Source organism: Streptomyces sp. NPDC059866, assembly GCF_042731325.1.
GTDB classification, from domain to species: domain Bacteria; phylum Actinomycetota; class Actinomycetes; order Streptomycetales; family Streptomycetaceae; genus Streptomyces; species Streptomyces flavusporus.
The window spans coordinates 1-55418 of the sequence record NZ_JBHWJT010000007.1; the positions used below are offsets into that span (position 1 = coordinate 1).

At 70.1% G+C, this 55418-nt stretch carries 50 protein-coding genes and 6 pseudogenes (1 of these 56 running past the window's edge); 27 read left to right on the plus strand and 29 right to left on the minus strand.

Translation table 11 applies throughout. The features are described from left to right. Positions 1-258 precede the first annotated feature (258 nt). From ACFV7R_RS12230 to ACFV7R_RS12240, 3 genes are all read right to left on the minus strand, one after another. Entirely contained in the window at positions 259-660 is a 402-nt protein-coding gene (locus ACFV7R_RS12230; protein ID WP_385262854.1) for a hypothetical protein, read from the minus strand. 386 nt (positions 661-1046) lie between these two features. Continuing rightward, the gene (locus ACFV7R_RS12235) at positions 1047-1622 is read right to left on the minus strand and encodes a hypothetical protein (RefSeq protein WP_385262857.1); all 576 of its coding nucleotides are present in this window, start codon (positions 1620-1622) and stop codon (positions 1047-1049) included. 525 nt (positions 1623-2147) lie between these two features. Beyond that, positions 2148-2873: a hypothetical protein gene (locus ACFV7R_RS12240; RefSeq protein ID WP_385262859.1), complete on the minus strand. Its 726-nt coding sequence runs from the start codon at positions 2871-2873 to the stop codon at positions 2148-2150. 706 nt (positions 2874-3579) lie between these two features. On the opposite strand from ACFV7R_RS12240, the gene ACFV7R_RS12245 reads away from it, so the two are divergent. Both ACFV7R_RS12245 and ACFV7R_RS12250 read left to right on the plus strand, forming a co-directional pair. Then, positions 3580-4335 (plus strand): hypothetical protein, encoded by a 756-nt coding sequence (locus tag ACFV7R_RS12245; RefSeq protein ID WP_385262861.1) that lies wholly within the window; start codon positions 3580-3582, stop codon positions 4333-4335. A 736-nt stretch (positions 4336-5071) separates the two neighbouring features. Continuing rightward, positions 5072-5734 (plus strand): hypothetical protein, encoded by a 663-nt coding sequence (locus tag ACFV7R_RS12250; RefSeq protein ID WP_385262863.1) that lies wholly within the window; start codon positions 5072-5074, stop codon positions 5732-5734. Between the two features lie 289 nt (positions 5735-6023). On the opposite strand, the gene ACFV7R_RS12255 is transcribed toward ACFV7R_RS12250, so the two are convergent. Continuing rightward, positions 6024-6347 (minus strand): DUF6009 family protein, encoded by a 324-nt coding sequence (locus tag ACFV7R_RS12255; RefSeq protein WP_385262866.1) that lies wholly within the window; start codon positions 6345-6347, stop codon positions 6024-6026. Between ACFV7R_RS12255 and ACFV7R_RS12260 the strand changes: the two genes are divergently transcribed. The 3 genes and pseudogenes from ACFV7R_RS12260 to ACFV7R_RS12270 all read left to right on the plus strand — a co-directional run. Next, positions 6346-6513, plus strand: a complete 168-nt coding sequence (locus tag ACFV7R_RS12260; protein WP_385262868.1) for a GrpB family protein — start codon at positions 6346-6348, stop codon at positions 6511-6513. The two genes, ACFV7R_RS12255 and ACFV7R_RS12260, sit on opposite strands and share 2 nt — an antisense overlap. 471 nt (positions 6514-6984) lie before the next feature. Further along, complete coding sequence (locus ACFV7R_RS12265) at positions 6985-7677, plus strand: hypothetical protein (RefSeq protein WP_385262871.1); 693 nt, start codon at positions 6985-6987, stop codon at positions 7675-7677. 780 nt (positions 7678-8457) lie between these two features. Then, positions 8458-8794, plus strand: a pseudogene (locus tag ACFV7R_RS12270) (tyrosine-type recombinase/integrase); the annotation flags it as partial. A gap of 75 nt (positions 8795-8869) precedes the next feature. Here ACFV7R_RS12270 and ACFV7R_RS12275 read toward each other — a convergent pair. Continuing rightward, positions 8870-10231: a glutamine synthetase family protein gene (locus ACFV7R_RS12275; protein WP_385262872.1), complete on the minus strand. Its 1362-nt coding sequence runs from the start codon at positions 10229-10231 to the stop codon at positions 8870-8872. Between the two features lie 332 nt (positions 10232-10563). Between ACFV7R_RS12275 and ACFV7R_RS12280 the strand changes: the two genes are divergently transcribed. The 3 genes from ACFV7R_RS12280 to ACFV7R_RS12290 all read left to right on the plus strand — a co-directional run bounded on the left by ACFV7R_RS12280 (position 10564) and on the right by ACFV7R_RS12290 (position 13674). After that, positions 10564-11226 (plus strand): DUF3105 domain-containing protein, encoded by a 663-nt coding sequence (locus ACFV7R_RS12280; RefSeq protein WP_385263357.1) that lies wholly within the window; start codon positions 10564-10566, stop codon positions 11224-11226. Next, entirely contained in the window at positions 11223-11849 is a 627-nt protein-coding gene (locus ACFV7R_RS12285; RefSeq protein ID WP_385262875.1) for a DUF305 domain-containing protein, read from the plus strand. Before ACFV7R_RS12280 ends, ACFV7R_RS12285 begins: the two co-directional genes overlap by 4 nt. A gap of 70 nt (positions 11850-11919) precedes the next feature. After that, on the plus strand, positions 11920-13674 hold the full coding sequence (locus ACFV7R_RS12290; RefSeq protein ID WP_385262877.1) for an NAD+ synthase: 1755 nt from the start codon (positions 11920-11922) through the stop codon (positions 13672-13674). A 144-nt stretch (positions 13675-13818) separates the two neighbouring features. Here the strand turns inward: ACFV7R_RS12290 and ACFV7R_RS12295 are convergent, their stop codons facing one another. From ACFV7R_RS12295 to ACFV7R_RS12310, 4 genes are all read right to left on the minus strand, one after another. Next, on the minus strand, positions 13819-15039 hold the full coding sequence (locus ACFV7R_RS12295; RefSeq protein ID WP_385262879.1) for an MFS transporter: 1221 nt from the start codon (positions 15037-15039) through the stop codon (positions 13819-13821). An 88-nt stretch (positions 15040-15127) separates the two neighbouring features. After that, positions 15128-16180: an endonuclease/exonuclease/phosphatase family protein gene (locus ACFV7R_RS12300; RefSeq protein WP_385262883.1), complete on the minus strand. Its 1053-nt coding sequence runs from the start codon at positions 16178-16180 to the stop codon at positions 15128-15130. A 186-nt stretch (positions 16181-16366) separates the two neighbouring features. Continuing rightward, positions 16367-16996, minus strand: coding sequence for a TetR/AcrR family transcriptional regulator (locus tag ACFV7R_RS12305; RefSeq protein ID WP_385262885.1), 630 nt, complete (start codon positions 16994-16996; stop codon positions 16367-16369). After that, on the minus strand, positions 16993-18621 hold the full coding sequence (locus ACFV7R_RS12310) for an MFS transporter (protein ID WP_385262888.1): 1629 nt from the start codon (positions 18619-18621) through the stop codon (positions 16993-16995). The genes ACFV7R_RS12305 and ACFV7R_RS12310 overlap by 4 nt, the downstream gene beginning before the upstream one ends. 180 nt (positions 18622-18801) lie before the next feature. Here ACFV7R_RS12310 and panB point away from each other — a divergent pair, with 180 nt between their 5' ends. The 3 genes from panB to ACFV7R_RS12325 all read left to right on the plus strand — a co-directional run bounded on the left by panB (position 18802) and on the right by ACFV7R_RS12325 (position 21708). Further along, on the plus strand, positions 18802-19677 hold the full coding sequence (panB, locus tag ACFV7R_RS12315; protein WP_129800758.1) for a 3-methyl-2-oxobutanoate hydroxymethyltransferase: 876 nt from the start codon (positions 18802-18804) through the stop codon (positions 19675-19677). A 199-nt stretch (positions 19678-19876) separates the two neighbouring features. Next, positions 19877-20902: an ATP-binding cassette domain-containing protein gene (locus ACFV7R_RS12320; RefSeq protein WP_385262890.1), complete on the plus strand. Its 1026-nt coding sequence runs from the start codon at positions 19877-19879 to the stop codon at positions 20900-20902. After that, the gene (locus ACFV7R_RS12325) at positions 20899-21708 is read left to right on the plus strand and encodes an ABC transporter permease (RefSeq protein WP_385262893.1); all 810 of its coding nucleotides are present in this window, start codon (positions 20899-20901) and stop codon (positions 21706-21708) included. The genes ACFV7R_RS12320 and ACFV7R_RS12325 overlap by 4 nt, the downstream gene beginning before the upstream one ends. 5 nt (positions 21709-21713) lie before the next feature. Here ACFV7R_RS12325 and ACFV7R_RS12330 read toward each other — a convergent pair whose 3' ends face one another. Further along, positions 21714-24968 carry a BTAD domain-containing putative transcriptional regulator gene (locus ACFV7R_RS12330; RefSeq protein ID WP_385263358.1) on the minus strand — a complete coding sequence of 1085 codons (3255 nt, stop codon included), beginning with the start codon at positions 24966-24968 and terminating at the stop codon, positions 21714-21716. A 136-nt stretch (positions 24969-25104) separates the two neighbouring features. Here ACFV7R_RS12330 and ACFV7R_RS12335 point away from each other — a divergent pair, with 136 nt between their 5' ends. Then, the gene (locus ACFV7R_RS12335) at positions 25105-25905 is read left to right on the plus strand and encodes a site-2 protease family protein (RefSeq protein ID WP_385262896.1); all 801 of its coding nucleotides are present in this window, start codon (positions 25105-25107) and stop codon (positions 25903-25905) included. Here the strand turns inward: ACFV7R_RS12335 and ACFV7R_RS12340 are convergent. The 3 genes from ACFV7R_RS12340 to ACFV7R_RS12350 all read right to left on the minus strand — a co-directional run bounded on the left by ACFV7R_RS12340 (position 25895) and on the right by ACFV7R_RS12350 (position 27974). Then, positions 25895-26083 (minus strand): hypothetical protein, encoded by a 189-nt coding sequence (locus ACFV7R_RS12340; RefSeq protein WP_385262898.1) that lies wholly within the window; start codon positions 26081-26083, stop codon positions 25895-25897. The two genes, ACFV7R_RS12335 and ACFV7R_RS12340, sit on opposite strands and share 11 nt — an antisense overlap. 66 nt (positions 26084-26149) lie before the next feature. Continuing rightward, positions 26150-26866 carry an NADPH-dependent F420 reductase gene (gene npdG / locus ACFV7R_RS12345; RefSeq protein WP_385262900.1) on the minus strand — a complete coding sequence of 239 codons (717 nt, stop codon included), beginning with the start codon at positions 26864-26866 and terminating at the stop codon, positions 26150-26152. A 37-nt stretch (positions 26867-26903) separates the two neighbouring features. Then, a complete protein-coding gene (locus ACFV7R_RS12350; RefSeq protein ID WP_385262902.1) occupies positions 26904-27974 on the minus strand; it encodes an exo-alpha-sialidase in 1071 nt (356 codons plus the stop codon). 111 nt (positions 27975-28085) lie between these two features. On the opposite strand from ACFV7R_RS12350, the gene ACFV7R_RS12355 reads away from it, so the two are divergent. Next, positions 28086-28685 carry a hypothetical protein gene (locus ACFV7R_RS12355; protein ID WP_129800767.1) on the plus strand — a complete coding sequence of 200 codons (600 nt, stop codon included), beginning with the start codon at positions 28086-28088 and terminating at the stop codon, positions 28683-28685. Between the two features lie 62 nt (positions 28686-28747). Continuing rightward, complete coding sequence (locus ACFV7R_RS12360; RefSeq protein ID WP_385262904.1) at positions 28748-30037, plus strand: MFS transporter; 1290 nt, start codon at positions 28748-28750, stop codon at positions 30035-30037. Here the strand turns inward: ACFV7R_RS12360 and ACFV7R_RS12365 are convergent, their stop codons facing one another. Next, positions 30038-30265 (minus strand): hypothetical protein, encoded by a 228-nt coding sequence (locus ACFV7R_RS12365; RefSeq protein WP_129800769.1) that lies wholly within the window; start codon positions 30263-30265, stop codon positions 30038-30040. Between the two features lie 58 nt (positions 30266-30323). On the opposite strand from ACFV7R_RS12365, the gene map reads away from it, so the two are divergent. Together map and ACFV7R_RS12375 are read left to right on the plus strand one after the other, a co-directional pair. Next, on the plus strand, positions 30324-31181 hold the full coding sequence (gene map / locus ACFV7R_RS12370; protein ID WP_385262906.1) for a type I methionyl aminopeptidase: 858 nt from the start codon (positions 30324-30326) through the stop codon (positions 31179-31181). 142 nt (positions 31182-31323) lie between these two features. Continuing rightward, complete coding sequence (locus ACFV7R_RS12375) at positions 31324-31971, plus strand: heme oxygenase (biliverdin-producing) (RefSeq protein ID WP_385262908.1); 648 nt, start codon at positions 31324-31326, stop codon at positions 31969-31971. 183 nt (positions 31972-32154) lie between these two features. Here ACFV7R_RS12375 and ACFV7R_RS12380 read toward each other — a convergent pair whose 3' ends face one another. Beyond that, positions 32155-32799: a PhzF family phenazine biosynthesis protein gene (locus tag ACFV7R_RS12380; RefSeq protein ID WP_385262911.1), complete on the minus strand. Its 645-nt coding sequence runs from the start codon at positions 32797-32799 to the stop codon at positions 32155-32157. A 50-nt stretch (positions 32800-32849) separates the two neighbouring features. On the opposite strand from ACFV7R_RS12380, the gene ACFV7R_RS12385 reads away from it, so the two are divergent. The 4 genes and pseudogenes from ACFV7R_RS12385 (at position 32850) to ACFV7R_RS12400 (ending at position 35874) form a co-directional block, all read left to right on the plus strand. Continuing rightward, positions 32850-33944, plus strand: a complete 1095-nt coding sequence (locus tag ACFV7R_RS12385; RefSeq protein ID WP_385262914.1) for a FecCD family ABC transporter permease — start codon at positions 32850-32852, stop codon at positions 33942-33944. Continuing rightward, positions 33941-34771 (plus strand): heme ABC transporter ATP-binding protein, encoded by an 831-nt coding sequence (locus ACFV7R_RS12390; protein WP_385262916.1) that lies wholly within the window; start codon positions 33941-33943, stop codon positions 34769-34771. The genes ACFV7R_RS12385 and ACFV7R_RS12390 overlap by 4 nt, the downstream gene beginning before the upstream one ends. Before the next feature lie 4 nt (positions 34772-34775). Next, positions 34776-34910 (plus strand): annotated as a pseudogene (locus ACFV7R_RS12395) (iron transporter); the annotation flags it as partial. Next, positions 34873-35874, plus strand: a complete 1002-nt coding sequence (locus tag ACFV7R_RS12400; RefSeq protein ID WP_385262919.1) for a hypothetical protein — start codon at positions 34873-34875, stop codon at positions 35872-35874. The pseudogene ACFV7R_RS12395 and the gene ACFV7R_RS12400, both read left to right, overlap by 38 nt. A 13-nt stretch (positions 35875-35887) precedes the next feature. On the opposite strand, the gene ACFV7R_RS12405 is transcribed toward ACFV7R_RS12400, so the two are convergent. From ACFV7R_RS12405 to ACFV7R_RS12430, 6 genes are all read right to left on the minus strand, one after another. After that, complete coding sequence (locus ACFV7R_RS12405) at positions 35888-36625, minus strand: bifunctional DNA primase/polymerase (RefSeq protein ID WP_385262921.1); 738 nt, start codon at positions 36623-36625, stop codon at positions 35888-35890. Between the two features lie 189 nt (positions 36626-36814). Then, positions 36815-37432, minus strand: a complete 618-nt coding sequence (locus ACFV7R_RS12410; protein ID WP_385262923.1) for a TetR/AcrR family transcriptional regulator — start codon at positions 37430-37432, stop codon at positions 36815-36817. 77 nt (positions 37433-37509) lie between these two features. Further along, complete coding sequence (locus ACFV7R_RS12415) at positions 37510-37983, minus strand: carboxymuconolactone decarboxylase family protein (RefSeq protein WP_385262925.1); 474 nt, start codon at positions 37981-37983, stop codon at positions 37510-37512. Between the two features lie 115 nt (positions 37984-38098). Next, positions 38099-39091 (minus strand): small ribosomal subunit Rsm22 family protein, encoded by a 993-nt coding sequence (locus tag ACFV7R_RS12420; RefSeq protein ID WP_385262926.1) that lies wholly within the window; start codon positions 39089-39091, stop codon positions 38099-38101. Between the two features lie 112 nt (positions 39092-39203). Continuing rightward, positions 39204-40388 carry a serine hydrolase domain-containing protein gene (locus ACFV7R_RS12425; RefSeq protein WP_385262928.1) on the minus strand — a complete coding sequence of 395 codons (1185 nt, stop codon included), beginning with the start codon at positions 40386-40388 and terminating at the stop codon, positions 39204-39206. Continuing rightward, the gene (locus tag ACFV7R_RS12430) at positions 40340-41635 is read right to left on the minus strand and encodes a multidrug effflux MFS transporter (protein ID WP_385262930.1); all 1296 of its coding nucleotides are present in this window, start codon (positions 41633-41635) and stop codon (positions 40340-40342) included. The genes ACFV7R_RS12425 and ACFV7R_RS12430 overlap by 49 nt, the downstream gene beginning before the upstream one ends. A 115-nt stretch (positions 41636-41750) precedes the next feature. On the opposite strand from ACFV7R_RS12430, the gene ACFV7R_RS12435 reads away from it, so the two are divergent. Next, positions 41751-42785, plus strand: coding sequence for a Gfo/Idh/MocA family protein (locus tag ACFV7R_RS12435; protein WP_385262931.1), 1035 nt, complete (start codon positions 41751-41753; stop codon positions 42783-42785). Here ACFV7R_RS12435 and ACFV7R_RS12440 read toward each other — a convergent pair. Further along, complete coding sequence (locus ACFV7R_RS12440; RefSeq protein ID WP_385262933.1) at positions 42772-44412, minus strand: alkaline phosphatase D family protein; 1641 nt, start codon at positions 44410-44412, stop codon at positions 42772-42774. The two genes, ACFV7R_RS12435 and ACFV7R_RS12440, sit on opposite strands and share 14 nt — an antisense overlap. Positions 44413-44557: 145 nt before the next feature. Here ACFV7R_RS12440 and ACFV7R_RS12445 point away from each other — a divergent pair, with 145 nt between their 5' ends. Beyond that, entirely contained in the window at positions 44558-45328 is a 771-nt protein-coding gene (locus ACFV7R_RS12445) for an SDR family oxidoreductase (protein ID WP_385262936.1), read from the plus strand. A gap of 258 nt (positions 45329-45586) precedes the next feature. On the opposite strand, the gene ACFV7R_RS12450 is transcribed toward ACFV7R_RS12445, so the two are convergent. Both ACFV7R_RS12450 and ACFV7R_RS12455 read right to left on the minus strand, forming a co-directional pair. Next, complete coding sequence (locus ACFV7R_RS12450; protein WP_385262938.1) at positions 45587-46573, minus strand: aldo/keto reductase; 987 nt, start codon at positions 46571-46573, stop codon at positions 45587-45589. Between the two features lie 64 nt (positions 46574-46637). After that, positions 46638-46964: a nuclear transport factor 2 family protein gene (locus ACFV7R_RS12455; protein ID WP_129800783.1), complete on the minus strand. Its 327-nt coding sequence runs from the start codon at positions 46962-46964 to the stop codon at positions 46638-46640. Between the two features lie 157 nt (positions 46965-47121). On the opposite strand from ACFV7R_RS12455, the gene ACFV7R_RS12460 reads away from it, so the two are divergent. Continuing rightward, entirely contained in the window at positions 47122-47688 is a 567-nt protein-coding gene (locus tag ACFV7R_RS12460; protein WP_385262940.1) for a DoxX family protein, read from the plus strand. A 38-nt stretch (positions 47689-47726) separates the two neighbouring features. Here the strand turns inward: ACFV7R_RS12460 and ACFV7R_RS12465 are convergent, their stop codons facing one another. After that, positions 47727-48122 carry a VOC family protein gene (locus ACFV7R_RS12465; protein WP_385262942.1) on the minus strand — a complete coding sequence of 132 codons (396 nt, stop codon included), beginning with the start codon at positions 48120-48122 and terminating at the stop codon, positions 47727-47729. 228 nt (positions 48123-48350) lie between these two features. Here ACFV7R_RS12465 and ACFV7R_RS12470 point away from each other — a divergent pair, with 228 nt between their 5' ends. Then, entirely contained in the window at positions 48351-49487 is a 1137-nt protein-coding gene (locus tag ACFV7R_RS12470; RefSeq protein WP_385262944.1) for a molybdopterin-dependent oxidoreductase, read from the plus strand. Then, positions 49484-49921: a hypothetical protein gene (locus tag ACFV7R_RS12475; protein ID WP_385262946.1), complete on the plus strand. Its 438-nt coding sequence runs from the start codon at positions 49484-49486 to the stop codon at positions 49919-49921. The genes ACFV7R_RS12470 and ACFV7R_RS12475 overlap by 4 nt, the downstream gene beginning before the upstream one ends. 19 nt (positions 49922-49940) lie before the next feature. On the opposite strand, the pseudogene ACFV7R_RS12480 reads toward ACFV7R_RS12475, so the two are convergent. The 3 genes and pseudogenes from ACFV7R_RS12480 to ACFV7R_RS12490 form a co-directional block, all read right to left on the minus strand. After that, positions 49941-50042: pseudogene (locus tag ACFV7R_RS12480) on the minus strand (transcriptional regulator); the annotation flags it as partial. A gap of 43 nt (positions 50043-50085) precedes the next feature. Beyond that, on the minus strand, positions 50086-52431 hold the full coding sequence (locus ACFV7R_RS12485; RefSeq protein WP_385262948.1) for a glycoside hydrolase family 65 protein: 2346 nt from the start codon (positions 52429-52431) through the stop codon (positions 50086-50088). Further along, positions 52428-53168 (minus strand): HAD family hydrolase, encoded by a 741-nt coding sequence (locus tag ACFV7R_RS12490; RefSeq protein WP_385262950.1) that lies wholly within the window; start codon positions 53166-53168, stop codon positions 52428-52430. Before ACFV7R_RS12490 ends, ACFV7R_RS12485 begins: the two co-directional genes overlap by 4 nt. Before the next feature lie 145 nt (positions 53169-53313). Here ACFV7R_RS12490 and ACFV7R_RS12495 point away from each other — a divergent pair. Continuing rightward, a pseudogene (locus ACFV7R_RS12495) lies at positions 53314-53685 on the plus strand (DUF427 domain-containing protein); the annotation flags it as partial. Positions 53686-55135: 1450 nt separating this feature from the next. Here the strand turns inward: ACFV7R_RS12495 and ACFV7R_RS12500 are convergent. Continuing rightward, positions 55136-55312 (minus strand): annotated as a pseudogene (locus ACFV7R_RS12500) (transposase); the annotation flags it as partial. 41 nt (positions 55313-55353) lie between these two features. Here ACFV7R_RS12500 and ACFV7R_RS12505 point away from each other — a divergent pair. Further along, positions 55354-55418 (plus strand): annotated as a pseudogene (locus ACFV7R_RS12505) (NB-ARC domain-containing protein); its annotated part runs 526 nt beyond the window's last position; the annotation flags it as partial.

A 55418-nucleotide genomic window follows, 5' to 3' on the forward strand; every position in this document is an offset into this window, starting at 1 on the left:
TCACCGAGGACAGCAAAGGCCCGGGCGTCCGGCCCGGGCTTCGTCGTGGAGCGGGTAACGAGAATCGAACTCGCGCTCTCAGCTTGGGAAGCTGCGATCACTTGGTGCTCGGTCGGGCGCTGACCTGGGCGGACGGCCAGTGCCGGGCCTCGTCGGGCCTGGCTGCTTTCACCGTGACTCCCCGCTGTTCCCCGCTCGATCTGGTGCGCTTGTGGTGCGGAGTCGTGCGATGTCCAGCGGATCGCGTTGGTAGCGGCCTTACCACTTCCGCCACTTGTCCGTGAGCTGGTACCGGCCGAGGCCGTGGCGGGCGGTCAGGGCGACTACATCGACGCCGTGCTCGGTGAGCGACTCGTCGATGTAGTCGCACAGCTCCTCGCGTTCGTCAGTTTCGAGGGCGCTGCCGTTGTGGGCGTCGTCCACCGCGTTCAGGGCCAGGACGACGCGTTCCACTACAGCAAAGACCTGTTCGTCGCGGGCCTCGCCAAGTCCAGGAAGCTCGTCCTCGAAGGCGTCGAGGACTGCGTCGGTTGCCGTAAGCAGCTCCTCGGGGAACAGCGCTGCCATGCATGCGCACTCGGGGTCCAGGGTGCCGGCGGCAAGCTCCTCGGCTTCCTCAGCTATGCCGTGACGCCAGCTCGTTGTCGGTCTCTCAGCCATGGGCGGGACCGTACAGGCCAGGACTGACAGCGATACTGAGCCCCCGCGCTACCGGCGCGCTCTCGGTGCTGCGCGCACGCTTTCCAACTGTGTTGGTGGTCTCGGGGGCCTCGGACAGGGCCGTTCACCTGCGTTCATGGGCGGCCGGTCCTGGGAGCGGCTACCGCCTCCGGTCTCGTCTGAACGGCCGTGAACGGAGCTGAATGAGACGGAAACTGAGACGGGCCAGCTGACTTGGGACTGGGCACCGCACGTGGTCAATGGCGGAAGCGAGCCTCAGCGCCATCGACGTGAAGGAAGAAATCATCCATCGGTGGAGTGCCACCGAGAGGGACGAGAGCAGGCCGAGGAGCGCATTGCCTGCGGCCTGCGGGTGATGTTCCTCTTCAGAGCTTTCCTCCGACCAGGACCGTTCGATGGCCACCTAGTGTCTCTGCGAAGCGGCTGAGGAAGCGGGGGCTGAACTCCGGCCAGTCCCAGAACTCAAAGCCCAGGTAGCCGAATGCGTAGTAGTCGTCGGCCCAGGTCCACGCAGTCAGGTCACCAGCACGACCGCAGCGTTGGCAGGTGACGGTGGCTTTGCCCGTGTCGTGCCAGGTCTCGATGGCCTTCCCGAAGGGCTCCCAGGCGCCCTCGATCACATCCCACTCATCGGTGTACAGGTCCGTGTGGGTGGCGCAGTGAGGGCAGACGGCGTACATGGCGTCGCCCTGTCCACCGTGGAAGACGGTCCGGCCTATCTCGATGTTGAGTCCATCGCTGGGCTCCCAGTCCTCTTCGCTGACAGCCTTGGCCCAGAGCGGGCCGGGCGGGTGGCCCAACGGGGCGCCGAGGACGCAATCGGTGCGCTCGGCGCGGACTATCCCTTCCATGACGAGCCAGTCAAGGCCGCGGGCGGCGAGTGCCGGAGCATCTACAGAAGTGGCGTCTAGGTCGACAACGGTCTGAAAGTGGTTCCCCATGAGGTGACAGTAGAAGACCGCACCGACAGCGGTGGGAACCCGGCCAGTGACTTGGGCTGGCCCTGAGCTTGGGAAGCTGCGGGCATACAGGGCCCGTTTGCGCCCTGACCTGGACGGACGGCTGGTCTGCGGCCTCGCCGGCGCCGGACGACTTGACCGTGGTTCCCCGCTGTTCCCCGCCGCATCTGGTGCGCTTGTGGTGCAGCGGCGTTGTCAGTGGTCGCTAGTACTCTCCAAAACGTTGGGTCGGTCTGCTGCCGTGGTACGACGAGAGCGCGACCAAGGGGGGTGGCTCACAAGAGGTCCCCGAGCTACGTCAGTCCGGGAGCTCGTGAAGCTTCGACACCACCCCCCTCCACATTCTCTGTAGGCGCGCACGTTTTCCAACTGTGGTGGCGCGGAGGTGGGGTGCGTGCAGGGGCGTTCACCTGCGTTCGTGCGCGGCCAGCTGTGGGAGCGGCTATCGCCTTCGGTCTCTTCTGAACTTCCGGCGTTCGAGGAGTGGGCCAGGTCGGCGGGAGCTGATCAGCTCTCTGCTCCCGATTTTCCCGCGGGGCCGGCATCCTGGGCGAGGTAGCGCAGAGCGCGCATCACCGTGTCCGCCTCGTCGCCGTGCAATTCCCGGCTGGGTCCCCCGAGAGCGGCACCCCGGGCGGCGATGTCGCGCAGGGCCCGCAGCGCGGTGTCCGCCTCCTCGACCTGCAGTTGCTGGCTGGGCGCCGCCTGTATACCGCTTCCCATGGCAACGGAGATCGCTTCTCGAGCCGGGAGGAACGCGATCGGGGCCGAGTACACGGACAGGTCGTTCACGCGGACCAGACGCAGCTTGCCAGGTTCTGTCTCGGAGCCGGACAGGACCACTTCGGTGTCCTCGACACGGCCCCGAGCGACCCAGTAAGGGTTGCTGCTGTTCCGCCAGAGTTCGAACGTCACGGGTTTCCCGTCTGCGGCGATGGTGATGGGTTCGGGGACCGGCAGGCTGGCCGGAAGTCCCTCACCGGGGTGGCAGTAGTCCTCCAAAGCGTCCTCCAAGGCCTCGCCGGCCTTTGGGTTGCCGGAGGAGGCGCTGAAAACCATGACGTGCTCGACCTGGGGGTCATAGGACGCAGAGCCGAACCACAGGCACACATGGATGTCGCCGGTGACTTGGTTGTCGCCGCCACCCATGAACTGCCGTGATTCCGGCCAGTAAGCATCAACAGCGACGGCCCTGAAGCCAGGTGCCGAAACAGGGGTGCCTTGATCGTTCATGGGATCTCCTTGCTCGCCCGTGAGCAGGCATCGTGCCATGCACGAGACCGCGGCGAACGGGTTGGGCCGGGGCTGGTCGGTGCACTACCAATTCTCGCCGGACCGGTCTCACCAGGTTCTGACAGCGGAGCGCATGGGGCGCCTCTTTGGGATAGCGCTGGGGCCCTCGATACCCGCTTTAGGAGCGAGGTTGGTCCGCGTGGTGGCTGACCTGCGGGATCCTTGCTCGTGCTGGTGTCGGCCTGAGGGGCCGTCAGCCACCCAGAGTCCCCGTGATTCCCCGCTCCTTCTGGCACGGCTGTGGCACGGGCTGACCCTCTCGATGCGAACTATGGGCGCGACGGTCGCTGATGTCTGCCAAGCACGTCAGACGGTCGCTTGAGGCCGGCGGTAGTCGGGAGCGGTTGCGGTGGTTGCTGTACTTCCCTGCTGCACAGCACTCGCGCTTACCGCCGCTTTAGGAGTTCGATCCATCCTTGGCGCAGCGGGGCCTTCCTGCGTGTACTGGGGCCATGGGCGAGTACCGACAGCTGCGGCTGTTCGTAGCCGTTGATGTCAGCGTTGGATGTCAGCGGAACAGCTCTGGCACCGGGCAACTTGCAACGGCTCGCCTGGCCCGCGGCCCAGCCCCACCAGACATGCCGATCAACACACCTCCACAGCAACGGTCGGGCCAGCGAAAATGCGCTTGCGGCAGTCTGCTTGGATGCCGGAAATGACGACGAGTTCTCCTGTTCCCCTCGCGGACGACGCCGATTCTGACCGCCTGAGGGCCCTACTGGAACGTGCCGCCACGGGGGCGGACAGTCAGGCCTGGAGCGATCTGTGGACGGAGCTTTACCACAACGGTTCCCTGGATGTCGCCCATCCGCTGGTGCTGCACACGCTGACCGTCATGGCGGAGGGGGACCATGCCGATACGGCAGCTTCGGCCCTCCACCTGGCCGGCGCCCTTCTCGTCCAGGCGGACCAGCGGTACGAGACCCGGAACCTGCGCGACCGATACGCGCCGCAAGTGGCACGCCTGCTGGCCGCCGCGAACCGGTGGCGGCAGGTCACGGCCGACCGGAATGACTACTGCCACCTGCTTGAGGCGGTCCTGAACCTGGAGGGCGACATTCACTGGGCACAGGACTTGATCTGGGGCGTCGTCAGCGAGGAATACGAACTCGAGTGCCCGGATCCCGACGGGTGCACATCGGTGTGGGTGATCATCGGGGAGCGGGGCTTCTTCAGCGCGGCGGAAGACTACGCCCTCTCCGACGACGTCGAGACCTTCCCTCTCCATCCGGCCGACGCCCGCTCGCTGGAAGGTCTCGGCCACCGCCTCTACGACCTTGCCCTGGCCGACGGCCACGAGGAAGTTGCGCGCGTCCTGGCTTATGCCTTCGGTGACGCGATTTGCCCGGAGTGCAAGCGGCGCTTCTCGGTCGTCGGGCAGGTCATCGCCAGTTACAGCTGAGAACCGCGTCGGGGTGACAGGAGTTGAACCTGCGACCCCTTCTTCCCGAAGCAACTTGGGCGGGCGTGCCACCTTGGGCTGGAGTGTCCTTCACCTGTGCTGATGGTCCGCAGGCGTCCGCGTTCGTCCGCCGTTGTTCGTTCGTCCGCCGTTGTTCGTGGACGTTGTCACGCAGTTAGACACTCACCTGGTGCGCCCGGTGCGCGGGATCAGCGCACGTCAGCTCAGTTCTCCGGGAAGTGACGCGGCCCCGGAGCGACCTCGCGTGATCGGCGTCCATGCAGGGCTGATAGGCGCCCGAGCAGTCGTCATTGGTCGTCGTTGGTCACCCTGGGCCGCCCTTCGACGGCCCACAGACGGCCCCGCTCTGGAGCGCGGCATATTTACAGACCGCGCTCACGGTTCGCCCTGACCAGGCGCTTTCCCTTGTCGCGCGGCTTCCCGCCCCACGCGGACCCCACAGGACGTGATCAGGGCTTCGTCTGGCGTCCGGTCCTCGGATCCGCGCCCTGCCGGACCGGTGAGACGCTGAGCCAGCGACCTGGAGACGCGTGGACCCCCGGTCACCGCGCCAGCCTCACCCCCAAGATCAGGAAAGGGCCACAAGAGTCCCATTAGTCCGATTTAACGATATTAAGCGTGTCTCGATCGAGGATGCTCAGCGATCCAGCGTGCGCAGGCCAAGCTCGCACTCGACTACGGGGAAGCCCCCGAAATCGATGCAAGGAGCACGTACATGAGTCCTAAGTTCAGAAGGACTGCTCTGCTCAGGCCACTGGCGCAAGACAGCATCAGGAAGACCAGCATGCTCGTCTCGCTCGCGGTTGTGATGGCGGCCGGCGCGGCCACCCCCGCCGTGGCAACGGAGCGGAGCGCAACCCCACGCGCCGCTGTGTCGCCCGGCAACGGGGTCCCATGCAAGTCCGATCAGCCGGGGCACAAGCCCGCGCCCGGCGACCACAACGACAACGACCCGTGCCACGACGGGGGTCCCAAGCCTCCGCCTCCACCCGGGACCGCGTGCGGCCCCGCCGTCGACTCGACGCAGCCCAACGGCGAGGAGCAGTATCTCGCCGCGCTCAACGAAGGGGTGCCGTTCGCCGGTAGACGCGACGTCACTAACCCGGAAAACACGCTCATCACCTCAGGCCCGGCCAACGCCCCCGGCTGGACCAACCTCAGCCTCATCCGCGGCTTCCCCGTCGACTCCCCAGTCTGCGACGTCTCGGTTGACGCCAACGGGAGTGACGCGTTCTACAAAATCATCACCTTGGATGGTGACGTCTACACCCTGCACTGCGACGGTGAGGGTCAAACCCTCGTGTGTCCCGCCCCGGCAGAGGGGCAAATCCCTCAGTCTCGGTGGAGGGAAGTGACAGACCTGCCGAACTCGCCTTGAGCTCGACCAGTTCAATCCGACAACCTGACCGTACAGCCCAGCGTCACAGCCCAGCGTCGCGAACGCGGTCGCGCGGGAGGTCACCGTCGATCCCTGGGACCCTCCGAGCACGGTGCAGCGCACCTCATCTCGCGCCAGCTAGTACTCCAGCACCGCTGAGTCAGCGCCGGAGGTAAGCCAAGGGGCTTGCACGGCACAGGTGGTCCGCCCCGGATCGAATGGAGGCCTCTCCAAGCATCCGGGGCGGATTTACAGCGGGCCGATTACCTGGCCCGCGAGCAGGCATTTCTCAGCTCCTGGCGCATCTGGGGAACCCTTGGAGAAACCGCCTCTCCACAACGCTCTGCCGCACCTGCTCAGAAGCAGGGAACGGAGCACCCCAGGCACGCTCCGTCAGTTCGCCCCAAACACCCGGAGCTACCGTGCGCGGGTCAACGGCCCCGCTAGGGGCTGACGTCTTGTACAAACCGTCTGGCTGCTCCGACCGGTCGTGCTCCTTGACCCAGAAGACACGCCGCACGTACTTGCCTGGGACCGCTCCGCTCTGGGCATCTGCGCGCAGTACTGCGTACCCAACTCGTCGGCCGGGCCCGTTCCACGAGATGGGGCGCATGCTGCGCTTCCGCGACCGGCTGCGCACGCACAGCGGTGACCGCGAGCTGTACGCCCGTACCAAGCGATCCCTGTCCCGGCAGATCTGGCAGTACATGCAGAACTACGCCGACGCCAAGACGGAAATGGTCGAGGAGATCCTCGGGCGAGCAGGTCACGAAGCCTGACACGCCCAACCGCCCGACAGCAGCGCGGCAACGCGCAAGGGCCCCGCGCCGGTGCTGGGCGGGCTGGGTGCCGGTGTCGTTCACGGTTCTGGCACCGGAGCCACCGGAGTCCTGGGCCGGCCTGATCGATCAGTCGACTCCAGGCGTGCGGCCGACACGATCGCTCAGCAGCTCGACTGCTCACCGGCTCGACGAGGTGGCGCTGAGGGAGCGCCGGCCGCGACGAAGGTGTCGAGGGCAGCGTAGGCGGCCCTGACCTTTTGCTGCCCGCATATCAGGACCACTGCCTTCTGACAAGTACCGAGTTCGCGTGCCCCGCGATTTCGCGGCATGACGCGGATCGACTGCCCCGCTTGACTGAGACACGGGTTCACGCAGAACAGCAGGACCGCCCGCACCGCCCGGAGCCCTGGCGATGTGACACGACGGGACACGTGCCCAGTGCCAGAGGCCCGCAAGGTGACGAGGCCCTTGGCGTTCGACAACCCTCCCCCTTCTTTTCTGCTGGAAGTGATTTTTATGGCTCACCGCTCCGAAATGCAGCGCCTTCTGATGTTTGCCGGCTCGACGGCCCTGGCTGCAGGAGGTGTGTTGCTGCCCACCAGTGCCTTCGCCGCCCCGGCGACGCCGCCTGCCGGCATCGTGACCACGATGGTGGCCGGGCAGGAAGATCATGGTCAGACCGATGCCGCGGAATGGGTGAAGACCACCGATTCCCCGAGTGGCATCACCTTCTCGCTTCCCGGGCAGGCCACCGTTGAGGAGATCGCCGAAGACGCCGATTACTACGCCGGTCGCTCGTATTCGGTGACTACCGCTGACGAGTCCACCCTCGTCAGCGTTAATGAGGCGCCTGGTATGTCGGAGGATCTCGACGGCCTGCTTCAGAGCGACCTTCAGCTTGACAGCGCGGACCCCAGCGATGACCTCAAGGCCACCGACATTCAGAAGGCCACGGTTGATGGCCACCCCGCCATCGACGCTCGTGTCACAGACCCCGCCGACGCCAGCACGGTTGGTTTCGTTAGCCTCATCGGCACTGACACCCATGTCGTTAAGGTCGTGACCATTGCTTCTGCTGCGGACGAGAAGAACGTGAACCAGAGGCATCAGAAGGTCCGCGACAGCGTCAGCATCCCCGAATCCTCGTCCCGGGCGTCTTGACCATCTGTGTGAGCCGCCGAACCGCCCCAGGCGGTGTCTGCCCTGGTCAGGGCCCGGTCAGGAGGTGAGCCGGTGGTCTCCGGAGGCTGTGCTCGTGCGCTGGCGTTGGCGTACGGGGCGGGGCTCTTTGCGTCCTTCGTGCTCTCATCGGGCCTGGCAACGCAGGCCTCGGCCGCCCCGGCCGCGGCGCAGACACCGGTGGCAGCGGTGGCCCTCGACAACTACGTCGGGCAACCGGAACCGGACCCTGACACCCGGGCGGCCTATAACAGGGGGTGGGCTGAGGGCTACAGTCTCGGCTACCAGGTAGGCGAACAAGATGCCAACCAGGGGCGGAAAGACCCCCGCCGGTTGTCGCCCTGCTCCTTCGGCACCACCCAACTCCAACACGGTAGCCATAACGGCTTTATCGCCGGGTACAACGCGGGAGTCGTCACCGACCCCTTCGCCTTGATGGAGGGGATGTCCAGGGCTCAGCAGGAGCGGGAAGACGAGGCGGAGCGGCAACGGCAACGGGATGAGGAGGCTCAGCGGCAACGGGAGGGTGAGACTGAGAACGCTCCGGCGGAAGAGCCTGTGAGCCCGTCTGAAGGGGGAAACGAACCTGAAGGGGGACACGAACAGCAGTGACGCGACAGCGGCTGACGCCCAGGCGCCAGGCCCGGTCCTGACCCGCGGCACCGGCGCCATGGCGGGTGCGCTGCTTCCCGCACCGCCTGCCGCGGCTTCCACAGTCCCCCGGCCAGCCGCCTGACAATGTGTGGTCGTCGTCCTTCAAGTGCGGTTCGGCGTACCGACTTCAACGACCGCGCGTGGAAGCCTGCTCTTGTCGCGGCTGGGTGATCCCCCAGCCGAAGCCGAGCGAGCGTCATCAGGCTGCCCGCGAACACGGCATGCACGCGCTCAGGCACTTCTACGCCTCGGTCCTGTTGGACGCCGGCGAGAACATCAAGGCACTGAGCCACTACCTCGGACACAACGATCCCGGCTTCACGCTTCGGGTCTACACGCACCTGATGCCGAGTTAGCGACGCTCGGGCCCGGAAGGGCCGTGGACAGCCTCTACGAGGGCACTGATCCGGCGTCCGACGGCCCAGAGACGGCCCAAGGGCAGTGAGACGAGGTGGGGCCGACGGTCCACGACCGTCGGCCCCATCCGCCGAGTCAGCGGGAAACCCGTTCTGACCTGCGCTTACAGAACCGGCAGGTTCTTCCGCAGCTCGAACGCCGTCACCTCGGAGCGGTACTCGTACCACTCCTGCCGCTTGTTGCGCAGGAAGAAGTCGAAGACGTGCTCACCCAGCGTCTCGGCGACCAGATCGCTGCGCTCCATGAGTCCGAGCGCCTCCCCCAGGTTCTGCGGCAGCGGCTCGATCCCCATCGCCCGCCGCTCCGCATCGGACAGCGCCCACACGTCGTCCTCGGCGCCCGGCGGCAGTTCGTAGCCCTCCTCGATGCCCTTGAGACCGGCGGCGAGGAGCACGGCGTACGCCAGGTACGGGTTCGCGCCGGTGTCCAGCGACCGCACCTCGACCCGCGCGGACCCGGTCTTCCCCGGCTTGTACATCGGCACCCGGACCAGCGCCGACCGGTTGTTGTGCCCCCAGCAGATGTACGACGGCGCCTCACCGCCCGCGCCGGCCGTGCGCTCGGAGCCGCCCCAGATGCGCTTGTAGGAGTTCACCCACTGGTTGGTGACCGCCGAGATCTCCGCCGCGTGCCGCAGCAGGCCCGCGATGAAGGAGCGGCCGACCTTGGACAGCTGGTACTCGGCGCCGGACTCGTAGAACGCGTTCCGGTCGCCCTCGAACAGCGACAGGTGCGTGTGCATACCGGAGCCCGGGTGCTCGGAGAACGGCTTCGGCATGAAGGTGGCCTGCAGGTTCTGCTCGAGGGCCACCTGCTTCATGACCAGGCGGAACGTCATGACGTTGTCCGCGGTGGACAGCGCGTCCGCGTACCGGAGGTCGATCTCCTGCTGGCCCGGCGCGCCCTCGTGGTGGGAGAACTCGACGGAGATGCCCATCGACTCCAGCATGGTGATCGCCTGGCGGCGGAAGTCCATGCCGACGTTGGTCGGGGTGTGGTCGAAGTAGCCGGAGTTGTCGGCGGGGGTGGGCACGGTGCCGTCGACCGGCTTGTTCTTCAGCAGGAAGAACTCGATCTCCGGGTGGGTGTAGAAGGTGAAGCCGAGGTCGGAGGCGCGGGCGAGGGCGCGCTTGAGGACGTAGCGCGGGTCGGCGAAGGAGGGGGAGCCGTCCGGCATGAGGATGTCGCAGAACATCCGGGCCGTGCCCGGGGTCTCCGCGCGCCACGGCAGGATCTGGAACGTCGACGGATCGGGCTTGGCGATCATGTCGGACTCGTACACCCGGGCGAAGCCCTCGATGGCGGAGCCGTCGAAGCCGATGCCCTCGTCGAAGGCCTGCTCCAGTTCGGCCGGGGCCACGGCCACGGACTTGAGGAAACCCAGCACGTCCGTGAACCACAGGCGTACGAACCGGATGTCGCGCTCCTCCAACGTCCGGAGCACGAACTCCTGCTGCTTGTCCATCTTCCGCTTCCCCATCCTTGCTGGTCAGGCCGCCTGTCTCCCGCATCACGGGAGGCGGTCGGGCACCTGAGCATCCCACCACAACACCATTTCATGCGCGTTGCAGACCTTGATCGCCCGGCCGACCCCGGCCTGAACGCCTCGCGTACGGCAGGTGTACGGCTGTGCTGCCCATCTTGCCTGCTCGCACCGACATCCGTAATGCCCGTCCGGAGGCCACCGGGATCGGGCCGTTCGCGGTCCGTTCCGGCGCCCTCCCCTACGACTCGGCCCACCTCCCCCATTACGATCAGCCCACCCGACTTCCTCCCGTTCCCCAGAAGGGCCGCCCCATGGGTTCCGCCAAGAACAAGAGCAGTGCGGCGCGCGCGGCGCGCATAGAGGAGATGCGGCGCGCGGAGCGTGCCCGTGAGCGGCGCAACCGGATCCTCACGATCGCGGCCAGTGTGGTGGTCGTCGCCGGTCTCGTCGTCGGTGGCGTGGTCCTGGTGCAGTCGCAGGCCGACGACTCCGACGCGGCGAGCGACGCGAAGGCCACCGGCAAGTTCGTCACGGGCGCGGACGGCGTCAGGACGTGGGAGGGGGACCTGGCCCGCAACCACGTCACCAAGGCCGTGTCGTACCCGGTGGAGCCCCCGGTCGGCGGCGACCACCACCAGGTGTGGATGAACTGCAACGGCGACGTCTACACCGAGGAGATCCCCAACGTGAACGCCGTGCACTCGCTGGAGCACGGCGCGGTCTGGGTGACGTACACGAGCAAGGCCGCCAAGGACGACGTGGAGGCGCTGGTGGCGAAGGTGAAGAAGACGCCGTACACGCTGATGAGCCCGGACGAGAAGCAGAAGGACCCGATCATGCTGACGGCGTGGGGCCACCAGCGGACGGTGACCGGCGCGGACGACCCGAACGTCGACAAGTTCTTCGCGAAGTACGTCCAGGGTGAGCAGACTCCCGAGCTGGGGGCCGCCTGCACGGGCGGGCTGTCGAAGTGAGGCGCGCGCGGGCCGGCTGGATCGCGGGGGCCGCGGCGGCGCTGCTCGTCGCGGTCGGCGGGATCACGTACGCCGTCGCCGGGGACGGCGGCTCGGACACCGCCGCGCCGGCCGCCGACTCCGCGGACGCCGGCTTCGCGCGCGACATGGCGGTGCACCACCAGCAGGCCGTGGAGATGTCGTACATCGTGCGCGACCGCACCGACGACGAGGAGGTGCGGCTGCTGGCGTACGACATCGCGCAGACGCAGGCCAACCAGCGCGGCATGCTGCTGGGCTGGCTGGACCTGTGGGGGCTGCCGAAGGTGTCGGCGCAGCCGATGGCCTGGATGGGCATGGGCGGCATGGCGTCCGGCGAGGACGGGGCGCTGATGCCGGGGATGGCCACCAACACCGAGACGAAGCGGCTGGGGCAGCTCGACGGACGGCAGGCCGAGGTCTTCTTCCTGCAACTCATGACGGACCATCACCAGGGCGGCGTTCACATGGCGGAGAGCTGTGTCGACAAATGCACGGTCGGCGTGGAGAAGCGGCTGGCGCAGGGCATGGTCGAGGCCCAGGAGTCGGAGATCCGGCTCATGGCGGACCTGCTGAAGGAGCGGGGCGCGAAGCCGCGGCCGTAGTGCCGTGGGAGTGCCGTGGCCCACACCGGCCGCCACCCCATCGCGTCGCTCTGACGATTACACTGGGCCCGTGCCTCAACTACGTCTCGCCCTGAACCAGATCGACTCGCGCGTCGGCGACCTCGCCGGGAACACGGAGACGATCCTTAGCCGGACCCGGCACTCCGCCGAGCAGGGAGCGCATCTCGTGGCGTTCCCGGAGATGGTGCTGACCGGGTATCCCGTCGAGGACCTGGCCCTGCGTTCCTCCTTCGTCGAGGCGTCCCGCGCGGCCCTGCGCTCGCTCGCCGCCCGGCTCGCCGAGGAGGGCTTCGGCCGGCTGCCGGTGATCGTCGGCTATCTCGACCGCAGCGAGACCGCCCAGCCGAAGTACGGCCAGCCGGCCGGCGCCCCGCAGAACGCGGGGGCGGTGCTGTACGGCGGCGAGGTGGCGCTCACCTATGCCAAGCACCACCTGCCGAACTACGGCGTCTTCGACGAGTTCCGGTACTTCGTCCCCGGAGACACCATGCCGGTCGTGCGGGTGCACGGCGTCGACGTGGCGCTGGCCATCTGCGAGGACCTGTGGCAGGACGGCGGCCGGGTGCCGGCGGCACGGTCCGCCCAGGCCGGGCTGCTGCTGTCCATCAACGCCTCGCCGTACGAGCGTGACAAGGACGACACCCGCCTCGAGCTGGTGCGCAAGCGCGCCCAGGAGGCCGGCTGCACCACCGCCTACCTCGCCATGATCGGCGGACAGGACGAGCTGGTCTTCGACGGCGACTCGATCGTCGTGGACCGGGACGGGGCGGTCGTGGCCCGGGCGCCGCAGTTCGCCGAGGGCTGCGTGGTGCTCGACCTGGACCTGCCCGCGGCCTCCCCGGACGCCCCGACGGGCGTGGTGGACGACGGGCTGCGCATCGACCGGCTGGTGCTGTCCGAGGAGCCCCTGCCGGCGTACGAGCCGACGCAGACGGGCGGATACGCCGAGCGCCTCGACGACGACGAGGAGGTGTACTCGGCGCTGGTGGTGGGCCTGCGGGCGTATGTCGCGAAGAACGGCTTCAGGTCGGTCCTGATCGGCCTGTCCGGCGGCATCGACTCGGCGCTGGTCGCGGCGATCGCGTGCGACGCGGTCGGCGCGCAGAACGTGTACGGCGTGTCCATGCCGTCGAAGTACTCCTCCGACCACTCCAAGGGCGACGCGGCGGAGCTGGCCCGGCGTACGGGCCTGAACTTCCGGACCGTCCCGATCGAGCCGATGTTCGACGCGTACATGGGGTCGCTGGGCCTGACCGGGCTGGCGGAGGAGAACCTCCAGGCACGGTTGCGCGGCACGACGCTGATGGCGATCTCGAACCAGGAGGGCCACATCGTCCTCGCCCCCGGCAACAAGTCGGAGCTCGCGGTCGGCTACTCGACCCTGTACGGCGACGCGGTGGGCGCGTACGGCCCCATCAAGGACGTCTACAAGACGTCGGTCTTCCGCCTGGCCAGGTGGCGCAACAAGGCGGCCGAGGAGCGGGGCCAGACCCCGCCCATCCCGGAGGCCTCCATCACCAAGCCGCCGAGCGCGGAGCTGCGGCCGGGGCAGGTCGACACCGACTCCCTGCCGGACTATCCCGTCCTGGACGCGATTCTCGAGCGGTACGTCGACCGGGACGAGGGCGCCGACACGATCGTCGCCGCCGGTTTCGACCCCGCGCTGGTCACCAAGACCCTGCGCATGGTCGACACCGCCGAGTACAAGCGGCGCCAGTATCCGCCGGGCACGAAGATCTCCCCGAAGGGCTTCGGCAAGGACCGCCGGCTGCCGATCACGAACGGTTGGCGGGAGACGGCGTAAGCACCGGAGGGCTGGGTTTCTCAGCCCCTCCGGCGCTTGAGGAGCGGGGGTCCAGGGGGCAGAGCCCCCTGGCGGGGTCGAAGGGGCGGAGCCCCTGGGGAAGGGACGGGTAGGGGCGGCGGGGGCGAGAAAACCCGCCCCCGGTCAGGAGTGCAGCGCCTCCGACTGCTGCGGCACATGACCGGCGACCAGCCGTTCCCGACCCCCCTGCGGAGCAGCCCTCCGACGATCCACGACGTACGCCGTCCCGGCCACGGCAAGGCCCAGCACCGCGAGAACCGCCCCCGCCGTAGCCGGCGACGTCGCACCGAACCCCGCCGCCAGGGCAAGCCCACCGATCCACGCACCACCCGCGTTGGCCAGGTTGAACGCAGCCTGGTTGGCCGAGGACGCCAGCGACGGCGCCGCCGCAGCCTTCTCCATGACCATCAGCTGGAGCGGGGATCCGGTGACGAACGCCGCCGTACCCAGCAGCGCCACGCCCAGCGCGGCACTCCACCGCGCCTCCATGAGCAGCGGGAAGAGACCGAGCACCACCACGAGTGAGGCCAGGCCGCCGAACAGCGTGCCCCGCATGGCGTGGTCGGCGAGCCGCCCGCCCAGCAGGTTGCCGGCCGTCGCACCGACGCCGAACAGCGCCAGCAGCAGCGTCACGCTGGTCTCGGCGTACCCGGCGGAGTCGGTGAGCATCGGCGTGATGTAGCTGTACGCGGCGAAGAGGGCGCCGAATCCGGCGACCGTCGTGCCGAGCGCCAGCCACACCGGCAGCGAGCGCAGTGCGGCCAGTTCGCCGCGCAGACCGGTGGTGGAGGCGTGGGCGTGGTCGTGCGGGATCAGCAGGGCCAGCGAGGCTATCGCCGCCACGCCGATCGCGCTGACGCCGAGGAAGGTCGCCCGCCAGCCGAGGTGCTGGCCCATGAGGGTGGCGGCCGGGACGCCCGCGATGTTGGCGACGGTGAGGCCGAGGAACATCAGCGAGACGGAGCGGGCCTTGCGCTCGGGCGCGACCATGGTGGTGGCGACGACGGCGCCCACGCCGAAGAAGGCGCCGTGCGGCAGACCGCTCAGGAAGCGGGCGGCCAGCAGCCAGTGGTGGTCGGGGGCGAAGGCCGAGAGGGCGTTGCCCACCACGAAGAGGACCATCAGGCCGATGAGCACGGTGCGGCGGGACATGCGCGCGGTGACCGCGGCCAGCAGCGGGGCGCCGATGACGACGCCCAGCGCGTACGCGGAGACCAGATGTCCTGCGCTGGGGATCGAGATGTGCAGGTCGTCCGCGACGTCGGGCAGCAGGCCCATCATCACGAATTCGGTCGTGCCGATGCCGAAGGCGCCGACGGCCAGAGCGAGCAGGGCCAGGGGCATGAAGGGGCCTTTGCCTTTCAGAGCGGGATTCCGTCCATCATATGTTCAAGTACGGAACAAAGCCTGCCAGGCCCAGTATTCCAGCGGGTTAAGACCCGGTTGCCAGGTCCACACGCGCAGCCACCGGCAGATGGTCACTGCCCGTCTGCGGCAGCGTCCAGGACGTGACCGGCTCCACACCCTTGACCATGATCTGGTCGATGCGCGCCATCGGGAACGACGCCGGCCAGCTGAAGCCGAAGCCGCTGCCCGCCGCGCCCTGGGTGGAACGCATCTGGGCCGTCACGGCGTTGAGCGCGCGGTCGTTCATGGTGCCGTTGAGGTCGCCGAGCAGGACGACCCGGGTCAGCTGCTCGTCGGCGATGGCCTCGCCGAGCGCGTCGGCGCTGGTGTCGCGCTGCCGGGCGGTGAACCCGGCCTCCAGCTTCACCCGGACCGAGGGCAGGTGGGCGACGTAGACGGCGAGCTGTCCGCCCGGTGCGGTCACCGTGGCGCGCATGGCCCGGATCCAGCCCAGCTTGATGTCGACCGGCCGGATGTCACTGAGCGGGTACTTGCTCCACAGCCCGACCGTGCCCTGCACCGAGTGGTACTTGTACGTCGACGCCAGCGCCGACTCGTACGTCGGCACCGCGGCCTCCGTCAGCTCCTCCAGCGCCACCACGTCCGCGCCGGACGCGGCCACGTCCCGGGCCGTGCCGGACGGGTCGGTGTTGTCGGCGTTGACGTTGTGCGTGGCGACGGTCAGGCCGCCGCCGGCCGCGGCCGCCTTGTCGGTGAGCAGTCCGCCGAAGATGTTCAGCCACACGATCGCCGGGAACAGCACGGCGATCAGCGCGGTGGCGGACCTGCGGACGAGGGCCAGCAGGAGCAGCAGCGGGACGAAGGCGCCGAGCCAGGGCAGGAACGTCTCGGTGAGGCTGCCGAGGTTGCCCACGCTGTTCGGGATGTACGCATGGACCAGCATGACCATGGCCAGCAGCACCGCGACGGCGGCCAGGACGACGCCGCGCCGCCAGATCCGGGGGTCGCCGCGCCAGCCGTGCGTCGCGCGGGCCGTCAGGCGCCGAAGGCGAGATGCCGGGCGCTCGGGACCCGAGCTGCCGTTGTCCGTCTCCGTCACATACGCCTGTTGCGCCATACCGTCGCCTCGCTACCTGCCGTGCACACCGTCGTCCCCCGTGCCCTACGACCCTAGGGGATGATCGGCTCCGTTCAACGCCGCCCCATGACGGCCGTACGGGCACTTAGGACGAACAAGTCGGCGCCGCGGGTTCCGGTTTCCGCCGATGCGCGGGTGCTCTGTGACGAAACGCGAACATTCGGGCTATGGGGTGGGTGAGCTGACGGGTCGTAGGCCTTCGAGCACCGTGTCGACGATCTGCTCCGCGAGACCTTCGGGCAGGTCGGCGTCCGGACGCAGGAGGGAACGGACCAGCATCGGGCCGACGATGATGTCGTGCATCACCTCGACGTCCACGTCGGTGCGGAGTTCGCCGTTCTCCTGGCCTCGACGCAGCACCTCCAGGCCGAGTCTGCGGCGGGGCGCTATGACGGCGTTGTGGTAGGCGGCCCAGATGCGGGGGCTGCTCTTCATCTGCGCGTGGACATTGCGCAGGATCGCCGAGGAGCGGTCGGCCAGGCCGCGTCGGCGCAGGATTTCCAGCAGCACGACGAGGTCGTCCCGCAGCGAGGTGCGCGGCAGTTCCGGGTCGGGGGGCTCGGCGGCGCGTACGACGTCGACGAAGAGTTCCTCCTTGCCGCTCCAGCGGCGGTAGATGGTGGCCTTGCCGACGCCGGCGGTGCGGGCGATGCGCTCGATGGAGAGTTCGGCGAGGGGGACGCCGTCCTCCAGGAGTTTCATCGCGCCCTCGATGATGGCGCGTTCCACGGCCTCGCTGCGGGGGCGTCCGCGGGCGGGGCCCTCTGGCCGGGGCCGGCTTGCGGCGAGGCTCACTGTCCTGTGTCCTTTCGTTGGCGTGGGAAATTCTCCAGCGTGTACGCCGGTTCCGCCTCGGCGGCGCGACCGTCCGCCTCCGGTTCCTTGACCCGGCCCGGCAGGAACAGCGCCACCACCACCGCCCCGACCAGGGCGACGCCCGCCCCGCCCAGCGCGGTGACGTGCATGGCGTGCAGGAAGGCGTCGTTGGCAGGGGTCACCAGAGCCCGCCCCTCGGGGCCGAGCCGTGCCGCGGCGGCGAGGGTGGCCTCGATGGATTCGCCGGCGGTGTGGCGTGCGGCGATGGGGAGTTGGGTCAGCTCGTCCTCGATCCGGGTGCGGTAGGCGGTGGACAGGACCGAGCCCAGGACCGCGATGCCGAGGGCGCCGCCGACCTGACGGAAGGTGTTGCTGAGGGCGGAGGCGGAACCGGCCTTCTCGCGGGGCAGGGCCTGCATGATGACGACGCTGACCGGCGTCATGATGTGCGCCATCCCCGTGCCCATGAGGAAGAAGACGACCTCCAGGATCCAGATGGGGGTGTCCGCGTCCAGCGTGGCGAACGCGGCCAGCATCGCGGCGATGAGCAGCATTCCGCCGGTGGTGGTGGCCCGGTGGCCGAAGCGGTCGACGACCAGCCGGGCCCGCGGCGCGAAGATCATCTGGGCGGCGGCCAGCGGCAGCATCAGCAGACCGGTCTCCAGCGGCGAGTAGCCGCGCACGCTCTGGGTGTAGAAGACGGCGAAGAAGGTCACGCCCATCAGCGCGAAGAAGACCAGCGCGATGACGGAGATCGCGGCCGAGAACACCTTGCTCTTGAAGTAGGTGACGTCGATGGACGGGTGGTCGCTGCGCTTCTCGAAGACGACGAAGGCGGCGAGGACGGCGAGCCCGGCGCCGATGGTCGCCAGTACCGCCGGGTCCGTGAAGTCGGCGAGCTGGCCGCCCTTGATGATGCCGTAGACGAGCAGGACGAGCCCGGCGACGGACAGCAGCACGCCGACGGGGTCGATCCGGCCGGGATTCGGATCGCGGGAGTCGGGCACCAGCCACAGCATCAGACCGATCGCGAGGATCACGATCGGCACGTTGACGAGGAACACCGAACCCCACCAGAAGTGGTCGAGCAGCACACCACCGGTGATCGGGCCGATGGCGATGGCGAGGCCGACGCCGCCGGCCCAGATGCCGATGGCCTTGGGCTGCTCGTCGCGCTCGAAGACGTTCATGAGGACGGCGAGCGTGGCCGGCATCACGAAGGCGGCACCGAGGCCCATCACCGCGCGGAAGGCGATGAGTTCGGCCGGTGAGCCGGACAAGGCGGCGAGGGCGGAGCCGACGCCGAACACGACGAGCCCGCCGAGCAGGACCTTCTTGCGGCCGAGCCGGTCGCCGAGCAGTCCGGCACTGAACAGCAGACCCGCGAAGACCAGGGTGTAGGCGTTGATCGCCCACTCCAGCTCGCCCTGGGTGGCGCCCAGGCCGGTCGGGGCGGGCGTGGAGATCGTCTTGACGGCGACGTTCAGGATCGAGTTGTCCAGCACCACGATCAGCAGGCTCAGCATGAGGACGCCGAGTATGAGCCAGCGGCGGCGGTGCACCGCTTCCGGTGTGCGGGGGCCGGGGACAGCCGGTGTAGTCATGCTGTCGAGCCTAGGCAATTTACGATACGAGACGGTGCCGTATCGTAAATTTTTACCCGTCTCTTACAGGACGAGGGCAGGACGGGGGTCCCCCTAGCCGTCGATGGCACGAGGTGCCACCATGGGAGTGGTCCGGGGACGCCGTCAGGGCGCCTCGAGATGACGTAAGGAGCCGTTGCAATGACGCAGCTTTCGGCTGCCCAGACTGCGCAGCAGAAACCCTCCGACGGCAGCAAGGCGCTGTACGGAGGCAAGGGCACCCGCCGTATCACGGTTCGTGACATCGCCGCCGCCAAGGAGCGCGGCGAGAAGTGGCCCATGCTCACCGCCTACGACGCGATGACCGCGTCCGTCTTCGACGAGGCCGGCATCCCGGTCATGCTCGTCGGCGACTCGGCGGGCAACTGCCACCTGGGGTACGACACCACCGTGCCCGTCACCCTCGACGAGATGACCATGCTGTCCGCCGCGGTCGTACGGGGCACGAAGCGTGCCCTGATCGTCGGCGACCTGCCGTTCGGCTCGTACCAGGAGGGGCCGGTGCAGGCGCTGCGCTCGGCGACCCGGCTGGTGAAGGAGGCCGGCGTGCAGGCCGTGAAGCTGGAGGGCGGCGAGCGGTCCCACGAGCAGATTCGGCTGCTGGTCGAGTCCGGCATCCCGGTCATGGCCCACATCGGCCTGACCCCGCAGTCCGTCAACGCCATGGGCTACCGCGTCCAGGGCCGCGGCGAGGAGGCGGCGGCGCAGCTGCTGCGGGACGCCAAGGCCGTGCAGGACGCGGGGGCGTTCGCGGTGGTGCTGGAGCTGGTGCCGGCCGAGTTGGCGGCGGAGGTGACGCGCACGCTGCACATCCCGACGGTCGGCATCGGCGCCGGGCCGGAGACGGACGCGCAGGTGCTGGTGTGGACCGACATGCTCGGGCTGACCGGGGGGCGGGTGCCGAAGTTCGTGAAGCAGTACGCCGATCTGCGTGAGGTCATGGGGAACGCGGCGAAGGCGTTTGCGGAGGATGTTGTCGGCGGGGCGTTCCCGCTTGAGGAGCACTCCGTCCACTGAGCCACCATCACCAGGACGGCCCGCCGATCTTCCCCCGTCGGCGGGCCGTCCCCCTTTGCGCCTAAACCGGCGCTCTCGCGGACCTGGTTGCTCGCCGTCGTGGTGCCTCAATTGATGGTTGCGGCCGTCTTCGGGGAGTTGTCGGTGCTGTCGGCAGTCTGTCGGTCGTTTGTCGGTGGCGTCTGGAACTGTCGTCCCCATGACACGAATCGACAAGAACCCCGGCGGCAGCGAAGTGGCCGTCACCGTGCGGGGGCTGGTCAAGCACTACGGCGAGACCAAGGCGCTGGACGGCGTCGACCTGGATGTGCGTGAGGGCACCGTGATGGGTGTGCTCGGGCCGAACGGGGCCGGGAAGACCACCCTCGTACGGATTCTGTCCACCCTGCTGGCCCCGGACGCCGGACAGGCGACCGTGGCCGGCTACGACGTCGTACGGCAGCCGCGGCAGCTGCGCCAGGTGATCGGGCTGACCGGGCAGTACGCCTCCGTGGACGAGAAGCTGCCGGGCTGGGAGAACCTGTACATGATCGGGCGGCTGCTCGATCTGCCCCGCAAGGACGCACGGGCCCGGGCCGACGAGCTGCTGGAGCGGTTCTCGCTCACCGAGGCCGCGAAGCGGCCGGCGGCCACCTACTCCGGCGGTATGCGCAGGCGGCTCGACCTGGCCGCCTCGATGATCGGGCGACCGCAGGTGCTGTTCCTCGACGAGCCCACCACCGGGCTGGACCCGCGGACCCGCAACGAGGTGTGGGACGAGGTCAAGCGCATGGTCGGGGACGGCGTCACCGTGCTGCTGACCACCCAGTACATGGAGGAGGCCGAGCAGCTGGCCTCCGAGCTGACCGTCGTCGACCGGGGCAAGGTCATCGCCAATGGCGGGATCGAGGAGCTGAAGGCCAAGGTCGGCGGGCGGACACTGCGGGTCCGGCCGGCCGATCCGGTGCAGTTGCGGCCGCTCGCCCGCGCGCTCGACGAGTTGGGCATCACGGGCCTCGCCACCACGACCGTGGACACCGAGGGCGGCACCGTGCTGGTGCCGATCCTGAGCGACGAGCAGCTGACCGCCGTGGTCGGCGCCGTCACGGCGCGCGGTATCACGCTCGCGTCGATCAGCACCGAACTGCCCAGCCTGGACGAGGTGTTCCTGTCCCTCACCGGCCATCGCGCCAGTGCCCCGCAGGACACCGTGCCCGCCGACACCCGCGAGGAGGTCGCCGTATGAGCGCCACCACCGCCACTGCCGCCGACGCCCGTATCCCGCTGCGCGGCCACCTTCGTCACACCGGCGCCCTGATCCGCCGCAACCTGCTGTGGATCCGGCAGGACCCCGAGTCGATGTTCGACGCGCTGCTGATGCCAGTCGTCTTCACCCTGCTGTTCGTGTACGTCTTCGGCGGCTCGATCGGGCAGGCCCTGGGCGGCGGGCAGGACGGGTACGTGCAGTACGTGATCCCCGGCATGATCGCGATGATGAGCATGACGCTGTCCCAGGGCGTCGGCACCGGCTTCAGCCAGGACTTCAACTCCGGTGTCATGGACCGTTTCCGGTCCCTGCCGATCGGGCGCGGCTCGGTGCTGTTCGCGAAGATCTCGGTCGAGCTGGTCCGGATGCTGTTCGCGACGACCGTACTGATGATCGTCGCCGTCCTGGTCGGCTTCGACATCGCCAACTGGCCCGGCCTGTTCGCGGCCGTGGCCCTGTCCACGGCGTTCGCCTCGTCGATCATGTGGGTGTTCCTCACCCTGGGCGTGATCCTCAAGAACGCGCAGTCCGTGCAGGCGATGGGCTTCCTGGTGCTGTTCCCGTTGCAGTTCGGCTCGTCGATCTTCGCTCCGACGGCGTCGATGCCGGGCTGGCTGCAGGCGTTCACCGACTACAACCCGCTGTCCACGCTCGCGGACGCGGCCCGCGGCCTGATGGTGGGCGGCCCGGTCGCGCACGACCTGTGGGTGACGCTGGGCTGGTCGGCGGCGATCACGGTGGTGATGGCGCCGGTCGCGATCCACAAGTTCAAGACGAAGAACTGAGCCGGTCACACCAGGGCGGCGGCCTCCTGCGGGGAGAGGCCGCCGCCTTCGGCGTACGCCGCCGTGAACTCCTCGACGGGCAGCGCGGCCCGTACAGCGGCGGTGGCGCGGTCACGGGCCATGCGCTCCAGGGACGAGCGCAGATGGCCGGGCGGCCTCAGCGCGTCGGCCGCGCCCAGGCAGCGCGCGGCGTCGCGTCCGCTGTCGCTGCCGGCCATCGCCAGGGCGGCGATGACGAGATACGAGGAGAACAGTTGCGGGGCCATCGCCTTCGACAGCGGGTCGTCGGCCTGCGCGAGGCCGCGCCGGATCTTCTCCCTGGCTTGCTCGTAGTGGCCGTCGAGGGCCTCCACCCACGCCTCCTGGCCGAGGATGAACGCGTCGAAGACGACGAAGTGGGCGATCCTGAACTCCTCGCGCAGCACCTGCAGATGCTCGCGCGCCTCGGCGGTCCGGCCGGTGCAGCTGAGCCATCCGGCGAGGGCGACCCGGGCGAACGGCATCGCCTCGTTGTGCGCGCCGTCGCCGTCGTCGAGCACCTCCCGCAGCAGGCGCTCGCCCCGCTCGGCGTCGCCCGCCTCCAGCAGCGCGGCGGCCAGCCGGGCGGTGAGGACCGCGTGCTGGGCGGGGGCGCCGAGTCGCCGGGCCTGTGCCATGGCCGCCTCGTAGTCGGCGGCGGCCGCGAGGTAGCGTCCCCTGCGCTCATGGGTCTCGGCGCGCGCGGAGAGCGCCTCGGCCCTGCCCCAGCCGTCGCCCAGCCGCTGGTAGATCTCCAGCGACTCGTCGGCGTCCCGCTCGGCGTCGCCCGCCCGGTCGGCCCGGTTGGCGATGATGTTGGCGCGGATCTGGAGGCTGGCGGCCAGTTCCCAGTCGTAGCCGGGGGTCGCGCGGCAGGTGTCGACGGCGGCGTCGAGGAGCTCTGTCAGCCGGTCCATGCCGCCGGTGAGCATCACGGCGTAGAACGACAGCATGCCGGGGCTGCGGCAGGTCTGCGGGAGCCCCGGCTCGTAGGCCCCGGCGATCGCCCGCAGCTTGCGCTGCGCCTCGGGGGTCTGCCAGGCGTCCAGCTCGGTGTCCATGCAGGCGAGATGCCCCAGGTGGGCCCCGCGACGGGCCTCCTCGAGGACCTCACCCGTCCAGGGGGGCGGCTCGGCGGTGCAGCGCTGCCACACCGGGGCGGCCTTGCGCACCGGCTCGGCGAAGGGGTCGGGGCCGAGGTCCATGACCGCGAAGCACCACTGGCGGGCCTCGATGCGCAGGTCGCGCATCTGCCAGTACCACGCCAGCGACAACACGAGGCACAGTGCCTCCTGCTCGTCGCGTTCGGCGACGGCGTGCCGCAGCGCCGTGCGCAGGTTCTCGTACTCGCGTTCAAGCCGCTCGATGGCGGCGAGCTGATCGGGACCGCGCAGCAACGGGTCGGTGGTGCGGGCGAGTTCGCGGTAGTGCGTCAGATGGGCCCGCTCGGTCTCCTTGCGCTGCCCGGCCTCGTCGAGCCGCTCGCCCGCGTACTCGGCGACGGTCTCCAGGAGCCGGTAGCGCATCTCGCCGCCCTCGCCCGAAGGGGCGGCGACCACGAGGGACTTGTCGACGAGTGAACCGAGCGCCTCAAGTGCGGCGGGCCCGCACACGGCCTCGGCGGCGGTGAGGTCGCAGCCGCCGGCGAACACCGACAGGCGGCTCAGGACGTCCCGTTCGTCCTCGTCGAGCAGGTCCCAGGACCAGTCGACGACGGCCCGCAGGGTCTGCTGGCGGGGCAGCACGGTGCGGCTGCCGGAGGTGAGCAGGCGGAAGCGGTCGTCGAGCCGGTCCGCGATCTGCCGTGGCGTCAGCATCCGCAGCCGGGCGGCGGCGAGCTCGATGCCGAGCGGCAGGCCGTCGAGCCGCCGGCAGATCTCCGCGCACGCCTCGGGATCGTCGTCGACCCGGAAACCGGGCCGGGCGGCCGCCCCGCGGTCGGCGAGCAACCGCAGCGCGTACGGCTCCGGCAGCGGCTCCACCGGCCGCAGCACCTCCCCCGGTACGCCGAGGGGTTCGCGGCTGGTGGCCAGCACCGTCAGCGCCGCGCAGCGTTCCAGCAGCTGCTCGACGAGCCGGGCGGCGGCGTCGACGACATGCTCGCAGTTGTCGAGGACGATCAGCATGCGGCGGCGGGCGCAGTGCTCGACGAGGCGTTCGACAGGGTCGTCGTGGCGGTCGCCGCCGACGGCCCGGAGCTCCTCTGCGCCGGCGCCGTGCAGCACGGTCTCCCGGGCGCCGATCGCGGTGAGCACGGCCTCGGGCACGGCGGCGGGGTCGTCGACCGGCGCGAGCTCGGCGAGCCAGACGCCGTCGCGGGCCGCGTCCCGTACGGTCTCGGCGGCCTCCTGCGACAGCCGGGTCTTCCCGGCGCCGCCGGGCCCGAGGAGCGTGACGAGGCGGGCGGTGGCGAGGTCGCTGCGAATGGCCTCGATGTCGTCGTCGCGGCCGACGAAGGAGGTGAGGCGGGCGCGCAGGTTGCCGAGCGGGCGGGGCCCGGCCGGGCGTTCGTCCTGGTGCCGGAGCAGCTCGGCATGCAGCGCCCGCAGCTCCGCTCCCGGGTCGGAGCCGAGCCGGTCCGCGAGCAATTGTCGTACGTCTTCATAGGCGGCCAGCGCTTCAGCGGCCCGCCCGGCGTCGCGCAGAGCGCGCAGGCGCAGGGCCTGAAGGGGCTCGTCCAAGGGATGGCTGTCGCACAGGGCGGTCAGCTCGGGCAGCGACTGTTCGGCCTGGCCGAGGGCGAGGGCGGCGGTGTGGCGGGCGCGGAGGGCGTCCAGCCGCCGGGTCTCGCAGCGGGCCGCCTCTGCGGTGCGGTCGGGGAGGTCGGCGAGGGCGGGGCCGCGCCACAGGGCGAGGGCGTCGTCGAGGAGGACGGCGGCCTTGGCGGGGTCGCCGTCGGCGAGGGCGCCCATGCCGTCGCCGACGAGCCGTTCGAAACGGTGCAGGTCGATGTCGTCGCCCGAGGCGGCGAGCCGGTAGCCGCCCTCCACGGACTCGACAGCGTCCGCCCCGAGGGCCCTGCGCAGCCGCCCCACCAGCGCCTGCAGCGCCCCCGTCGCATCGGCGGGCGAATCCCCGTCCCACACCTCGTCGACCAGGAGACTGACAGGCACGGTACGCCCAGGCCGCAGGGCCAGCACGGTCAACAGGGCACGCAACCGCGCCCCGCCGACCGGAACGGCCGTGCCGTCGGGGCGGAGCGCCTGGGTGGTGCCGAGGATGCGATAGCGCACGGGGTCCATTGTCACCGGGGACGACCCGGCACCGCCTCAGGGTTTACACGGGCATGAACTGTGAGGAGGCGTATCCGTCCGGGGCATCCGGCGGATACGGTCTACCCGGACCAGCCGTCCGTCCACCACTTCAGGAGCCCTCCCCATGACCACTGCCGCCACGCGCCGCAGCGACCGGCGGATCAGCCCCGTCTTCCTCGGGATCCTGGCCGTGACGGCGGTGACCGGATGGGCCACCTGGACCGGGTTCGCGGAGCAGCCCGGGGTGGCCGTCTTCCTGTTCGTGACGGGCGCCTGGATCGTCTCCCTCTGCCTGCACGAGTACGCGCACGCACGTACCGCGCTGCACAGCGGGGACATCTCGGTCGGGGCGAAGGGCTATCTCACGCTCAACCCGTTGAAGTACACGCACGCCCTGCTGAGCATCGTGCTGCCCGTGCTGTTCGTGATCCTGGGCGGGATCGGGCTGCCGGGCGGTGCCGTCTTCATCGAGCGGGGCCGGATCCGGGGGCGGTGGCGGCACAGTCTGATCTCGGCGGCGGGTCCGCTGACGAACGTTCTCTTCGCCGCCGTCTGCACCGCACCCTTCTGGCTCGACGCGCTCGACGGCGTACCGCGCGACTTCCAGTACGCCCTCGCCTTCCTGGCGCTGCTCCAGGTGACGGCCGCGATCCTGAACTTCCTGCCGGTGCCGGGCCTGGACGGCTACGGCGTCATCGAGCCCTGGCTGTCGTACAACATCCGCCGCCAGGTGGAGCCGCTCGCGCCCTTCGGGCTGCTGCTGGTGTTCGCACTGCTGTGGATCCCGGCGCTGAACGGCGCGTTCTTCGACCTGGTCGACGCCGTGCTGCGGGGTCTCGGGATCGACGATGTCGACACGTACTGCGGCTACGAGCTGTACCGCTTCTGGCTCGGCACCAACGAGTACTGCTCGGTCAGCCCGTGACCGACGGGTTGCGCCGAGTGCTCCGGCCGCGCTTCAGGTAGTACCAGGTCATGTTCGACGACAGTCCCGCGAGCAGCACCCACACGACGCCCAGCCAGCTGCCCTGCACGAAGGAGATGACGGCCGCGACGACGGCGAGGACGCAGACGGCGAGGGCATAGAGGGCGAGGCGGGGCATGGCGTTCGGCTCCTGTCGGGGGACACTGCTGGGCAGAGTGGCTGACCACCAGTGTCCCCCATCGCCTCATACGTCCGTGACGCGCAGTCCCGCGTGCGCCTTGTAGCGGCGGTTGACGGAGATCAGGTTGGCGACCAGCGACTCCACCTGGTGGGCGTTGCGCAGCCGGCCGGCGAAGATGCCGCGCATACCGGGGATGCGGTCGGCCAGCGCCTGCACGATCTCGACGTCGGCCCGCTCCTCGCCGAGGACCATGACGTCGGTGTCGATCTCCTCGATCTCCGGGTCCTGGAGCAGCACGGCGGACAGATGGTGGAAGGCGGCGGTGACCCGCGCGTCCGGCAGCAGCGCGGCGGCCTGCTCGGCGGCGCTGCCCTCCTCCGGCTTCAGCGCGTAGGCGCCCTTCTTGTCGAAGCCGAGCGGGTTGACGCAGTCGACGACCAGCTTGCCGGCCAGCACCTCGCGCAGGGATTCGATGGTCTTGCCGTGGCCCTCCCACGGCACGGCGACGATCACGATGTCGCTGCGCCGCGCGCACTCGGCGTTGTCGGCGCCCTCGACGCCGTACCCCAGCTCCTCGGCGGCGGCCTGTGCGCGCTCCGTCGCCCGGGAACCGATGATCACCTTCTGGCCGGCCCGGGCGAGCCGGTAGGCGAGGCCCTTGCCCTGCGGCCCGGTCCCGCCGAGCACGCCGACCACCAGCCCGGAGACGTCGGGCAGGTCCCAGGGGTCCTTGGCGGGGGCCTTCGCGGGCTTCTGTGCAGCACTGTCGGTAGAGGTCATGGGCCGACTTTACGTCCGCTCCCGCGGCCCCACAGGGTCAGGTGAGGTCCGTCACGGGGACCCGCAGGAAGCTGATCGTCTCGTACGCGCCGAAGTCGCCCGTCTCGTAGAGGAGTCCGACGGTGGACGCGTCGACGCGCGCGAGGTCGCTGTACGCCGCCGGCAGGCCGTCGACCGTGAACACCGGCCGCCAGGTCCTGCCGCCGTCGGCGGAGGCGCGGAGGGTCATCAGGGCGCGGCCGCGGGCGGCGGGACCGGAGAAGAGCAGGATGTCGGGGTCGCGGAGCTGGAGGACGCTGGCCTGGCAGACGGGGGCGGTCAGCCCGGCCTGCGGACGGAACGGCTTCACGAGGGTCCTGCCGCCGTCCTCGGAGTGGGCGTCGGCCCGGTTGCCGGGCGAGCGGGAGTCGGTGCGGGTGTTGAAGTAGACGCGGCCGTCGGGGAGTTCGGCGGCGGTGGTCTCGTTGACGTTGACGTAGTCGTCGTCGCTGTCGTCGAGGTAGCCGAGGTACCAGGTCTCGCCACGGTCGTCACTGAGCAGGCAGTGGCCGCCGTTGTACCGGGGCTCGTTGCCGAGGTCGGTGCCGGCCGGCGGCAGTGTGTGGTTGCCGGGGACGACGACCCGGCCGGTGCTCAGCTGGATGCCGTGGCCGGGGGTGGTGGCGTACCAGCGCCAGCCGGGCTGCTTCACCTGCTCGGTGATCTCCCTGGGCTCCGACCAGGTCCGGCCGTCGTCGTCGCTGTGCTGCACCCACACCCGGCGCCCGTCGGCCTCCTTCACCTCACCGCGCACGATGAGCTCCTCGGCGGCCGCCGCGGCGGAGCGGACGTGGACGAGCAGGATGCGTCCGGTGTCGAGGACGACCGGGGCGGGGTTCCCGGCGAGGTCGGTGCCATTGTCCGCGACCACCTGCAACGGGCCCCAGGTGCGGCCGCCGTCCGTGGAGCGTTTCAGCACGATGTCGATGTTTCCCCAGTCGTGCGCGGACTCGGCCCGGCCCTCGCAGAAGGCGAGGAGGGTGCCGGAGTCCGTGGCGACGACCGCCGGGATCCGGTAACTGGCATAACCCTCGCGGCCGGCGCGGAAGGGGACGGTTGCTGCTGGCATGGGCGACTCCTCGGGGTGACCGTTCACGGGATTGCGGCCCTGTGCCCATCTTGGGCGAATTCACGGTGAACTCCGGGTCACGAGTGCCCTGTTACGGCAGGATACGGCCGTATGGATGCCGTACGGGTCGCGTTGTTGCGTGAAGTGCTCGCCGGGACCGAGTGGTTGGGAGCCACCCGGCGGTTCGCGGGGGTGCTGCGCGGGTCGGTGGTGTCGCACGGGGGCGGGCTGCTGCTCGTCGGCGCGCCGGAGTACGAGCCATGGCATCTGGCGGCCCATCTGGTGGACGAGGCGGCCTGGTCGGGTACGCCGGAGCTGGCCCCCACCCTCGTACGCCATGACGCGCGCCCCTCGGATCCGGCGCATCTGGCGGTCGGGCTGGGGCGCATCGAGGCGGCCCGGCGTGGTGAGACGCTGCTGGTGGTGTCGCCCGAGGGCCCGGGTGCGCCGCTGCTGGAGCGGGTGCACGACGCGCGGCGGGCCGGGGCGACGGTGCTGGCCCTCGGTTCGGCCGACGGGGACCTCACCGCGATGGCGCACGAGACGCTGGCCGTGCGGGAGGAGTCCGAGCTGGACCTGGACACCGTGCAGCACCTGGTGAGCGCGGCGGCCGGGGAGAACGCGCTGCCCGCGGCGCGGGGGCGGCGGCTGAGGGACCGGCTGGCGAGGCTGGCGGACGAACTGACGGCGCCGCCGCCTGCCCGCTGGTGACCCTGCCCGCCGGCCGAAAAGCAGTTGCCGCCGGCTCCGCCACCCGCGGAGCATGACCGTTCGTGACCGACGAACCGCCCTCCGGCCTGCGCGCCCTCCTGCCGGACCTCGCTCCCTGGCGGGCCTCCGCCGACTTCCGGCGGCTGTGGCTGTCGGGGCTGATCTCGAACTTCGGGAGCTTCCTGACGTTCGTCGCGCTGCCGGTGCAGATCAAGGAACTCACGGGGTCAGCGGCGGCGGTCGGGGCGATCGGTGCCGTGGAGCTGATCCCGCTGATCGTCTTCGGGCTGTACGGCGGTGCGCTCGCGGACGCGCTCGACAAGCGCGGGCTGATCATCTGGACCGAGGCGGGACAGGGGCTGCTCAGTGCGGTGCTGCTGGTGAACGCGCTGCTGCCGCAGCCCGCCGTGTGGCCTTTGTATGTCGTGGCCGCCCTGTCCTCGGCTCTCTTCTCCGTACAGCGCCCCGCACTCGACTCGCTCTGGCCGCGGATCGTCGCCCATGAGCACCTGCCGGCCGCGACCTCCCTCAACTCCCTGCGCTGGACGGTCGGCGGGGTCGCGGGCCCGGCCGTGGCGGGTGTGGTGGTGGCGTACGCGGGGCTCGGCTGGGCCTACGCGGCCGACCTGGTCACCTTCGTCGTCTCGGTCGCGCTGATCATTCCCCTCGCCTCCTCCCCCGCCTCTCACGAGGCGGCGAAACCCTCGCTGCGGGCCATCGCCGAGGGCGCCCGGTACGCCTGGAGCCGCAAGGAGCTCCTCGGCACCTACGCCGTGGACCTCGCCGCGATGTTCCTGGCGATGCCGCTGGCCCTGCTGCCGTTCCTGGCGGACGAGTTGGACGCCGAGTGGTCGCTGGGGCTGATGTACGCGACGGTGCCGCTCGGGTCGCTGCTGGTGAGCGTGACCAGCGGCTGGACCGCGCGGATCCACCGGCACGGCCGGATGGTCGTCCTCTCGGCCGCTCTGTGGGGCGTGTCCATCGCGGCTGCCGGAGTCGTCGGCAACGTGTGGCTGGTGCTGCTGTGCCTGACCGTGGCCGGCGGCTGCGACATGGTCAGCGGGATCTTCCGCGGGGTCATGTGGAACCAGACGATCCCGGACGAGCTGCGGGGCCGGCTCGCCGGGATCGAGCTGCTGTCGTACTCGGTCGGGCCGACCCTCGGCCAGGTCAGGTCGGGCGGTTTCGCCGCGTGGTGGGGTGTGCGGGCGTCGGTGTGGTCGGGCGGGCTGCTGTGCGTGGGCGCGGTGGGGCTGCTCGCCCTGTGCCTGCCGAAGCTGATGACGTACGACGCCCGGACGAGCGAGCACGCGGTGCGGGTGCGCGCCCAGCGGGCGGCGACCAAGGCTTGATCAGTCGTCGTCCGTGCCGGTGGGGGTGTCGTGCCACTTGGGGTCGGTCTCCCACTCGAGGTTGCGCTCGCGGGCGGTCTCCATCGCGTGCTCGGCCTCCGCGCGGGAGGCGTACGGCCCGAAGCGGTCCTTGGCGGGGCACTCCGGCCCTTCCTCGACCTTCTTGTGCAGCAGGCAGTAGTACCACTCGCCCGGCTTACCGACCGTGCGCTTCTTGAACAGGGCCATGACCGGCTCCTTTCGCCAGGGACATGGTCTCGTATGCCCGCTGGTTAGACTCCCTGATATGTCTGGCCAGTCGCTGCTCGTCCCAGGGGAGCTGTCTCCCACCCGTTCCGTGCCCGGAAACATCCGGCGCCCCGAGTACGTCGGCAAGCCCGCGCCGACCCCGTACGCGGGGCCGGAGGTGCAGACCCCGGAGACGGTCGAGGCGATGCGCGTCGCCGGCCGTATCGCCGCGCGGGCGATGGCGGAGGCGGCGAAGCTGATCGCACCGGGTGTGACCACCGACGAGCTGGACAAGGTGGCGCACGACTACATGTGCGACCACGGCGCCTATCCCTCGACGCTCGGCTACCGCGGCTTCCCGAAGTCCCTGTGCACGAGCATCAACGAGGTCATCTGCCACGGCATCCCGGACTCCACGGTCCTGCGGGACGGCGACATCATCAACCTCGACGTCACCGCGTACATCGGCGGGGTGCACGGCGACAACAACGCCACGTACCTGGTCGGCGACGTCGACGAGGAGAGCCGTCTGCTGGTGGAGCGCACGCGCGAGTCCCTCAACCGCGCGATCAAGGCGGTCAGGCCGGGCCGCCAGATCAACGTCATCGGCCGTGTGATCGAGTCGTACGCCAAGCGTTTCGGCTACGGCGTGGTCCGCGACTTCACCGGCCACGGCATCAACTCGTCCTTCCACTCGGGCCTGATCATCCCGCACTACGACAGCCCGCACGCGACGACGGTCATGCAGCCCGGGATGACCTTCACGATCGAGCCGATGCTGACGCTCGGCACGCACGAGTACGACATGTGGGACGACGGCTGGACGGTCGTGACGAAGGACCGCAGGCGGACGGCGCAGTTCGAGCACACGCTGGTGGTGACGGACACGGGAGCGGAGATTCTGACGCTGCCCTGACCGGCCCCGCCGTGCAGGCCCGCTCTCTTCGGAGGGCGGGCCTTTTTGGGTGGTTTCCGGGGCGATTCGGGTACACATTTACCGACAGCGAGTCGGCAAAAGCATTGACTTAGGTAAGCCTAACCATAGAGAATCTGGGCTCATGGACTCCTTCTCGACGCTCCTGCGCACCACCACCCACGAGCTGCACGAAGAGGCGAACTCGTCGACATTCATGAGCGATCTGCTGGGCGGCCGGCTGGGGGTGGACGCCTACGCGCGCTACACCGAGCAGCTGTGGTTCGTGTACGAGGCCCTGGAGTCCGGCGCCGAGCGGCTGACGTCCGACCCGGTGGCCGGCCCCTTCGTCCGCCCGGAGCTGATGCGGATGGCGTCGCTCGAACGGGACCTGGCGCATCTGCGGGGCCCCGGCTGGCGTTCCACCCTCTCCGCGCTGCCCGCCACGCAGGCGTACGCCGACCGGATCGAGGAGTGTGCCCGCACCTGGCCGGGCGGGTACGTCGCCCACCACTACACCCGCTACCTCGGCGACCTCGCCGGCGGCCAGGTCGTCCGCGACCGGGCGGAGAAGACCTGGGGCTTCGACAAGAAGGGCGACGGGGTCCGCTTCTACGTCTTCGACCAGATCTCCAACCCGGCGGCCTTCAAGCGCGGCTACCGCCAACTGCTGGACGACGTCCGGGCGGACGACCTGGAGAAGCAGCGGGTCATCGCCGAGTGCCAGCGGGCGTTCCGGCTGAACATGGCGGTCTTCCAGGCACTGAGCGAGGAGTTCCCGCTCAGCGCCTAGGGCCTGTCCGGCGGATCAGGTCGCAGGAAATCGGCCGCACCCTAATAGCGCTGGTGAGCGGGTTCTGGTGCGTCCAGCTGCAAGGCGGAGGAGGGCGGCGACGCGGAGCGTCGGCAACCGACGACAACGCCGCAGATGGGCGTGCCAGCCCCCGCGTCTGCGGCATGATCCGCCGGACAGGCCCTAGCGCTCGAGGAACACGCGTCCGCCGATCTCCACCCAGCCCTCCGGCTGAGGAGCCGTCAGGATCTGCGAGCCCGTGCCCTGGGTGATGTTGAGGGCCCGGCCCAGTCGGTCGGTGAGGAGAAGGGCGGCCGCGCCGGTCGCCTCGTCCTCGTCGATGCCGTCGTCGCGGCCGGGGAAGGCGCGGGCGCGGACGCGGCCCGCCGCCTCGTCCTCCCAGGCCCAGGCGTACACCCACTCCCCGGGCGGCGGCACCAGCAGCTCGTCCACCTCGGCCGCCTTGCCGTACCGGCGGAGCGTGCGCGGCGGAGCCCACTCCGCGCGGGCCTCGATCCAGCTGAACTCCCCGTCCTGCCGGGCGCCCACCACCCCGGCAGGCGTGAGGAGTTCGGGCACGTCGAGCAGCCAGGCCACGCCGACGCAGGGGTGTCCGGCGAAGGGCAGCCGGGTGCTGGGGGTGTAGATGTCGATGACCCCGCGCTCGGGATCGTCCACGAACACGGTCTCGCTGAAGCCGAGCTTCGCGGCGAACGCCTGCCGGTCGCTCCGCTCGGGCATGACCGAGCCGTCACGGACGACGCCGAGTTCGTTGCCGTATCCCCCGCCGGGGCCGCAGAAGACACGCAGGACGTCGTAGTCAGTCACCCCGGCATTGAAGCACCGACCGAGAGGAACCGGGCGATGGGTGGTGCCGTATGACGGTGCTGGAGAAGAGGGCCGCCGAGGAAGCGGCCCCACCGCCCGACACCCCGCCCCGCAGACCCCGGGGCACCGCCTGGCTGCTGACCGCGGGGATGGTGCTCACCCTGCTCGTCCTCGTCCCGGTGGCCGCCGGTATCGGCGCGTACCCGGTCCCGGTCGGTGACCTCCTCGGCTCGGTGCTGCACAAAGCCGGGCTGGGCGGCGCCGAGTCGGACCGGGTCGCCGAGTCCGTGCTGTGGAACGTCCGCTTCCCGCGGATCGTGCTCGCCCTGCTCGTCGGGGCCTCGCTGGGCTGCGCGGGCGCGCTGATGCAGGGCGTGTTCGGCAACCCGCTGGCCGAACCGGGCACGATCGGTGTCTCCCTGGGCGCGGCGGTCGGTGCGGTGGCCTCGATCGCGCTCGGTCTGACCTTCCTCGGCAACTGGACCCTCCCGGCGATGGCCTTCGTCGCCGGTCTCGGCACCGTGCTGCTGGTGTACGCCATGTCGCGCTCGGGCGGCCGCACGGAGGTCGTGACGCTGATCCTCACCGGTATCGCGGTGAACGCCTTCTGCGGGGCGCTCGTCGGCCTGTTCATCTTCCTCGCCGACACCGCTGCGGTGAACCAGATCACCTTCTGGCAGCTGGGCTCCCTCGCCCAGGCGACCTGGCCGAAGGTGCTCGCGGTGCTGCCGTGCGCGGCGGTCGGCCTGCTGCTCGCGCCGCTGTACTCGCGCCGCCTGGACCTGCTCGCCCTCGGCGACCGGCCCGCCCGCCACCTGGGCGTGGACGTGGAGCGGCTGCGGATCGTGCTCATCCTCGTCATCGCGCTGCTGACGGCGGCCGCGGTGAGCGTCTCCGGTGTCATCGGCTTCATCGGTCTCGTCGTACCGCACCTGCTGCGGATGGCGGCAGGACCCGGGCACCGCTTCCTGATGCCGGGCAGCGCGCTCGGCGGTGCGGTGGTGCTGCTCGGCGCCGATCTCGCGGCCCGCACCCTCGCCGCCCCCGCCGAACTGCCGCTCGGCGTCCTGACCGCCCTGGTGGGCAGCCCGTTCTTCTTCTGGCTGCTGCGCCGGACCCGCCGCAAGCAAGGAGGCTGGGCGTGATCCGCCTGCGCACGCGACCCGTTCCCCCACCGGTGCCGGTGCCCGGCGACGTCCTCGCCGAGACCGAGGGCCTGCAGGTCCGCCTCGGTGGGCGTACCGTCCTGCACGGCGTCGACATGACCGTCCGCGGCGGCGAGGTGCTCGCCCTCGTCGGCCCCAACGGGGCGGGAAAGTCGACCCTGTTGGGCGCCCTGGCCGCCGATCTCCCGGACGCGGAGGGCGTCGTACGGATTCACAGCCGCCCGGTGTCGGACTGGTCCGCGTCCGAACTCGCTCTGCGCCGGGCCGTGTTGCCGCAGTCGGCGGCGCTGTCCTTCCCGTTCACGGTGGAGGAGGTGGTCCGGATGGGGCGCGCACCCTGGGCGGCCGTCGGCGGGGAGGGCGCCGACTCGGACGACACAGCGGTCGGCGAGGCGATGGCGCGGGCCGAGGTGACCGCGTTCGCCGCGCGGCCCTTCTCCGCGCTCAGCGGCGGCGAGCGGGCCCGGGTCGCGCTCGCCCGGGTACTCGCCCAACGCGCCCCGCTGCTGCTGCTCGACGAGCCGACCGCCGCCCTCGACCTCAAGCACCAGGAGCTGGTGCTGCGGCTGTGCCGGGAGCGGGCCCGGGCCGGCGACGCGGTGGTGGTCGTCCTGCACGATCTGGGGCTCGCGGCGGCCTACGCGCACCGGGTCGCGATCCTGCACGCCGGCCGGATCGCCGCCGACGGGCCGCCGGCCGAGGTGTTCTCCGACCGGCTCCTCACGGACGTCTACGACCAGCCCGTCGAGGTGCTCCCGCACCCGCGCACGGGAGCGGTCCTGGTGACTCCCCGGCGGGACGTGTGAAGGCCAGGTCACGGTGTGGCAGCTGAAGTCGGTCCCGGCGCCCGCGCGTTCCCCGGTCCCGGTAGGGTTCGCCTCCGGGAAGGGGAAGGTGAAAGGACCCGATGAGCAGGGATCGCGGCCCTCGCAGGCTTCGCAGGCTGGACCGGAGCGTGCTCATGGCAGCTTCGATGACCGCTTTGTCGGTGACGGCGAGCGGGTGCGTGGTGGTGCACGGCGAGCGTGAGGTGCTCCCCGCGACGACCGAGGACGAGGCTGCCAGGGCGCTGGCCGAGTTCACGGCCGCGTACAACAGGGCCGACAAGGCCTACGACAGCTCCCTCGACGCCGACCACGTCACCGGCCCCCTGGCCGCCATCGACGAGGCGCGGCTGAAGGCCGGCCGCGCCAACAACCCGGACGGCAATCCCGCGCACTCCCCGCTGAAGTTCAGCGACGTCGAGTACACCATCCCGAAGAAGGCCGGCTGGCCGCGCTGGTTCCTCGCCGACGCCGCGGCCAACAAGGGCTCCGCCGCGCGCTGGCTGATGGTGTTCACCCGCAACGGGCTCACCGAGCAGTGGCAGGTGTCGTATCTCACGCTGGTGGCGCCCGGCAAGGTACCGGAGTTCAAGAAGGACAAGGACGGCTGGGCCGAGGCGATCCCCGCGAACTCCCCCGAACTCGCCGTGGCACCGGGCGACCTGAGCCAGAACTACACGACGTACCTCCAGGACGGCGGGGACGCCTTCGCGCCCGGCACGCACACCACCACGTGGCGCGAACTGCGTGACAAGAACAAGAGCAAGCCGGGCCTGGCCACCCAGTACATCGACGAGCCGCTGACGAACGGCGACTACGCCCCCGTGGCGCTGCGCACCGCCGACGGCGGGGCGCTGGTGTTCTTCAGCACCCGCCACTTCGAGAAGCAGACGGCCGCGGCCGGCACGTCGGTACCGACGCCGAGCAAGGACGTCGAGGCCCTGACGACCGGCGAGATCAAGCAGTCACTGACGCTGGAGGTCGTCTCCAACGAGGTGGCTCTGGACCCGGAGAAGGGCTCCGGGGACCAGCAGGTGACGGTGCTGGGCCGGATCCAGGGGCTGACGGCGGCGAAGGGCGAGTAGGGAGCTCGGCCGCTCAGTGGCGCAGGGGCCAGGCCGCGCTCGCGTGGTCCGGCTCCGTGCCCGCGTACCGGGCGCAGGCGTCGGTGAGGACTTCCAGCAGGCTCAGCGGATCGGGCAGCGCATGCTCGGGGCCGCGTACCCAGTGCACGGTCTGGTCGTCGCCGGGGAGGCGGGCCGGGGGGACGAGGACGTAGGAGCCGCGGCAGTGCCAGCGCAGGCCCGGATGCTCGTCCATCGTCTCGGGGTGACAGTCCAGCTCGCACGGCCACCACTCGTCCTCGTCCTCGGGGGTGCCGCGGGTGAGGGTGAAGAACAGCATGCGGCCGTCGTCGCTCGCGGCGACCGGGCCGACCTCCACGCCGGCGGCGAGGAGACGCTGCAACGCCTCGCGACCGGCCTCCAGGGGCACGTCGAGGACGTCGTGCACCATGCCGGTCGCGGTGATGAAGTTGGCCTGCGGCTGATGGCGGGCCCAGCGCTCGATCTGCGCGCGGTCGGTCGTGGACTGCGTCTGCCAGGCGAACGACACCGGGTGCCGGGCGGGCGTCGGACAGCCGACGCGATCGCAGGAACAGCGGTAACCGGGGGCCGGGTACGCGGCGGGCGCCAGCGGCAGCCCCGCGGCGGCGACGGCGAGCAGCAGGTCCTCACGGCCGCCGTCGTCGGCAGCGGCCTCCTTCGGGCGGCGTCCCCGCAGCCACTGGGAGAGTTTGCCCTGCCGGCCGGTGCGACCGCCGAACTCCGCGCTCATCTATCCCCTCGCCTCGCTGTCGAACCTCGCCGTTGAACCTCGCTGCCGAAACGGACAGCTTGCTCCATGGTCCCACCATCCTGCTCCTTGAGTGGCCGCAGTCCCCAACCGGGGTGGGTGGGACGAGACGTACTCCACACAGGGATCAGGGGTCATCAGGCACTTTGCCGCGATTTATCAGGGTGCAGGTCATCGGGGCGCGAGTCCGTACAGGGCGTAGTCGACGAGGGTGTCGGTGTACTCGTACGAGATGGGCCCGGTGTGCTGCAGCCAGCGCTGGGCGAGCGGGGAGACGAAGAGTTCCAGGGCTATACGGGGGTCCACCTCGGGGCGTACGTCGCCGGCCTTCTGCGCGGAGCGCAGGCGCTGGACGTACAGCTGGAGCGAGGGTTCGAGGAGCTTGGCCACGAACTCCCGGCCGAGCTCCTCGTTGACCAGACCCTCGGCGGCCAGGGCGCGGGAGGGGACCTCGAACCGGGGGTCGAGCAGCTCGTCGACCGTGGCGCGCAGGACGGCCTTGAGGTCGGCGGCGAGGTCGCCGGTGTCCGGGATGGTGGCGTACGGCTCCTGTCCGGCGTCCTGCGCCGTCTGCCCGGCCAGGTCGAGGAAGGCCTCCAGCAGGACGTCGGCCTTCGACGACCACCAGCGGTAGATGGTCTGCTTGCCGACGCCGGCGCGGGCGGCGACGCCCTCGACGGTGGTCTTGGCGTAACCGACCTCGCCGACGAGTTCGAGGGCGGCGGCGTAGATCGCGCGACGGGACTTCTCGCTGCGGCGGGTGGCGTCGGGGGCGGACTTCTTGGCCATGAGGCGAATTTACCAGGCCGACAAGACGTTGCGTCTCGTCACGTGCCCGGACCGAGCCGCCCCCGACGCACTCCCGGCTATCCGAACTGGCCGGGCTGGTAGTCGCCGGCGGGCTGCCGGATGATCACGTTCAGCCGGTTGAAGGTGTTGATGAGAGCGATCTGGGCCACCAGGGCGGCGAGCTGCTCCTCGTCGTAGTGCTTGGCGGCGTTCGCCCAGACCTCGTCCGAGACCCCACCGGCCGCGTCCGCGATGCGGGTGCCCTCCTCCGTCAGCTCCAGCGCGGCACGCTCGGCCTCGGTGAACACCGTGGCCTCGCGCCAGGCCGCGACCAGGTTGAGGCGTACGGAGGTCTCACCGGCGGCGAGGGCGTCCTTGGTGTGCATGTCGGTGCAGAAACCGCAGCCGTTGATCTGGCTCGCGCGGAGGTTCACCAGTTCCTGCGTCGCGGTGGGCAGCGGCGAGTCCGCGAGCACCTTGCCCGCCGAGACGATGTGCTTCAGGAACTTGCCTGCGGTCGGGCTGCCGAAGACGTTCAAACGGGCTTCCATGGTGGACTCCTCTGCCGTGGTCGGTGGCTACACATCCCTGACGGAACGGCTCGGCGGGATGTGACACGGCCGGAGGTGACGGGCGTCACAGATCACAGAGGGAGCGGCGACCCGCCTACGACGACTCCGCGGGCGGCCACGCGTCGCCCCAGTCGGCGTCGCGGGCCGCCTTGTACCGGTCGCCGTGGCGTTTGGTGACGGTCGTCCTGCGGAGCTGTTCGTCGGTCTCGCACAGGTCGAGGAGGACCTGGCCCTTGCGGATCTGGGGTTTGCGGACGACCCGGGAGGGGGCCGGCGTGGGCGGGAAACGGGTGGCGGCGACGTAGCTGAACTTCTCGTCCTCGTAGGCGAGGGAGCCGCCCTTGACCTGGCGGTGCAGCGAGGAACGGCTGACCCGCGCCGAGAAGTGGCACCAGTCGGTGCCGGGGGCGATGGGGCAGGCGGCGCTGTGCGGGCAGGGGGCGGCGATGTGGAAGCCGGCGGCGATCAGACGGTCGCGGGCGTCGATGATGCGGGCGTAGCCGTCGGGGGTGCCGGGTTCGACGAGGACGACGGCCTGGGCGGCGGCCGCGGCAGCGTCGACGAGGGCGGCGCGGTCGGGGGCGGTGAGCTCGTTGAGGACGTAGGAGACGGTGACGAGATCAGCGCTCTCGAGGGTGAGCGCCGCTCCGATACGAGAGCGCTGCCAGCGGGCGTCCCGCAGCGCCGGGTTGGCGGCGGCGACCTCGCGCCCGAGCGCGAGCGCGGGCTCGGCCCAGTCCAGCACGGTCACCGGCCGGACCCCGCCCCAGGTGGCGGTGACGGCCCAGCTCGCGGCGCCGGTACCGCCCCCGACGTCCACATGCCCGCCGGGCACCCACCCGGGCACGGCCGCCGCGAACGCCCTCAGCGCCGAGCGCACCGCCTCGAACGTGGCCGGCATCCGGTACGCGGCGTACGCGGCCACGTCGGCACGGTCCCGAAGGATCGGGGCGTCGGTCGGGGTGGCGCCCCGGTAATGACCGATCAGCCGCTCCACGGCCTGCGCGGCCTGCCGGGGCGGAAGTCCGTCGAGCAGCCCGGCGAGGGCGGTGCGGAGGGTTTCGGCCGGGGACAGGGGGGCGTTCACCCGGCGATTCTACGAGGCGGCGAGGTGGAGCGGCGCACTGCTTTGCGAGCACCGCTCACCACCAAGAGCACAGCTCACCACCGAGAGCATTGCTCACCACTGAGGGCGCCGCTCACATCCCCCGCACCGCCCGCACCGCCCGAGCCACCCGCGTCCCCGCCGCTGCCCGCGGTCGGCTGTCCGGGGCGCGGCGGCACGGGTGGACCGTGTTCGCGAGCAGGATCAGGAACGTGTCCGTCGCCCGGTCCAGCACCAGCGATGTCCCCGTGAAACCGGTGTGCCCGGCCGCTCCCCGCCCCGCCAGCTCCCCCATGAACCACGGTTGGTCCAGCACGAACCCCAGCCCGGGCGGCGTCAGCAGCAGCTCCACGAAATCCGGGCCCAGGATGCGCGCCGGCCCGTACGAACCCCCCGCCAGCAGCGCCCGGCAGAACACCGCCAGGTCCCGCCCCGTGGCGAACAGTCCCGCGTGACCGGCCACCCCGCCCAGCGCCCACGCGTTCTCGTCGTGGACGACCCCCCGCAGCATTCCCCGGTCGGCCTTCGCCCACGGCCGGCGCTGGTCCTCGGTCGCCGCCGCACCCGGGCACGGGCCGAAGCCTGTCGACGACATCCCCAGCGGGCGGGTGATCCCGTCGCGTACGAGGACGTCCAGGGGATGGCCGGTGATGCGTTCCAGGACGTACTGGAGCAGCAGCATGTTCAGGTCGGAGTAGCGGTACACGCCGGGCTTCCCCGTCGGCGGCTCCGCGCGCAGCAGCGCCTGCCGTCCGGTGTCGTCCGGGCAGTCGTACAGCGGGAGTTCGGGCCGCAGCCCGGAGGTGTGGGTGAGCAGCTGCCGTACGGTGACGCCGTGCCGGGCGGCGGCGCGGAAGTCCGGCAGGTAGTCGCCCACGCGCGCGTCGATGCCGAGCGTGCCGCGTTCGATCTGCTGGACCGCGGCGACGGCGGTGAACAGCTTGGTGAGCGAGGCGAGGTCGAAGGGCGTGTCCACGGTCGTCGGCACCCGGTCCGCGGCCGGCAGTTCGACCCCCGCGTCCGTCTCCGGGTCGTACGCCGCGTACCGCACGGCGTGACCCGCCGCCTCCTCCACCGCGAGCACCGGCCCGCGCCCGGCGACGACGACGGCACCCGCCGCCCACGGGCGCTCACCGGTCGTCAGGTCCTGGACGTCGCGGACGAGGAGACGGAGTTCGCCGGGGTCGAGTCCGGCCCGTTCCGGTGTGCCGCTCCGCAGCCTCGGCGCACTCAGTTCCCCGCTCCCTCCACGCCCGTACCCGCGTTCCAAGGTCGGCACAGTCCCACGAAGCAGGCCACCGCCACCAGGGCTGCGGCCAGTTGGACGACGGCCATGGGGACGGCGGTGTGCTCGCCCCCGATCCCGGCGAGCGGGGAGGCGACGGCGCCGATGAGGAAGGAGGACGTACCGAGCAGGGCGGACGCCGAGCCGGCGGAGTGCCTGGTGCGCAGGAGGGCGAGCGTCTGCGCGTTGGGCAGGGTGAAACCCATCGCGGTCATCAGGACGAACAGCGCGCCGGAGACCGGGACGAGCCCCGCCTCGCCGAAGACACCCAGCGACATCAGCAGCAGCGAGGTCGCGGCCAGGACGACGACCGTCAGCCCGAGGGCGAGGACCCGGTCGAGGCGGACCCGGCCGACCAGCACCTTGCCGTTGATCTGCCCGGCGGCGACGAGGCCGATGGAGTTCAGGCCGAACAGCAGGCTGAAGGTCTGCGGGGAGGCGCCGTGGATCTCCTGGATCACGAACGGCGACGCGGAGACATAGGCGAACAGCGCGGCGAAGGCGAAGCCGCCGGCGAGCATGTAGCCGGTGAAGGGCAGGTCGGCGAGGAGCCGGCGCATCGAGTGCAGGGCCTCGCCGATGCCGCCGCGGTGGCGTTCGGCGGGCGGGAGGGTCTCCGGGAGCCGGAACCAGACGACCCCGGCGAGCAGCACCCCGACGGCCGTGAGGACCACGAACACGCCCCGCCAGTCCGTCACCCGCAGGATCTGCCCGCCGATGAGCGGCGCGACGATCGGGGCGACCCCGGAGATCAGCATGAGGGTGGAGAAGAAGCGGGCCATGGCCACGCCGTCGTACAGGTCGCGTACGACCGCCCGTGCGATCACGATTCCGGCCGCACCGGCGAGGCCCTGCACCAGCCGGAAGGCGACCAGGGACTCGACGGTGGGTGCCACCGCGCACAGGACGGTGGCGACGATGTACACGGCGAGTCCGGTCAGCAGCGGCCGCCGGCGGCCCCACCGGTCGCTCATCGGGCCGACGACCAGCTGTCCGAGCGCCATGCCGGCCAGGCAGGCGGTGAGCGTGAGCTGCACGGTCGCGGCGGGCGCGTACAGGGACTCGGTGACCTCCGGCATCGCGGGGAGGTACATGTCCATGGACAGCGGCGGGACGGCGGTGAGCCCGCCGAGGATGAGCGTGACGAGCAGTCCGGTGCGGCGCAGTGCACGAACGGGCGGCCGCATCGTCGGTGCGGCCGCCTGTGAAAGATCCGGTATCGGTGCCCCGCCTTCGGCCATGTGCCCCTCCCTCTTCCCTGCAGCAGTCCGCCCCTATGCTCTCAGTTCGAACACAGTGCCAGGTGACATCGAACGAGAACGAACAAGATCGAACGAGAACGAGGGCGGGGCAGGCATGACGGCGGACAGCGTGCGGTGGGGGATCCTGGCGACGGGCGGGATCGCGGCGGCGTTCACGGCGGATCTGGTGGATCTGCCGGACGCGGAGGTGGTGGCGGTGGCCTCGCGGACTTCAGACTCGGCGAAGGCGTTCGCGGAGCGGTTCGGGATCCCCCGGGCGTACGGCGACTGGGAGTTGCTGGCGCGGGACGAGGGCGTCGATGTCGTGTACGTCGCCACTCCGCACGCGGCGCACCGGGAGGCCGCGGGTCTGTGCCTGGCGGCGGGGCGGAACGTGCTGTGCGAGAAGGCGTTCACGCTGAACGTGCGCGAGGCGGAGGAACTGGTCGCGCTGGCGCGGGAGCGCGGGAGCTTCCTGATGGAAGCGATGTGGATGTACTGCAATCCGCTGGTGCGGCGGCTGAAGGCGCTGGTGGACGACGGGGCGATCGGCGAAGTGCGCAGTGTTCAGGCGGACTTCGGGCTGGCGGGCCCCTTCCCGCCGGCGCACCGGCTGCGGGATCCGCAGCAGGGCGGGGGCGCGCTGCTGGACCTCGGCGTCTACCCGGTCTCCTTCGCGCATCTGCTGCTGGGCGAGCCGTCGGACATCACGGCGAGAGCGGTGCTCTCCGACGAGGGCGTTGATCTCCAGACGGGAGCACTGCTCTCCTGGGAGAGCGGCGCTCTCGCTTCGGTGCACTGCTCCATCGTCGGCGGTACGCCCGTCGCCGCCTCGGTCACCGGCTCGCACGGCCGGATCGACATCCCGAACGGCTTCTTCAACCCCGACCGTTTCGTCCTGCACCGCGACGGCCGCGACCCCGAGGAGTTCGGCCACGACCCGGCCGCCGACCCCCACAACAGCCTCAAGCACGAGGCCCGCGAGGTGATGCGGGCCCTGCGCGCCGGCGAGACCGAGTCCCCCCTCGTCCCGCTCGACGGCACGCTCGCCGTGATGCGGACGCTCGACGCGATCCGTGACCGCATCGGCGTCCGCTACCCCGGCGAGCATCCCGACCAGGCGGACGAGCCGCAGCTCACACCTGCCTGAGCCCCGGCTTCCCCGCCTCCGTGACGAAGGACGCGGCCGTCGTGACCGGCGCCCCGGGCGTGGTCACGTACGGCACCGTCTTGAAGTCGGCCCGGGCCGAGTCCTCGCCGAGGTCGACGGTCACGTAACCGCGCTGACCGTTGTAGTGCTTCATGTGCGGGTTGCGCGCAAGGTAGCCCGCCCAGTTCGACGGCTGCGCCGAACCGTCCTTGCCGCTGGTGATCGACGTGGTGACGATCTCGGTGCCGACCGTGTGCGAGTCCGGGTCGTCGAAGTCCCGCTTGATGTCCATCGCGTAGGAGACGTGGACGTCACCGGTGAGCACCATGAGGTTCTCCACGCGGGCCGCGTCCGCGCCCTTGAGCAGGCGCTCACGGGAGGCCGGGTAGCCGTCCCAGGAGTCCATGGAGCGCGTGGTGTTGCCGGCGGTGGGGTGGTTGCGGCGGGAGAAGGTGACCTGCTGCGGGACCACGTTCCACAGGGCGCGCGAGCGGCGCCAGCCGTCGATCAGCCACCGCTCCTGGGTGAGGCCGGGCAGCGTCTGCGACGCGGCCTCGGACTCGGCGGTCGGGGTCTTCCAGCCGTCGCCGTTGGCCTGGTCGGTGCGGTACTGGCGGGTGTCCAGGATGTCGAACTGGGCGAGCCGGCCCCACTGCAGACGGCGGTAGAGCTGCATGTCCGGGCCGTCCGGCAGCTGCGGGCGGCGCAGCGGCTGGTTCTCCCAGTACGCGCGGTACGCGGAGGCGCGGCGCAGCAGGAACTCCTCCGGCGGGACGCTGTTCTCCGGGGTGTCACCGGCGTAGTTGTTCTCGGTCTCGTGGTCGTCCCAGGTGACGACGAAGGGGTGCGCGGCGTGCGCGGCGCGCAGGTCCGGGTCGGTCTTGTAGAGGGCGTACCGCAGGCGGTAGTCCTCCAGGGTCGTGGTCTCCCGGTTGAAGAGGTCGGGCAGCACGCGGTCGGTGTGGTTGCGGGCTCCGCCGACGGAGTTGACGGCGTACTCGTAGAGGTAGTCGCCGAGGTGGAAGACGACGTCGACGTCGTCCTGGGCGAGGTGCTGGTACGCGGTGTAGTAGCCGTCGTGGTACGCCTGGCAGGACACTGCGGCGAGGGTCAGGCCCGAGGTGCGCTGCGAGGTGGCGGGCGCGGTGCGGGTACGACCGGTCTCGCTGACCCAACTGCCCACGCGGAAGCGGTAGTAGTAGACGCGGCCGGGCGCGAGGTCGTCGACCTCGACGTGCACGGTGTGGTTGAACTCGGGGTGCGCGGTGGCCTTGCCGCGTCGGACCACCCGGCGGAACCCCTCGTCAAGGGCCAGCTCCCAGCGCACCTCGACGCGCTCGGCGGGCAGTCCGCTGCCGCTCTCGTACGGGGAGGGGGCGAGCCGCGTCCACAGGAGCACGGAGTCGGGCAGCGGGTCGCCGGAGGCGACGCCGAGGGTGAACGGGTCGTCGGTGATCCGCGCGGCGTCGAGTTCGGCGGCGCCGGCGACGCCCGCGGTGGGCAGGTTCACCGCGAACGCGAGCGCGGCGGCCGCGCCGGTGACGGTCAGAAAGCGACGGCGGCCGATGTGCCGGGCGGCCGCGCGGAATTCGGGGGCGTGCTGTGACGGGCGTGCTGCGGATGTCATCCGGTCCTCTCCCCTGACGAACCTGTCGATTCGATGCAGGAGGCATTGGACTGGCCGGGAACGACCCGCGCTTGGCACGTACACAACACTCGGATGGCGAGCGGATGAGTTCCGCATGGCGGACCCTCGCCTACGCTGCGAGCCCATGAACGCCAAGCAAACTGCCCTGCAGTCGAAGATCGCCGTGGTGACCGGCGCCGGCTCCGGCATCGGCCGCGCGGTCGCCGTGGAGCTGATGCGCGCGGGCTGGTCGGTGGCGCTCGCGGGACGCCGCCCGGAGGCCCTGGAGGAGACGGCGGCACTCGTACCCGAGGGGGCCTTTCTCGTCGTACGCACGGACGTGTCACAACCTGGGGACGTGGCCGGTCTCTTCACCGCCACCGTCGAGCGGTTCGGGCGGGTGGACCTGCTGTTCAACAACGCGGGGACGTTCGGGCCGGGCGGGGTCCCGGTCGAGGAGCTGCCGTACGAGGCCTGGCGGCACGTGGTGGACACCAACCTCAACGGGGCGTTCCTGTGCGCGCAGGCGGCGTACCGGCAGATGAAGGAGCAGGACCCGCAGGGCGGCCGGATCATCAACAACGGCTCGATCTCGGCGCACGCGCCCCGCCCGCACTCGGTCGCCTACACGGCCACCAAGCACGCGCTGACCGGCCTCACCAAATCCCTGTCGCTGGACGGGCGCCCGTACCGCATCGCGGTGGGGCAGATCGACATCGGCAACGCGGCGACCGACATGACGCAGCGGATGCAGACGGGCGCGCTGCAGGCGGACGGCTCCGTGGTGCCCGAGCCCGTGATGGACGTCGCCGATGTGGCGCGCACGGTGCGGCACATGGCGGAGCTGCCGTTGGAGGCGAACGTGCAGTTCGCGACGGTGCTGGCGACGGCGATGCCGTACGTGGGACGCGGCTGAGGCCCGGGCGGCCGCCCGGCACCTCCACAACTTGCACAAGCGGAATGTGAAGTTCCGCTGCATCGCGGCCGGTGGGCGGCTTATGCTCAAGTCCTCCTGCACCAGAGCTTCACATCTGGAGCGCCGGGTTTCCGCAGGCCACACCGAGGGGGGAGACGGCAGTCGTTCCACGACACCGGGTGGGGGTGGACCTCGCGTGGGACCGCGAGGTACGCACCGGTGCGTGGAACGGCTGCCGTGTAGGTCCTACGGCGGTGTTCAGCGGCCGAGGATCCGGTCGACCTCGGCCATCTGCTCGGCGGTGAGCGGCCCCTTCGCCATCGCGCCCGCGTTCTGCTCGGCCTGGGCGACGGAACGGAACCCCGGGATCGGCACGGTGCGCGGGCTGCGGGCCCACAGCCATGCGAGGGCGCCCTGACCGAGCGTACGGCCGTCGCTGGTGAGGATGTCCTTCAGCGCGTCGACGCGGGCGAGCCACTCCGGGTCGACGCCGGACCCGCCCTCGAAGCCCTTCAGCCACTGAGGCGGCCGGCTGCGGATGTCCCCGGCCTCCAGGGCCTGCCCGGTCCTGCGCTTTCCGGTCAGCAGACCCATCGCCAGCGGGCTGCGGTTGATGCTCGCCAGCTCCAGTTCCTCGCACAGCGCGAACATGTCCGGCGCGTCCTGGAGGACATTGGCCATGTGCTGTACGGCCGCGCAGTGCTCGCCTTGCGCGAAGACGGCGGCGCGGGCCGGGTCGTCGGTGCTCCACGCGTAGGCGCGGATGAGCCCCTCGCGCACGAACTCCTCACAGATGTCGCGCAGTTCGGCGGCGCGCTCCGGATCGGCGTCGGACAGGTGCAGCTGGTAGAGGTCGATATGGTCGGTGTCCAGGCGCTTCAGCGAGGCGGTCAGCGCGTGGCGGACGTACTGCGGGGAGTCGTCGGCACCGGTGAGGGTGCGGGTGCCCTCGTCGAAGACGTTGCCCCACTTGGTGGCGACGACGACATCGTCCCGGCGTTTGCCGAGGGCACGCCCGAGGATGCGTTCGCTGTGGCCGGTGCCGTAGGTGTCGGCGGTGTCGAAGAAGGTGACACCGAGGTCGAGGGCGCGGTGGATCGCCCGTACGGACTCCTCGTCGTCGACCCTGCCCCAGCCGAGCGGCTGCCCGTCGGCGTCCTGCCACTCACCCCCGATCGCCCAGCAGCCGAAGCCGAGGGCGCTGACCTGGATGCCGCTGCGTCCGAGTGTCCTGGTGATCTCCATGCCTCGGGAGGCTAGGAGTTGAAGCGCACTTCAACGCAAGGCCTTCCGGCCGTCGTACGGGCGCTCACGCCTGCCCGGTCTCGAAACGGGAGATCCTCCCGTCGTCCTCGACGACGAAGCTCCACCGGGTACGCATCTCGCCCCAGGTGTCGTTGCTGTAGCGGGCGATGAGGGAGCGGCCGCCGTTCGACTCGTTGTCGACCTCCATGTGGCCGTGGGAGAAGAAGATCTCCCGGTCGATCCAGTCGGCGAGGTCGCGGTCCGCACCGTCGTCCGACATGGTCGCGCCGGGTGCGAGGAGGGTCAGGAAGCCCTCCCGGTCATGGGCGTTGACAGCGGTGACGAAGGCGCGAACGGCCGGGTCACTCAGCTTGGCTGGCTGAATCGTCATGCCAGCAGACTCACACCGCGCCGCACGGGCCGCCACCCGAACGGCTGCCCGGGAGGGCCGGGCGGGTGGCGGGGATGCGACGGTGGGAGCGGGGAGATCGGGGAAATTCGGGAAACCGGGTGGGGAACTGTTCCTGCTGTCTGCTCCGGGAGTCATCGTGACCTGCTACGACCGACATGATCTGGGACTGCTGCTGCTCCGGCTGGGCACCGGCGGAGTGCTGGCGGCGCACGGCGCGCAGAAGCTGTTCGGCTGGTTCGGCGGGGGCGGGATCGAGGGGACGAGCCAGTGGATGGAGTCCATCGGCTACAAGCCCGGCAAGACGAGCGCCATGGCGGCGGGACTGGCGGAGTTCGGCGGCGGCACCCTGCTGGCGCTGGGCCTGGCCACCCCGGCGGCGGGCGCGGCGGCGGCCGGAGGGATGGCGGGCGCGTCCGCGGTGCACGCCCCGAGCGGCTTCTTCAGCACGGAGGGTGGCCTCGAGCACCCCGCCATCCTCGGCCTGGCCGCGACCGGCATCGCCGTCGCGGGCCCCGGCCGGCTCTCCCTCGACCACGCCCTCGGGCACATCCTTAACCGCGGCTGGATGGTCCCGGCGGCGCTCGGCGCGGCGGCGGTGGGCACGGCCACGGCGGTAGGCAGGCGCAACCAGCGGCTACGGCAGGCGCAGCGGGAGGCGGAAGGCGGCCAGGACCCGCTGTTCGAGGAGTCGTTCGACGAATAGCCACCGCAAGGGCGCCGCTCGAGAAGCGACCGCCATGCCTAGTTCTGCGGTGCCAGGGTGCGCAGGACGTCGAACTCGTTGCCCTCGGGGTCGGCCATGACCACCCAGCTTCGGTCTGGGCCTTGGCCCACATCCGTCTTGGTGGCGCCGAGGCCGAGCAGTCTGGTCACCTCGTCCTCGGTGCTGCCGTCGATCGGGCTGACGTCGAGATGGAGCCGGTTCTTCACGGTCTTGCCCTCGGGCACCTGGATGAACAGCAGGGTGGGCGGCATCTGGCGGGCCCGGACCTCCTCGACGGTCGGCACCCAGGAGCCGATCTCGACCTTGCCCTCGCTCCGGTCGATCACCTTGAAGTCCAAGGCCGCGCACCAGAAAGCCGCGAGGCGCTCCGGATCGTGGCAGTCAACGACCAACTCCGTGAACCTGCTTGTCATGACTCTCCCAGATAGTGCGGACGGGACTCAGAGTATTGGGCCGTTGATCCACGCGGGGAGCGTGGTGCCGAGGCGGCTGGTGAGTATTTCGCCGAAGCCGCGGACAGGTTCGGCGGCGGTCGGGGGGGGGGAGTGGGCCGGTCTCCTGAGCGTTGAGCGCGGCGGCGTCAGAGTTCCGTAAGACGGAATCGGTTCCGATGAGCGGCGCGGGACGCGTGCAATGGCGTCATGGACCTCCCCGCCCTCCTCCCCCGTTTTCGAGGCAGGCTGCACGATCCGCGCACGGCCACCGTGGTGGGCCGCCTCCTCGGAGTGGCCGTCCTCGTCTGCTTCGTGACCGGTGTGGTCAGCCACTACCTCCAGGAACCGCCCGCCTGGCTGTCGGCACACCTGCCCACCCGCCCGGTCTCGGGTTACCGCGTCACCCAGGGCCTGCACGTGATCAGCGGAACAGCCGCGGTACCACTCCTCCTGGTGAAGCTGTGGACGGTCTACCCCCGCCTGTTCGCCTGGCCACCCGTCCGCTCGGTGACCCACGCACTGGAGCGCCTGTCCATCGCCGTCCTGGTCGCTGCCACGCTGCTCGAACTGTTCATGGGCCTGCTCAACACGGTCCAGTGGTACGTGTGGCCGTTCTCCTTCCGCCAGGTGCACTGGGCCCTGGCCTGGGTCATCATCGGCTCCCTGCTGCTGCACCTGGCGGTGAAGGCCCCGGTCGTCCTGGCGAACTGGCGCCGTAGACCGACCGAGTTGCGGGAGCAGGACCTCGCGGACGGGATCGACCGACGTTCCCTGCTGCTCGGCCTGGGCACCGCGGTCGGCGCGGTCACCCTCTTCACCGCCGGCCAGTCCGTGACCCCGCTGAAGGACCTGGCCCTGCTCGCCCCGAGAGATCCGGACGTAGGCCCCCAGGGACTGCCGGTCAACCGGACCGCGAGGGCCGCGGGCATCACCGAGGAAGCGGTACTCGCCTGGCGACTCCACGTGGAAGGACCCAAGCCGTACGACCTGACGCTGGACGAACTGCGCGCGATGCCCCAGCACCGCGTCGAACTGCCCATCGCCTGCGTCGAGGGATGGTCCAAGTCCGCACACTGGGAGGGCGTACGCATCAAGGACCTCCTGGCCCTGGCCGGCCTCCCCGACGGCGCCCGCCTGAGGATCGTCTCCCTGCAACGCCGCGGCGGCTACGGCGTGACCGAGATGGACCACCCCTACACCCGCGACGACCTGACCCTGCTCGCCCTTCGCCTCAACGGCGAGACCCTGACGCCGGACCACGGCTACCCGGCCCGCATCATCGCGCCCAACCGGCCCGGCGTACTGCAGACCAAATGGGTCACGCGGCTGGAGGTGCTCGCATGACGTCGACGACCGTGGTGCGGTTGCTGCTCGCGGTACCCGGCCTGGCCGCCATCGGCTTCGGCATCCAGCAGTTCGTCGTACGGACCCACCCCGACCTGTCGGACGCCAGGGAGCCGGCACTGTGGCTGGGCGGCGCGGTGGTACTGCACGACGGACTCCTGGTGCCGACGGTCCTCGTCCTGGGCCTGCTCATCAGCCGCGCCCGGCGCCTGCGCCCGATCCTGCGCGGCGCCCTCCTGACCGGCGGCTGCCTGACCCTCATGGCCCTACCGCTGCTCCTGCGCCCGGGGCGCCCGGCGAATCCGACGGTTCTGCCGCGGGACTACTGGGTCTCGTGGTCCATGACCCTCGCACTCACCGTCGCCGTCACGGCCGCCGTGGCCTGGGTGACGAGGCGTCGCCGGTCGCGCCGACCGCGCCCGGCAGGGAGGTGAGGAACTCGGGTGCGGGCGGCGGCAGCAACGACTCCGCGGGACCGCTGTACGAGAGCTCGGGCGGGCGTACTCCCCGCACCGAGACCAGGGGGCCGTCCGCCACGCGGCTCACATCAGCAAGGACCTCGAACGCCGCGGATTCACCTTCGTCGGCACCACGAAGCTCAGCGGCGTGGTGGAGGTCGCCGGCCCGGCGGTTGGGTGGGCTCGGGCAGGGCGGTGGGCTTCTCGACGGGGCGGGTCTGCGGTCCCTCTTTGGTGAGGGTGATCACCTCGCCGCAGTGGCTGACCTGGAGGGGTTCCCCTTCCAGCAGTGCATAGGTGACCTGTGAGCCCGTGACGTCGACCCGCAGGCAACGCTGCCGGAACAGCACCGAGAAGGCCAGCCGGCTGAGCTTTTCGGGCAGTCTGGGAGCGAAGTGCAGGATGTCTCCGTGGTCGCGCATACCGCCGAAGCCGGCCACCAGTCCTATCCAGGTGCCTGCGAGAGAGGCGATGTGCAGTCCGTCGCGGGTGTTCTTCTGCAGGTCTGCCAGGTCGATCAGCGCGGCCTCGCCCAGGTAGTCGTAAGCCAGCCGCAGGTGGCCCACTTCGGCGGCCATGACGCACTGGACACAGGCGGACAGCGAGGAGTCCCGGACGGTCAGCGGTTCGTAGTAGGCGAAGTTCCGCGCCTTCTGGTCGTCTTCGAAGGCATCACCGCACAGGAACATCGACAGCACCAGGTCCGCTTGCTTGACCACCTGTTTCCGGTACAGGTCGAAGTACGGGAAGTGCAGCATCAGGGGATACTGCTCCGTCGGCGTGCCCGCGAAGTCCCACACGCCGAGAGCGGTGTAGCCGGCCGACTGCTCGTGGACGCCCAGCGCACGGTTGTACGGCACGGCCATCGCCTTCGCCGCATCACGCCAGTCGGCGGTCTCTTCCTCGTCGACGCCCAGCGCTGCGGCCTGCGCCGGGTGGCGCTCGGCGGCGTCGACGGCGGCCTGCAGATTCGCCCGGGCCATGAGGTTGGTGTAGGTGTTGTCGTTCGCGAGTGCGCTGTACTCGTCGGGGCCGGTGACGCCGTCGATGTGGAAGCGGCCACCGGAGTCGTGATGACCGAGGGAGTGCCACAACCGGGCCGTCTCCACGAGCAGTTCCACACCAGCCTCGCGCTCGAAGTCGGTGTCGCCGGTGGCCGAGACGTAGCGCACCACGGCGGCGGCGATGTCGGCGTTGATGTGGAAGGCAGCGGTGCCGGCCGGCCAGTACCCGGAGCATTCCGCTCCGTTGATCGTCCGCCATGGGAAGGCCGCACCCCGCAGTCCGAGTTGGCGGGCGCGGGCACGCGCCGTCGGCAGGGTGTCCTGTCGCCAGTGCAAGGCCTCGGCGACGCAGTTCGGCGAGGTGTACGTGAGCAGCGGCAGAACGAACGTCTCGGTGTCCCAGAAAGAGTGTCCGTCGTATCCGGAGCCGGTAAGGCCTTTGGCCGGAATCGCCCGCTGCTCGGCCCGGTTGCCGGCCTGCAGTACGTGGAAGATGGCGAAGCGGACGGCTTGCTGGATTTCCGCGTCGCCGTCGACCTCGATGTCGGCATGCCGCCAGAAGCCGTCGAGGTACTCTCGCTGCTGGTCGACCAGGCCCTGCCAGCCGGTGCTGCGGGCACCGGCGAGTGCGGCCTCCACCTGGTCCCGGACGGCCGGCAACGAGCGGATCCCGGACCAGCCGTAGGCGACGAACTTCTCGATGCGAAGACTCTCGCCGGGGTCGAGGACCGCAGTGACGGTGACACGGCCCACATCATCCGTACTCTCACTGGTGGTCCGGACGGATTCGGGGCCCTGCACCACGTGGTCGGCCGCGGCTGCGACACGCTGACTGCTGCGTGCCGTGGAGTGAACCAGGCACAGGCGCATGTCGATCGCAAAGTGCTCCTCGGGCCGAAGACACGACTTCAGAGCGGCGCCGGCCCGAGGATCGCCGGCGAACGCGGGCAGTTGCTCGTTGGCGACGATTTCCGACTGGACGACGACGTTCGTCCGGGCGTCCACCGGTTCCACTTCGTAGGCGACGGCGGCGATGGCCCGCTGGGTGAAGGAGACCAGTCTGGTGGAGCGCACGCGTACCGTCCTACCGACCGGCGACGTCCACTCGCAGACGCGGTGGAGCAGTCCGCTACGCAGGTCGAGCACGCGCTCATGGGAACGCAACCGCCCGTAGCGCAGGTCGAACGGTTCGTCGTCGACGAGCAGCCGGATGAGCTTGCCGTTGGTCACGTTGATCACCGTCTGGCCGGATTCCGGGAATCCGTAGCCGGCTTCCGCGTACGGCAGCGGATGTTGCTCGTGCACGCCGTTGAGGTAGCTGCCGGGCAGGGCGTGCGGCTCGCCCTCGTCGAGGTTGCCGCGCCAGCCGACGTGCCCGTTGGACAGGGAGAAGACGGATTCACTCTGTGCGAGAACGTCCAGGTTGAGCTCGGTCTCGCGCAGACACCACGGCTCGACGGCGTAGGCGGTATGGCTGATCACGTCGGACTCTCCAGCAGTTCGGCGAGGTCGGACACCACGATGTCGGCACCGTGCCGCCGCAGCGCGTCCGCCTGGCCGACGCGGTCGACGCCCACCACGGCCCCGAAACCACCGGCCCGTCCCGCGTCCATACCAGCCAGGGCGTCTTCGAACACGGCCGCCGCCTGAGGTTCGGCGCCCAGGTCGTGCGCGGCTTCGAGAAAGGTGTCCGGGTGTGGCTTGCCGGAGAGTCTGCGCTCGGCAGCGACCAGGCCGTCGATCCGCACGTCGAAGCGGTCTTCCATGCCCGCTGAGATCAGGATCTCGCGGCAGTTGGCGCTGGAGGAGACGACGGCCGTACTGAGCCCGGCTGCCCGTACGGCATCGACATAGCGCACGGACCCGGCATACGGCTCGACACCCTGGGTGCGGATCTTCTCCAGAAAGAGGGCGTTCTTACGGTTGCCGAGCCCGCGCACGGTGTCCGACTCCGGCGGATCATCGCCCTTTCCCTCCGGCAGCTCGATACCGCGTGATGCCAGGAAGACCCGCACCCCGTCGACGCGCGGCCGTCCGTCGACGTACTGCTCGTAGTCCGTCGCGTCGAAAGGACGGAAGGCGGGCCCCTCCCGCCGCCGCAGGAAGTCGTCGAAGGTTTCCTTCCATGCGGCGGCATGCACGACGGCGGTCTCTGTCAGCACGCCGTCGAGATCGAACAGGCATGCCGTCACTCTGTCCGGAAGGCCCAACTTCGTCATAGTTTGCCCTCTACCCGCAGCTGTCTCATCCATTCCTGATGACGCCGGGGAGCGGACGGGAGAGCCTCGAAGCCACAAGATGCCGTACGGCCGCCCCCGTGATCGCCTGGTAGTGACGCGGCCGATGCACAGCCCCTGGGGCCGCAGTGTCCGCGTCATGCTCGACGGAGCTGTGCCGGCAGACGCGCCCTCCTCGGTGATGGTCCTGGAGACAGGCCTCCCCACGCGCTACTACCTCGACCGCGTACATATCGACTGGACGCGCATGCAGCCCACCGACACCGTCACCAGCTGCCCCTACAAGGGCAGGACCAGCGGTTACTGGCCTGTCCGAACTGACACGGCCACCTACCCCGACCTCGCCTGGGCGTACGACTTCCCGACCCGGCAGGCAACGCCGATCGCCGGCCTGGTCGCCTTCTACAACGAGCGCGTAGACCTCTACCTCGACGGGCACTTGCTGCCACGCCCGGCCGCCGTCACCAGAGCGATATGGAAGCGGGAACACCCGGCGTGACATCGCACACGGTGCTTGCGGGTCGCAGGGGAATGGGAAGTCCAACATGAAGCGCCGTGTGCCCTGTTCGAACAGGACACGGGACACCGACACTCAGTTGACGCTCTGTCCGCCGTCCACCATGACCGACTGACCGGTGACGCACGAGGCCCGGTCGGACAGGAGGAACAGAGCCACCTGAACTCGGATCGCCTCGGGACCGAGTTCCACCGCCGCCGTGCGTGCGAGCGCGGCGACGCACCCTTGCCGGCGTTCGGACTTGATGACGCAAGGGGATGCTCAGAACGCTCTGTCGCTGACCTGTCGAGCCATTGAAGCAGGAGGAGCGGGAAGGCGACGAACTGTGGGACAAAGCGATTGGTCGCTCCTTGCGGAATCTGAACTGGGGGAACGTCTCACCAGGAACGAAATCGCGTTGGAATGATTTCTTCCAGTCTGACACCTCGCGCATGACCGCAAGCCGCAGTGTTTTCGAAGCCTTGACGAGCAGCCATACGCTGCCAGGACAGACAGCACCCGAAGATCTAGAGGGTGTAGCTAATCGTGTAAATGCTGCGATGAGCGGTACTCCTTTGAACGCTGTGGAAATTTCCACTTAGGTCGAAATTGTGGTGCGGTCGCTAGCACACATCCGGCCTGAAGCTTCCAGTGGAGTATCTTCGTTCCGTTCGCCAGATCCGGCAGATATCGCTGCAGCCCTCATTATCCATGCCGATGCCAGGGAATTGTGGCGCCCACTCTCCGAATTTCTCACTGCCGGTTGGCCTATTTACCGACCGAATTTCCACCCGGGGTAGCAGACGTTTTCCGTCTCAAATCTCAGGTTTTGCTTCACGCACCTGGTGGACCGTTCGAAAGCGATGCGGCAATCCCGTCCCCTGCAGCATTGCGCTTCCTGGCATCTAGACGGATCATTGGCGAGCCCGAGACCTTCTCTCTACTCTCTCGAATGTCCGGGAGTGGAGATGCGGAGTCGCGCGAGGAGGCGTCGCGTACGGTAGCCACACTTTCCTCGTCGGTTGCCAGTCCATGGCTGCTCGTGCAAGCCATGCAATTCAGCCATGATTCAGAGCCTGCAGTGCGAGGCCATGCAGCCAGGGCCCTCTCTGTCTTTGCCGTGGATTCATCGGAATTCGGAGAGAGTGCGGAGGATCGTCTTGTTGAAATGATGGGCGAAGAAGGGATTTTGGTTCCTCTTCTCGTTATTCGCCAGACGAGTCGAAACCGCAGCATCCCTGACTCGGTTAAGAAAGCAGTTGGGGCACTCGTGGTTAACCACCCCTTCGTGACGGTGCGGAGGGAGGCCGGTGCATTGCTGAGGGACCCTTTTTACTCGTTCGGAGTGGAGATTTCTGCTTGTGGGCAGGTTGGTGGCCCGGCGTCGCGTCGGATGGGCGCCGGGTTCCACGGCTCCGGGGTGGTATTGCTCGTAGGGATAGGACGCTGCTGGTCAGCCAGGGTTTGGGAGGGCATCGAGCCGGGCGAGGGCTTTGGTGATCACGTCGGTCCAGGGCCAGTGCTGTGCCAGGCGGAGGATGCGGCGGCGGCCGGTGGTGATGAGCTGGGCAGCGGCGGAGAACAGCCGCAGTCGCAGGCGGCGGGGTTCCCACCGGCGGGCGGTGCCGGTACGAGGTGCGGCAGGCGCTGGACTGGGCGCCCGAAGCCGGCGTGCGGGGCCCGCTGGTCATCCACGGTCCGGCCGGGGCAGGGAAGAGCCACCTGGCGTACGCAGT

Excerpts from the sequence above, each read along its gene's own strand:
- ACFV7R_RS12300 (WP_385262883.1), bottom strand. The coding sequence starts at position 16,180 with ATGGCGCAACAGGCGTATGTGACGGAGACGGACAACGGCAGCTCGGGT.
- ACFV7R_RS12430 (WP_385262930.1), bottom strand. The coding sequence starts at position 41,635 with ATGGCCGAAGGCGGGGCACCGATACCGGATCTTTCACAGGCGGCCGCA.
- map (WP_385262906.1), top strand. The coding sequence starts at position 30,324 with ATGTCTGGCCAGTCGCTGCTCGTCCCAGGGGAGCTGTCTCCCACCCGT.
- ACFV7R_RS12335 (WP_385262896.1), top strand. The coding sequence starts at position 25,105 with ATGACCACTGCCGCCACGCGCCGCAGCGACCGGCGGATCAGCCCCGTC.
- ACFV7R_RS12250 (WP_385262863.1), top strand. The coding sequence starts at position 5,072 with ATGAGTCCTAAGTTCAGAAGGACTGCTCTGCTCAGGCCACTGGCGCAA.
- ACFV7R_RS12465 (WP_385262942.1), bottom strand. The coding sequence starts at position 48,122 with ATGACAAGCAGGTTCACGGAGTTGGTCGTTGACTGCCACGATCCGGAG.
- ACFV7R_RS12240 (WP_385262859.1), bottom strand. The coding sequence starts at position 2,873 with ATGAACGATCAAGGCACCCCTGTTTCGGCACCTGGCTTCAGGGCCGTC.
- ACFV7R_RS12245 (WP_385262861.1), top strand. The coding sequence starts at position 3,580 with ATGCCGGAAATGACGACGAGTTCTCCTGTTCCCCTCGCGGACGACGCC.
- ACFV7R_RS12385 (WP_385262914.1), top strand. The coding sequence starts at position 32,850 with ATGACGGTGCTGGAGAAGAGGGCCGCCGAGGAAGCGGCCCCACCGCCC.
- ACFV7R_RS12365 (WP_129800769.1), bottom strand. The coding sequence starts at position 30,265 with ATGGCCCTGTTCAAGAAGCGCACGGTCGGTAAGCCGGGCGAGTGGTAC.
- panB (WP_129800758.1), top strand. The coding sequence starts at position 18,802 with ATGACGCAGCTTTCGGCTGCCCAGACTGCGCAGCAGAAACCCTCCGAC.
- ACFV7R_RS12330 (WP_385263358.1), bottom strand. The coding sequence starts at position 24,968 with ATGGACCCCGTGCGCTATCGCATCCTCGGCACCACCCAGGCGCTCCGC.
- ACFV7R_RS12255 (WP_385262866.1), bottom strand. The coding sequence starts at position 6,347 with ATGCGCCCCATCTCGTGGAACGGGCCCGGCCGACGAGTTGGGTACGCA.
- ACFV7R_RS12475 (WP_385262946.1), top strand. The coding sequence starts at position 49,484 with ATGACGTCGACGACCGTGGTGCGGTTGCTGCTCGCGGTACCCGGCCTG.
- ACFV7R_RS12260 (WP_385262868.1), top strand. The coding sequence starts at position 6,346 with ATGCTGCGCTTCCGCGACCGGCTGCGCACGCACAGCGGTGACCGCGAG.
- ACFV7R_RS12410 (WP_385262923.1), bottom strand. The coding sequence starts at position 37,432 with ATGGCCAAGAAGTCCGCCCCCGACGCCACCCGCCGCAGCGAGAAGTCC.
- ACFV7R_RS12375 (WP_385262908.1), top strand. The coding sequence starts at position 31,324 with ATGGACTCCTTCTCGACGCTCCTGCGCACCACCACCCACGAGCTGCAC.
- ACFV7R_RS12455 (WP_129800783.1), bottom strand. The coding sequence starts at position 46,964 with ATGACGATTCAGCCAGCCAAGCTGAGTGACCCGGCCGTTCGCGCCTTC.
- ACFV7R_RS12435 (WP_385262931.1), top strand. The coding sequence starts at position 41,751 with ATGACGGCGGACAGCGTGCGGTGGGGGATCCTGGCGACGGGCGGGATC.
- npdG (WP_385262900.1), bottom strand. The coding sequence starts at position 26,866 with ATGACCTCTACCGACAGTGCTGCACAGAAGCCCGCGAAGGCCCCCGCC.
- ACFV7R_RS12355 (WP_129800767.1), top strand. The coding sequence starts at position 28,086 with ATGGATGCCGTACGGGTCGCGTTGTTGCGTGAAGTGCTCGCCGGGACC.
- ACFV7R_RS12400 (WP_385262919.1), top strand. The coding sequence starts at position 34,873 with ATGAGCAGGGATCGCGGCCCTCGCAGGCTTCGCAGGCTGGACCGGAGC.
- ACFV7R_RS12295 (WP_385262879.1), bottom strand. The coding sequence starts at position 15,039 with ATGCCCCTGGCCCTGCTCGCTCTGGCCGTCGGCGCCTTCGGCATCGGC.
- ACFV7R_RS12275 (WP_385262872.1), bottom strand. The coding sequence starts at position 10,231 with ATGGACAAGCAGCAGGAGTTCGTGCTCCGGACGTTGGAGGAGCGCGAC.
- ACFV7R_RS12320 (WP_385262890.1), top strand. The coding sequence starts at position 19,877 with ATGACACGAATCGACAAGAACCCCGGCGGCAGCGAAGTGGCCGTCACC.
- ACFV7R_RS12490 (WP_385262950.1), bottom strand. The coding sequence starts at position 53,168 with ATGACGAAGTTGGGCCTTCCGGACAGAGTGACGGCATGCCTGTTCGAT.
- ACFV7R_RS12470 (WP_385262944.1), top strand. The coding sequence starts at position 48,351 with ATGGACCTCCCCGCCCTCCTCCCCCGTTTTCGAGGCAGGCTGCACGAT.
- ACFV7R_RS12450 (WP_385262938.1), bottom strand. The coding sequence starts at position 46,573 with ATGGAGATCACCAGGACACTCGGACGCAGCGGCATCCAGGTCAGCGCC.
- ACFV7R_RS12440 (WP_385262933.1), bottom strand. The coding sequence starts at position 44,412 with ATGACATCCGCAGCACGCCCGTCACAGCACGCCCCCGAATTCCGCGCG.
- ACFV7R_RS12405 (WP_385262921.1), bottom strand. The coding sequence starts at position 36,625 with ATGAGCGCGGAGTTCGGCGGTCGCACCGGCCGGCAGGGCAAACTCTCC.
- ACFV7R_RS12280 (WP_385263357.1), top strand. The coding sequence starts at position 10,564 with ATGGGTTCCGCCAAGAACAAGAGCAGTGCGGCGCGCGCGGCGCGCATA.
- ACFV7R_RS12230 (WP_385262854.1), bottom strand. The coding sequence starts at position 660 with ATGGCTGAGAGACCGACAACGAGCTGGCGTCACGGCATAGCTGAGGAA.
- ACFV7R_RS12325 (WP_385262893.1), top strand. The coding sequence starts at position 20,899 with ATGAGCGCCACCACCGCCACTGCCGCCGACGCCCGTATCCCGCTGCGC.
- ACFV7R_RS12350 (WP_385262902.1), bottom strand. The coding sequence starts at position 27,974 with ATGCCAGCAGCAACCGTCCCCTTCCGCGCCGGCCGCGAGGGTTATGCC.
- ACFV7R_RS12310 (WP_385262888.1), bottom strand. The coding sequence starts at position 18,621 with ATGACTACACCGGCTGTCCCCGGCCCCCGCACACCGGAAGCGGTGCAC.
- ACFV7R_RS12415 (WP_385262925.1), bottom strand. The coding sequence starts at position 37,983 with ATGGAAGCCCGTTTGAACGTCTTCGGCAGCCCGACCGCAGGCAAGTTC.
- ACFV7R_RS12340 (WP_385262898.1), bottom strand. The coding sequence starts at position 26,083 with ATGCCCCGCCTCGCCCTCTATGCCCTCGCCGTCTGCGTCCTCGCCGTC.
- ACFV7R_RS12235 (WP_385262857.1), bottom strand. The coding sequence starts at position 1,622 with ATGGGGAACCACTTTCAGACCGTTGTCGACCTAGACGCCACTTCTGTA.
- ACFV7R_RS12445 (WP_385262936.1), top strand. The coding sequence starts at position 44,558 with ATGAACGCCAAGCAAACTGCCCTGCAGTCGAAGATCGCCGTGGTGACC.